The organism is Schaalia turicensis ACS-279-V-Col4, assembly GCF_000296505.1.
Taxonomy (GTDB): Bacteria; Actinomycetota; Actinomycetes; order Actinomycetales; family Actinomycetaceae; genus Pauljensenia; species Pauljensenia turicensis_A.
In genome coordinates, this window is the sequence record NZ_JH815209.1 from 293,264 (window position 1) to 350,061 (window position 56,798).

The 56,798-nt window shown below is 57.4% G+C and carries 53 protein-coding genes, 4 tRNA genes and 1 pseudogene (2 of these 58 running past the window's edge); 21 read left to right on the forward strand and 37 right to left on the reverse strand.

Features of this window, described 5'->3' with window-relative positions:
• The 3 genes from HMPREF9241_RS04995 to HMPREF9241_RS05005 form a co-directional block, all read right to left on the reverse strand.
• Positions 1-794, reverse strand: the 5' portion of a protein-coding gene (locus tag HMPREF9241_RS04995; RefSeq protein ID WP_006681193.1) for a class II 3-deoxy-7-phosphoheptulonate synthase. It extends 622 nt beyond the left edge of the window; only the first 794 of its 1,416 coding nucleotides appear in the window; its start codon is at positions 792-794; its stop codon lies off the left edge, out of view.
• Positions 795-802: 8 nt separating this feature from the next.
• Positions 803-2,020 (reverse strand): pyrophosphate--fructose-6-phosphate 1-phosphotransferase, encoded by a 1,218-nt coding sequence (locus HMPREF9241_RS05000; RefSeq protein WP_006681194.1) that lies wholly within the window; start codon positions 2,018-2,020, stop codon positions 803-805.
• A gap of 125 nt (positions 2,021-2,145) precedes the next feature.
• Positions 2,146-2,964, reverse strand: coding sequence for a lysophospholipid acyltransferase family protein (locus HMPREF9241_RS05005; RefSeq protein WP_006681195.1), 819 nt, complete (start codon positions 2,962-2,964; stop codon positions 2,146-2,148).
• Between the two features lie 49 nt (positions 2,965-3,013).
• Here HMPREF9241_RS05005 and HMPREF9241_RS05010 point away from each other — a divergent pair, with 49 nt between their 5' ends.
• On the forward strand, positions 3,014-3,760 hold the full coding sequence (locus tag HMPREF9241_RS05010; RefSeq protein WP_050998792.1) for a 3'-5' exonuclease: 747 nt from the start codon (positions 3,014-3,016) through the stop codon (positions 3,758-3,760).
• A gap of 148 nt (positions 3,761-3,908) precedes the next feature.
• On the opposite strand, the gene trpD is transcribed toward HMPREF9241_RS05010, so the two are convergent.
• The 6 genes from trpD to HMPREF9241_RS05040 all read right to left on the reverse strand — a co-directional run bounded on the left by trpD (position 3,909) and on the right by HMPREF9241_RS05040 (position 9,317).
• Positions 3,909-4,970 carry an anthranilate phosphoribosyltransferase gene (gene trpD, locus HMPREF9241_RS05015; protein ID WP_006681197.1) on the reverse strand — a complete coding sequence of 354 codons (1,062 nt, stop codon included), beginning with the start codon at positions 4,968-4,970 and terminating at the stop codon, positions 3,909-3,911.
• A complete protein-coding gene (locus HMPREF9241_RS05020) occupies positions 4,967-5,362 on the reverse strand; it encodes a response regulator (protein WP_006681198.1) in 396 nt (131 codons plus the stop codon). Before HMPREF9241_RS05020 ends, trpD begins: the two co-directional genes overlap by 4 nt.
• A 119-nt stretch (positions 5,363-5,481) precedes the next feature.
• On the reverse strand, positions 5,482-6,477 hold the full coding sequence (locus HMPREF9241_RS05025; protein WP_006681199.1) for an FKBP-type peptidyl-prolyl cis-trans isomerase: 996 nt from the start codon (positions 6,475-6,477) through the stop codon (positions 5,482-5,484).
• 13 nt (positions 6,478-6,490) lie between these two features.
• Complete coding sequence (gene erpA / locus HMPREF9241_RS05030; protein ID WP_006681200.1) at positions 6,491-6,844, reverse strand: iron-sulfur cluster insertion protein ErpA; 354 nt, start codon at positions 6,842-6,844, stop codon at positions 6,491-6,493.
• Between the two features lie 113 nt (positions 6,845-6,957).
• Complete coding sequence (locus tag HMPREF9241_RS05035; protein WP_006681201.1) at positions 6,958-7,944, reverse strand: glycerate kinase; 987 nt, start codon at positions 7,942-7,944, stop codon at positions 6,958-6,960.
• Complete coding sequence (locus tag HMPREF9241_RS05040) at positions 7,941-9,317, reverse strand: M20/M25/M40 family metallo-hydrolase (protein WP_006681202.1); 1,377 nt, start codon at positions 9,315-9,317, stop codon at positions 7,941-7,943. Before HMPREF9241_RS05040 ends, HMPREF9241_RS05035 begins: the two co-directional genes overlap by 4 nt.
• 101 nt (positions 9,318-9,418) lie before the next feature.
• Between HMPREF9241_RS05040 and HMPREF9241_RS05045 the strand changes: the two genes are divergently transcribed.
• Positions 9,419-10,012: a DUF3043 domain-containing protein gene (locus HMPREF9241_RS05045; RefSeq protein ID WP_006681203.1), complete on the forward strand. Its 594-nt coding sequence runs from the start codon at positions 9,419-9,421 to the stop codon at positions 10,010-10,012.
• Positions 10,013-10,118: 106 nt separating this feature from the next.
• Here the strand turns inward: HMPREF9241_RS05045 and HMPREF9241_RS05050 are convergent, their stop codons facing one another.
• The 7 genes from HMPREF9241_RS05050 to HMPREF9241_RS05075 all read right to left on the reverse strand — a co-directional run bounded on the left by HMPREF9241_RS05050 (position 10,119) and on the right by HMPREF9241_RS05075 (position 17,223).
• Positions 10,119-10,994 carry a TrmH family RNA methyltransferase gene (locus HMPREF9241_RS05050; RefSeq protein ID WP_006681204.1) on the reverse strand — a complete coding sequence of 292 codons (876 nt, stop codon included), beginning with the start codon at positions 10,992-10,994 and terminating at the stop codon, positions 10,119-10,121.
• Positions 10,991-12,049, reverse strand: coding sequence for a quinone-dependent dihydroorotate dehydrogenase (locus HMPREF9241_RS05055; protein ID WP_006681205.1), 1,059 nt, complete (start codon positions 12,047-12,049; stop codon positions 10,991-10,993). The genes HMPREF9241_RS05050 and HMPREF9241_RS05055 overlap by 4 nt, the downstream gene beginning before the upstream one ends.
• A gap of 18 nt (positions 12,050-12,067) precedes the next feature.
• Positions 12,068-12,580, reverse strand: coding sequence for a hypothetical protein (locus HMPREF9241_RS05060; RefSeq protein WP_006681206.1), 513 nt, complete (start codon positions 12,578-12,580; stop codon positions 12,068-12,070).
• Positions 12,581-12,966: 386 nt separating this feature from the next.
• A complete protein-coding gene (locus HMPREF9241_RS09270) occupies positions 12,967-13,128 on the reverse strand; it encodes a MetS family NSS transporter small subunit (RefSeq protein ID WP_006681207.1) in 162 nt (53 codons plus the stop codon).
• Positions 13,125-14,747 (reverse strand): sodium-dependent transporter, encoded by a 1,623-nt coding sequence (locus HMPREF9241_RS05065; RefSeq protein WP_006681208.1) that lies wholly within the window; start codon positions 14,745-14,747, stop codon positions 13,125-13,127. Before HMPREF9241_RS05065 ends, HMPREF9241_RS09270 begins: the two co-directional genes overlap by 4 nt.
• Positions 14,748-14,913: 166 nt before the next feature.
• Positions 14,914-16,056 carry a UDP-galactopyranose mutase gene (gene glf, locus HMPREF9241_RS05070; RefSeq protein ID WP_006681209.1) on the reverse strand — a complete coding sequence of 381 codons (1,143 nt, stop codon included), beginning with the start codon at positions 16,054-16,056 and terminating at the stop codon, positions 14,914-14,916.
• A gap of 150 nt (positions 16,057-16,206) precedes the next feature.
• Positions 16,207-17,223: a glycosyltransferase gene (locus tag HMPREF9241_RS05075; RefSeq protein WP_040318559.1), complete on the reverse strand. Its 1,017-nt coding sequence runs from the start codon at positions 17,221-17,223 to the stop codon at positions 16,207-16,209.
• A 200-nt stretch (positions 17,224-17,423) separates the two neighbouring features.
• On the opposite strand from HMPREF9241_RS05075, the gene HMPREF9241_RS05080 reads away from it, so the two are divergent.
• The 4 genes from HMPREF9241_RS05080 (at position 17,424) to HMPREF9241_RS05095 (ending at position 20,336) form a co-directional block, all read left to right on the forward strand.
• A complete protein-coding gene (locus HMPREF9241_RS05080) occupies positions 17,424-18,368 on the forward strand; it encodes a ketopantoate reductase family protein (protein ID WP_006681211.1) in 945 nt (314 codons plus the stop codon).
• Between the two features lie 69 nt (positions 18,369-18,437).
• Complete coding sequence (locus HMPREF9241_RS05085; protein WP_006681212.1) at positions 18,438-19,268, forward strand: HAD family hydrolase; 831 nt, start codon at positions 18,438-18,440, stop codon at positions 19,266-19,268.
• Between the two features lie 169 nt (positions 19,269-19,437).
• The gene (locus HMPREF9241_RS05090; RefSeq protein WP_006681213.1) at positions 19,438-19,668 is read left to right on the forward strand and encodes a PTS sugar transporter subunit IIB; all 231 of its coding nucleotides are present in this window, start codon (positions 19,438-19,440) and stop codon (positions 19,666-19,668) included.
• Positions 19,669-19,805: 137 nt separating this feature from the next.
• Positions 19,806-20,336 carry a PTS sugar transporter subunit IIA gene (locus HMPREF9241_RS05095; RefSeq protein ID WP_006681214.1) on the forward strand — a complete coding sequence of 177 codons (531 nt, stop codon included), beginning with the start codon at positions 19,806-19,808 and terminating at the stop codon, positions 20,334-20,336.
• A 137-nt stretch (positions 20,337-20,473) separates the two neighbouring features.
• Here HMPREF9241_RS05095 and malQ read toward each other — a convergent pair whose 3' ends face one another.
• Both malQ and HMPREF9241_RS05105 read right to left on the reverse strand, forming a co-directional pair.
• Positions 20,474-22,630 carry a 4-alpha-glucanotransferase gene (malQ, locus tag HMPREF9241_RS05100; protein WP_006681215.1) on the reverse strand — a complete coding sequence of 719 codons (2,157 nt, stop codon included), beginning with the start codon at positions 22,628-22,630 and terminating at the stop codon, positions 20,474-20,476.
• 92 nt (positions 22,631-22,722) lie between these two features.
• Positions 22,723-22,977: a PTS sugar transporter subunit IIB gene (locus tag HMPREF9241_RS05105; RefSeq protein WP_006681216.1), complete on the reverse strand. Its 255-nt coding sequence runs from the start codon at positions 22,975-22,977 to the stop codon at positions 22,723-22,725.
• Positions 22,978-23,197: 220 nt separating this feature from the next.
• Here HMPREF9241_RS05105 and HMPREF9241_RS05110 point away from each other — a divergent pair, with 220 nt between their 5' ends.
• The 3 genes from HMPREF9241_RS05110 to HMPREF9241_RS05130 all read left to right on the forward strand — a co-directional run bounded on the left by HMPREF9241_RS05110 (position 23,198) and on the right by HMPREF9241_RS05130 (position 26,554).
• Positions 23,198-24,157 carry an acyl-CoA thioesterase gene (locus HMPREF9241_RS05110; RefSeq protein WP_040318560.1) on the forward strand — a complete coding sequence of 320 codons (960 nt, stop codon included), beginning with the start codon at positions 23,198-23,200 and terminating at the stop codon, positions 24,155-24,157.
• A 1,126-nt stretch (positions 24,158-25,283) separates the two neighbouring features.
• A complete protein-coding gene (locus tag HMPREF9241_RS05125; protein ID WP_006681219.1) occupies positions 25,284-25,784 on the forward strand; it encodes an integrase core domain-containing protein in 501 nt (166 codons plus the stop codon).
• 248 nt (positions 25,785-26,032) lie between these two features.
• Complete coding sequence (locus HMPREF9241_RS05130; RefSeq protein WP_006681220.1) at positions 26,033-26,554, forward strand: methyltransferase family protein; 522 nt, start codon at positions 26,033-26,035, stop codon at positions 26,552-26,554.
• Here the strand turns inward: HMPREF9241_RS05130 and HMPREF9241_RS09070 are convergent.
• The 5 genes and pseudogenes from HMPREF9241_RS09070 to orn form a co-directional block, all read right to left on the reverse strand.
• Positions 26,524-26,847 (reverse strand): annotated as a pseudogene (locus tag HMPREF9241_RS09070) (terminase TerL endonuclease subunit); the annotation flags it as partial. The gene HMPREF9241_RS05130 and the pseudogene HMPREF9241_RS09070 overlap by 31 nt on opposite strands.
• Positions 26,847-27,782: a nucleoside hydrolase gene (locus HMPREF9241_RS05140; protein ID WP_006681222.1), complete on the reverse strand. Its 936-nt coding sequence runs from the start codon at positions 27,780-27,782 to the stop codon at positions 26,847-26,849. The pseudogene HMPREF9241_RS09070 and the gene HMPREF9241_RS05140, both read right to left, overlap by 1 nt.
• A gap of 111 nt (positions 27,783-27,893) precedes the next feature.
• Positions 27,894-29,576, reverse strand: a complete 1,683-nt coding sequence (ettA, locus tag HMPREF9241_RS05145; protein ID WP_006681223.1) for an energy-dependent translational throttle protein EttA — start codon at positions 29,574-29,576, stop codon at positions 27,894-27,896.
• 141 nt (positions 29,577-29,717) lie between these two features.
• Positions 29,718-30,446 (reverse strand): single-stranded DNA-binding protein, encoded by a 729-nt coding sequence (locus HMPREF9241_RS08780; RefSeq protein WP_006681224.1) that lies wholly within the window; start codon positions 30,444-30,446, stop codon positions 29,718-29,720.
• Positions 30,447-30,639: 193 nt separating this feature from the next.
• Positions 30,640-31,266: an oligoribonuclease gene (orn, locus tag HMPREF9241_RS05155; RefSeq protein WP_257878405.1), complete on the reverse strand. Its 627-nt coding sequence runs from the start codon at positions 31,264-31,266 to the stop codon at positions 30,640-30,642.
• A 299-nt stretch (positions 31,267-31,565) separates the two neighbouring features.
• Between orn and ilvA the strand changes: the two genes are divergently transcribed.
• The gene (gene ilvA, locus HMPREF9241_RS05160) at positions 31,566-32,867 is read left to right on the forward strand and encodes a threonine ammonia-lyase IlvA (RefSeq protein WP_006681226.1); all 1,302 of its coding nucleotides are present in this window, start codon (positions 31,566-31,568) and stop codon (positions 32,865-32,867) included.
• Between the two features lie 97 nt (positions 32,868-32,964).
• Here the strand turns inward: ilvA and HMPREF9241_RS05165 are convergent, their stop codons facing one another.
• The 5 genes from HMPREF9241_RS05165 to rpmF all read right to left on the reverse strand — a co-directional run bounded on the left by HMPREF9241_RS05165 (position 32,965) and on the right by rpmF (position 36,120).
• Positions 32,965-33,396 (reverse strand): winged helix-turn-helix domain-containing protein, encoded by a 432-nt coding sequence (locus HMPREF9241_RS05165; protein ID WP_006681227.1) that lies wholly within the window; start codon positions 33,394-33,396, stop codon positions 32,965-32,967.
• Positions 33,397-33,709: 313 nt separating this feature from the next.
• A tRNA-Arg gene (locus HMPREF9241_RS05170) sits at positions 33,710-33,782 on the reverse strand.
• A gap of 240 nt (positions 33,783-34,022) precedes the next feature.
• On the reverse strand, positions 34,023-34,313 hold the full coding sequence (locus HMPREF9241_RS05175; RefSeq protein ID WP_006681228.1) for a putative quinol monooxygenase: 291 nt from the start codon (positions 34,311-34,313) through the stop codon (positions 34,023-34,025).
• An 84-nt stretch (positions 34,314-34,397) separates the two neighbouring features.
• Entirely contained in the window at positions 34,398-35,606 is a 1,209-nt protein-coding gene (locus tag HMPREF9241_RS05180) for a cation:proton antiporter (RefSeq protein WP_006681229.1), read from the reverse strand.
• Positions 35,607-35,949: 343 nt separating this feature from the next.
• Complete coding sequence (gene rpmF / locus HMPREF9241_RS05185; protein WP_006681230.1) at positions 35,950-36,120, reverse strand: 50S ribosomal protein L32; 171 nt, start codon at positions 36,118-36,120, stop codon at positions 35,950-35,952.
• Between the two features lie 276 nt (positions 36,121-36,396).
• Here rpmF and HMPREF9241_RS05190 point away from each other — a divergent pair, with 276 nt between their 5' ends.
• The 4 genes from HMPREF9241_RS05190 to HMPREF9241_RS05205 all read left to right on the forward strand — a co-directional run bounded on the left by HMPREF9241_RS05190 (position 36,397) and on the right by HMPREF9241_RS05205 (position 39,681).
• On the forward strand, positions 36,397-37,038 hold the full coding sequence (locus tag HMPREF9241_RS05190; protein ID WP_006681231.1) for an IMPACT family protein: 642 nt from the start codon (positions 36,397-36,399) through the stop codon (positions 37,036-37,038).
• A 251-nt stretch (positions 37,039-37,289) separates the two neighbouring features.
• A complete protein-coding gene (gene cysK, locus HMPREF9241_RS05195) occupies positions 37,290-38,222 on the forward strand; it encodes a cysteine synthase A (RefSeq protein WP_006681232.1) in 933 nt (310 codons plus the stop codon).
• 181 nt (positions 38,223-38,403) lie between these two features.
• Positions 38,404-39,012, forward strand: coding sequence for a serine O-acetyltransferase (cysE, locus tag HMPREF9241_RS05200; RefSeq protein WP_006681233.1), 609 nt, complete (start codon positions 38,404-38,406; stop codon positions 39,010-39,012).
• A 177-nt stretch (positions 39,013-39,189) separates the two neighbouring features.
• A complete protein-coding gene (locus tag HMPREF9241_RS05205; protein ID WP_006681234.1) occupies positions 39,190-39,681 on the forward strand; it encodes a GNAT family N-acetyltransferase in 492 nt (163 codons plus the stop codon).
• Positions 39,682-39,803: 122 nt separating this feature from the next.
• Here the strand turns inward: HMPREF9241_RS05205 and HMPREF9241_RS05210 are convergent, their stop codons facing one another.
• Positions 39,804-40,766, reverse strand: coding sequence for an Fpg/Nei family DNA glycosylase (locus HMPREF9241_RS05210; RefSeq protein WP_006681235.1), 963 nt, complete (start codon positions 40,764-40,766; stop codon positions 39,804-39,806).
• Positions 40,767-40,990: 224 nt separating this feature from the next.
• A complete protein-coding gene (locus HMPREF9241_RS05215; protein WP_006681236.1) occupies positions 40,991-43,921 on the reverse strand; it encodes a leucine--tRNA ligase in 2,931 nt (976 codons plus the stop codon).
• Between the two features lie 117 nt (positions 43,922-44,038).
• On the opposite strand from HMPREF9241_RS05215, the gene HMPREF9241_RS05220 reads away from it, so the two are divergent.
• Complete coding sequence (locus tag HMPREF9241_RS05220) at positions 44,039-44,479, forward strand: HIT family protein (RefSeq protein WP_006681237.1); 441 nt, start codon at positions 44,039-44,041, stop codon at positions 44,477-44,479.
• A 30-nt stretch (positions 44,480-44,509) separates the two neighbouring features.
• Here HMPREF9241_RS05220 and HMPREF9241_RS05225 read toward each other — a convergent pair whose 3' ends face one another.
• Positions 44,510-45,289, reverse strand: coding sequence for a metal-dependent transcriptional regulator (locus HMPREF9241_RS05225; RefSeq protein ID WP_006681238.1), 780 nt, complete (start codon positions 45,287-45,289; stop codon positions 44,510-44,512).
• Positions 45,290-45,386: 97 nt separating this feature from the next.
• Here HMPREF9241_RS05225 and HMPREF9241_RS05230 point away from each other — a divergent pair.
• Both HMPREF9241_RS05230 and HMPREF9241_RS05235 read left to right on the forward strand, forming a co-directional pair.
• A tRNA-Lys gene (locus HMPREF9241_RS05230) sits at positions 45,387-45,459 on the forward strand.
• 35 nt (positions 45,460-45,494) lie between these two features.
• Positions 45,495-45,567 (forward strand) — tRNA-Lys (locus tag HMPREF9241_RS05235).
• 187 nt (positions 45,568-45,754) lie between these two features.
• Here the strand turns inward: HMPREF9241_RS05235 and HMPREF9241_RS05240 are convergent.
• Positions 45,755-46,231, reverse strand: coding sequence for a peroxiredoxin (locus HMPREF9241_RS05240; protein ID WP_006681240.1), 477 nt, complete (start codon positions 46,229-46,231; stop codon positions 45,755-45,757).
• A 149-nt stretch (positions 46,232-46,380) separates the two neighbouring features.
• Here HMPREF9241_RS05240 and HMPREF9241_RS05245 point away from each other — a divergent pair, with 149 nt between their 5' ends.
• Positions 46,381-47,949 carry a Na+/H+ antiporter NhaC family protein gene (locus HMPREF9241_RS05245; RefSeq protein ID WP_006681241.1) on the forward strand — a complete coding sequence of 523 codons (1,569 nt, stop codon included), beginning with the start codon at positions 46,381-46,383 and terminating at the stop codon, positions 47,947-47,949.
• Between the two features lie 111 nt (positions 47,950-48,060).
• Here HMPREF9241_RS05245 and HMPREF9241_RS05250 read toward each other — a convergent pair.
• The 5 genes from HMPREF9241_RS05250 to HMPREF9241_RS05270 all read right to left on the reverse strand — a co-directional run bounded on the left by HMPREF9241_RS05250 (position 48,061) and on the right by HMPREF9241_RS05270 (position 52,400).
• Positions 48,061-48,141, reverse strand: a tRNA-Leu gene (locus HMPREF9241_RS05250).
• Positions 48,142-48,269: 128 nt separating this feature from the next.
• Positions 48,270-49,400: a tRNA 2-thiouridine(34) synthase MnmA gene (gene mnmA, locus HMPREF9241_RS05255; RefSeq protein WP_006681242.1), complete on the reverse strand. Its 1,131-nt coding sequence runs from the start codon at positions 49,398-49,400 to the stop codon at positions 48,270-48,272.
• A gap of 12 nt (positions 49,401-49,412) precedes the next feature.
• A complete protein-coding gene (locus tag HMPREF9241_RS05260; RefSeq protein WP_006681243.1) occupies positions 49,413-50,621 on the reverse strand; it encodes a cysteine desulfurase family protein in 1,209 nt (402 codons plus the stop codon).
• Positions 50,618-51,607 carry an electron transfer flavoprotein subunit alpha/FixB family protein gene (locus tag HMPREF9241_RS05265; protein WP_006681244.1) on the reverse strand — a complete coding sequence of 330 codons (990 nt, stop codon included), beginning with the start codon at positions 51,605-51,607 and terminating at the stop codon, positions 50,618-50,620. Before HMPREF9241_RS05265 ends, HMPREF9241_RS05260 begins: the two co-directional genes overlap by 4 nt.
• 1 nt (position 51,608) lies before the next feature.
• Positions 51,609-52,400 carry an electron transfer flavoprotein subunit beta/FixA family protein gene (locus HMPREF9241_RS05270; protein WP_006681245.1) on the reverse strand — a complete coding sequence of 264 codons (792 nt, stop codon included), beginning with the start codon at positions 52,398-52,400 and terminating at the stop codon, positions 51,609-51,611.
• A 237-nt stretch (positions 52,401-52,637) separates the two neighbouring features.
• On the opposite strand from HMPREF9241_RS05270, the gene glgX reads away from it, so the two are divergent.
• The 3 genes from glgX to HMPREF9241_RS05285 all read left to right on the forward strand — a co-directional run.
• A complete protein-coding gene (gene glgX / locus HMPREF9241_RS05275; RefSeq protein ID WP_006681246.1) occupies positions 52,638-54,932 on the forward strand; it encodes a glycogen debranching protein GlgX in 2,295 nt (764 codons plus the stop codon).
• 53 nt (positions 54,933-54,985) lie between these two features.
• A complete protein-coding gene (gene trpS, locus HMPREF9241_RS05280) occupies positions 54,986-56,086 on the forward strand; it encodes a tryptophan--tRNA ligase (protein ID WP_006681247.1) in 1,101 nt (366 codons plus the stop codon).
• 141 nt (positions 56,087-56,227) lie between these two features.
• Positions 56,228-56,798, forward strand: partial view of a VIT1/CCC1 transporter family protein gene (locus HMPREF9241_RS05285; RefSeq protein WP_006681248.1) — the 5' portion only. Its footprint extends 191 nt past the window's final position; only the first 571 of its 762 coding nucleotides appear in the window; its start codon is at positions 56,228-56,230; its stop codon lies off the right edge, out of view.

Genomic DNA, 56,798 nt, shown 5'->3' on the forward strand with positions numbered 1-56,798 from the left:
TCATATTCAAGCAGAAGTGCCTCGTGCGACGAATACAGATCAACGTCACGCAGTGAATCAAAGTCAACACCGGCGGCCTGCATGAATTGGACGGCGCGGTGGATCTCTTCAGCCAACGACTCGTAGCGTGCGTATGCGGGGTTCTGCGTAAAACCACGGTTCCAGTGGTGAACCATGCGCAGGTCAGCGTAACCACCCTTCGTGAAGGCGCGAATCAGATTCAGCGTCGACGCAGCATGGTGGTACGTCTGAAGAAGACGATCCGGATCCGGGATACGCGCTTCGGGCGTGAACTCGTAGGAATTCACCGCGTCTCCTCGGTACGACGGAAGAGTCACGCCGTCGCGGGTCTCCATGTCGGAAGAACGCGGTTTCGCATATTGTCCGGCGATACGACCAATCTTCACAACGGGAAGCGAAGCACCGTATGTCAGGACAACCGCCATCTGAAGAAGCGCCTGAATCTTTAGACGCAGGTGATCAGCGGTGGATTCTGCGAAGGTTTCGGCGCAGTCTCCACCCGTGAGGACGAAGGCTTCACCGCGTCCCGCAACTCCCAACCAGGTCCGCAGATCGTCCACTTCACCAGCAAACACAAGCGGTGGCTGGCGACGCAAGGCTGTTGTTACGTCTTCGACTGCCTGCGCATCCGGGTAAGTCGGTTGTTGCAGGGCTTCACGGCTACGCCATGAGTCCCACGGCGCGTCCGTACCGGCTTCTGGAGCTACGAGATTCTCCGGGTCACGGCACGCCGGGTACTGTGCGAACCGTGGCGTGCCGCGACCGGGATTCATAGGAAAACTCACTGTGCAGCGGGCTTCACTTCCTGGCCGATCTCGGCCATCATGTCGAGGAACCACTTCTGAGAAATATCGAAGGGCTTGCCACCGGCAATACGCGGGAAGGCGATTGCGGTCAGGCGGTCACCGTTTTCTTCATCGTGGCCGATAACGCCGGATTCGCCCTTGAGAGCGCATTCGACAGCAAGATCAGTCATGGACTTGATCAGGCGCAGGTCCTCAGCGTTTGCACGCGAAGAACGTGAGAAGTAGCCCGACTTCTGGACCATGACCTTCTCAGCGTCAATCTTGGATGCGAACTGCTTGGCGAACCACTGGCCGGGGTTGATGGTGTCGAGCTTGACGTGGCCGAAGGGATCGCGTTGGACCTCAACGCCAGCTGCGTCCATTTCAGCGATGATCTCAGGAACGCCTGCACCCTCGGAGAGGAAGATGTTGACGTTGCCCTGCTCGTCCATGATGGCCTTGAGGCGCTTGGCCTCGGCGTCGATGTCGAGTGCCATTTCGGGCAGGAAGACAGCGTGGATGTCCCAGCGTTCCTGCGACAGGCCGATGGAGGGAACCCATTCCTGGGTCTTCAGCCAGTTGTGGTACTCAAGCGAACCAGCAGCGGTCAGCCAACCGCAGTGCCGACCCATGATTTCATGGATGATCAGCATACGGGGGTTGGAGCGGTGCTCGCCGATGACGTTCTGTGCATACTCGGAGACTTCTTCAGCGGCGGTCCATGCACCCAGGGACTGACGGATCGGCACAACGTCGTTGTCGATCGTCTTGGGCAGGCCGACGACCGTCAGGTGGTAGTCATGTTCTTCGAGATAGGCAGCAAGATCTGCAGCCGTGGTGTTGGTGTCGTCACCACCGATGGTGTGCAGGACGTCAACGCCATCCTTACGGAGCTGCTCAGCAGCCTTTTCAAGCGGGTTTTCACCTTCGGCGACAAGGCCACGCTCGACGAGGTTCTTCGCGTTGGTCAGCTTGACGCGCGAGTTACCGATCGGGGAGCCACCGAAGCGGTGAAGGACGCCAGCATGCTTACGAGCTTCTTCGTCAACGACGACGAAGTTGCCGGTCAGCAGACCGTGGTAGCCGTTCTGGTACGCGATAATCTCGATCGAAGGATCGATTTCGTTGTAGCGCTCAATGAGGCCACCAACAGCGGAAGAAAGACACGGAGCGAAGCCACCGGCGGTGAGCAGAGCGACGCGACGAACCGACATGGAAACACCTTTCAGCGTTGGAACAAGTGCGGTCGGACGACACGCACCTCAAACACCACTAGTTTAAAGCCACAGTGGAGTTGGTATGGGGGTCGCCCGTCCCATGGACGGGCGTGCACACGCATTTATTCTGCGTTTTCACCCATATGAGGATCCGTTTCTCTGGATTCTTCTTCGGGGCGATGAGGTACCTCGACGATCGGAGCGGTACGCCCGCCGGGGCCGGGTCGACCATTCGTGGGAACCGGGCCGTCGAACTTTCCGTCGGCGGCAAGCTTCGCCTTCACGTCTGCTGCATAAAGGTCAACGTATTCCTGACCCGAGAGCAGCATCAGGTTGTACATGATTTCGTCCGTGATGGCGCGCAGGACGAAGCGATCCTTGTGGAGACCCTTGTAACGGGAGAAATCCAGGGGTTCGCCGATGACCATGCCAATGTTGGTACGCGACGGGATTTTCTGGCCGATCGGTTGAGCAGCGTGCGTGCCGATCATCGCGACGGGAATAACTGGGGCTCCGGACAGCAGGGCAAGTCGAGCAACACCCGTTTTACCGCGGTAGAGACGACCGTCGGGCGAACGGGTTCCTTCGGGGTAGATGCCGAAGAGTTCACCGCTGGCGAGGCGGTCAAGACCGGCCTTCAAAGCACCTTCGGATGCGCGACCGCCCGAACGATCAACGGGAATTGTGCCAACGGCGCGCATGAATTCCTTCGTGACCCAGCCTTTTGCACCGGTACCCGTAAAGTAGTCGGCCTTACCCATGAAGACGACCTCACGGTCGAGCATCATTGGCAGGAAGACAGAATCCCACACCGCGTTGTGGTTTGAGGCAAGAATTGCCGGCCCGGAGGTCGGGATATTCTCTTTGCCACGAATCCACGGCTTGTATGCCGCCTTCAGGATCGGACTTCCGGTTGCCTTCAATGCTTGGTAGAACGCCACGGCCCCTCCACGAGGTTCGAAGGTGAAAACACGAACTATGCTTAACTCTATGCCCACTTCACGCGATATGTTGGCAGGCAACGACGCTATCTCAGATTCAACGGACAGGCGTGCGAATATCGTTGCACAGGTGCGCACGTGTCTGAGCCAAGCACGTCAGATACGCGACGGCGCATCACCCATAATCAGTGGGCTGTCTTTTGCTGATACGACGTACGTTGTCGTTGATCTTGAGACGACGGGGCTTGGCAACGATGACCAGATCACCGAAATTGGTGCGCTTAAAGTCCGCGGCGGCCAGGTACTTTCTACTTTCCAGTCGATGGTGAACCCACTGCGTCCTATCCCTAAAATCGTCACGACTTTGACAGGTATTACCGATGAAGACGTGGAGGGCGCTCCGACTGTTGACCAGGTCCTCCCCCAGTTCTTGACGTGGATCGACGACGGTGATCCCGCGCAGGTTTTCGTTGCTCAGCACGTTCCTTTCGATCGCGGTTTCCTGCTGAGAGCATGCCAGCAGACAGGTCTTAAATGGCGACCTTTGCCCTATTTCGACACGTTGACTCTTGCCAGGATTCTGCTTCCAAAGCCTGAGGTTCCCAGTCATCGCCTGGGTGCTCTAGCCGATTATTTCGATGCTCCCGTAGTGGAAGCACACCGTGCTTTGGCTGATTCCTACATGACGTTGCATGTACTGGACGGGCTTACGCGCATACTCGAAGACATGGGAGTGACCAGCAGCGACGATATTGCTCTCTTGTCGACGCCAGGAGAAGAGTTGAGTGCCTACTAGCACGTCGGGGTACGAGGCACATCATTGAGCTTTCCCTTTAACAAAGCACAAGGTAAGGCGACAGAACCGAAAAACCGGGCGGACACCTGATATTGTCCGCCCGGCCTCGTACATTCTTCATCGCACCAAGGTGCACGATGAGCACAACTCAGGCTGACGCGAGTTCGATCCAGCGGTTCAGCAGATTCATGGCACGACCATCATTCATGGCATCGCGTGCCATCTGGATACCAACGCCGAAACGCTCGACCAGCGAGCCATCGCCAGGACGCACGCCCTGAGCCTTGCCGTATGCGATCAAACCACCCGCGGTGTTCAGCGCAACCGCGTCACGAACAGCCTTTCGGCCACCGCCGAGCAGGATTTCTCGGACGACAACAGCGTTATCGTCTGGGTCGCCACCGCGAAGGTCTCCGATTGCTGCAGGATCCATGTCGAAGTGTTCGGTCGGGTCGAACTCGCTATGAGTGACTTCGCCGTCGCGGATCTCCCAGATCTCATTCACGTCAACCGTAGAGAGTTCATCCAAGCCGGTTTCCTTGCCTCGGAACACCAGAGCAGACGCGCCACGATCAGCAAGAACGCCGGCCATCAGGCGAGCATTCGTCGGATTCGACGAGCCGATCGCGTTCGAGGTCACCTTCGCGGGGTTCGTCAGCGGGCCAAGAATATTGAATGCTGTCGGGAACGCCAAGGAACGACGAACTGGAGCGGCAAAACGCATCGACGGGTGAACCTTGTTCGCGAATAGGAACGCGATGTTCAGTTCATCGAAGATCTCGCGCATGTGCTCGGTCTCGTGGTTCAGGTTCACACCCAAGGCTTCCATCACGTCGGCACTCCCCGATTGGGAGGTCGAGGCGCGGTTACCGTGCTTGATCAGCGGAGTACCAAGGGAGGCCAGAACGATTGCTGACATGGTCGAAATGTTGACGGTCTTGTAGCCGTCGCCACCCGTACCGACAATATCAAGAGCGTCGGTGGGCAGGTCAACGCTGACCGCGTGGTCCTGCATAGCGTCGGCAAGACCACGGATCTCGGACACCGTTGGCTTTTTGATGGCCATAGCGGTCAGGAAGGATGCCAGGCGTGATTCGCCAAGCTCGCCACTCATCACCTGGTCCATCATCCAGTAGGAGCTGTCGTAATCCAGGTCCTTACCCGAGATGATGTCGGCGATCAGTCGAGCCCATTCGAAAGATTGACTCACTGGCGCGCTTTGCGCAGAAGGTCTGCAACGGTTTCCTGTAGCTCGATCGGATCAAGGGGATCCGAAATAGTTGCCGCAGCGCCCGCCCAGGTAGCAAGCCAGGAATCCTGCTGGCGTGCGGTCAGGAAGATGATCGGCGGAACTTTCTCTACCGTGTTCTTCAGTTCCTGAGCGACGGACATACCACCTTCCTTGGTGGTTTCAGCATCGAGGATCAGAAGATCGAAATCGTTGTTTTCCACCAGTTCCTTGGTGCCGAAGGGGGTTGCAGCTTCGGACCATTCGATGGTCGGCAGATCCTTCGCAGCACGGATACCAACACCGTTGACAACAGCATGGCGCTTATCAATGTCGGCGCTAAAAACCAGGATACGTGCGGTCATTTCGCTCACGATCTTCTCCCAATGGTTGGATGCCTGTACGGCCTCGAAATTTTTAACCGGGTCTATTGTATGCGCTAGTGGGCGATCCACCGCTTGGTGAACCGCCCACTCAAACGAGTTGCGTCAGACTATCGGTGTGCCTTCATCACTCCGATAACGTCCAGAACGAAAACCTTCGGGGTGATCGTCTGCGTTGAGTCCGACTGAGCACCGGACTGGGCAGACTGCTGAGCAGCTGCGCTTGCACCGGCGATGTACAGGAAACGAGTACCAACAGTCTTCCCTACCACCTTCAGGTCGGCAGCATCTGCGGTGTACTTGTTTGTGGTGTCAGACCACGTCGACTGGATCTGAGAGGCATCACCGAACGGGGCACCCAAACCGCGATAGAGAACAATGTCGCCGTCTTCGATGGTCTCACCGATACCGGTGTAGATATCAATCGATGCGTCTTCGGTGGGGACAGCGCTTCCTTCGGTGAAGGACAGAGTAGGTTCGACCGCTGGGGCACCTTCAACGCTGATGCCGGCGGGTAGTTCGTTACCGGTAGCGGTAGCGTTCTTCAGGCTTTCCTCATCAATAGAAACGTTCGATGTGGAATCAAGCAGGTCGACAACGAAAATCAGCGTGGAGTTGGCGGGAATCGATGCGGAATCTTTGTCTCCGTACGCCCAGGTTGCGGGAACAACCAGCTCAACGCGGTCGCCAACGTGCTGGGTCGCCAGGCCGTAGGTCCATCCGGGGATCACCCGGTTCAGAGCGAAAGCGATCGGCTTACCGGTTTCGAAGGAGGACTCAACCTTGGTGCCGTCCCAGAGAGCGAGCTCGTAGTTGACGTAGACGGTGTCGGTGAGCTGAACTTCAGCGCCGTCACCTTGAACGAGGGTCTTGACGTAGACCTTGTCAGTCGGAGCGTCGCCTTCGCCGGCGGAGATTTCAGTGTCTTCACCGTATCCGCCCGTTGTTGCCGGGAAGTTGAAGTCGCCGTCACGTTCAACCTCGGGGATTGATGTACCCGATTGGGGTGAGGCAGACTGCGGGGCGTCAGTAGAACCACACGCTACTAGACCAAGGGAAACGGTGATGGTGAGGACGGCTGTGGCCGCCTTATGCATAATCTTCATGTTTGCTTTCGGCTCAGTGGAAGGATTCACCACATGCGCAGGTGTTCTGCGCGTTCGGGTTGTCGATGGTGAAGCCCTGACGTTCGATCGAGTCTGCGAAGTCGATCGTTGCACCGGTGAGGTACGGAACCGACATGCGGTCGACGACAACCTCAACACCGTCGAAGTCGCGCACGGCGTCGCCGTCGAGCAAACGGTCATCGAAGTAGAGCTGGTAGATCAGGCCGGAGCAACCACCGGGCTGAACGGCGATGCGCAGGCGAAGGTCGTCGCGACCTTCCTGTTCGAGCAGGCTCTTCACCTTGGCTACTGCAACGTCCGTCAACGTCACTTCGTGTGCGGGTGCTTCGATGCCGGTGTCAGACATGATGCTCCATTCGTTTGAAAAAACTCATTAACAATTGTTTAGAGTACGTGCGTTCGTCGCGTTGTGCCACGGCAGGGGCGCGCGTGGACGCTACGGGTGAGAAAACTAACCGACTATCGCGCCCACGTGCGCGCGATTCGTTCTCCAGCTTCACCCAGGGTGAGCGCCCCATCGGTAAGGAATTGCCCATGCAGACCCCACTGGGCACGTTCGTGCGCGGCAAGTGATGATTCGGCTGCGAGTGCCACGACCGGTAAAGCGTAAAGCCCTGCCACGTCCGTGATCACATCCAGTGATGCGTCAGCGAGCGACGGTGAATGTAGGCGCGGTTCGGCGACGATGACAAGGTTCGCATCTGCGAGCGCAGAATCAAGGTCGCAAATGGCACGCAAGAATTGGCCGGTGGGAACAATTCGTCCCCCCAGTGCACCGACAATCGCGCCGATTCCACCGGCTGCACCGGATCCGGGAGCCGTGCCCCAGTTGGTGGGAGCGGCCTCGTCCCCCATGGGGGACGCCAAAAGGTTACGCTTCGCTTTCGTTGAAAGAACACGGGTCAGCATCGAGGTGAGCTGAAGGTTTTGCGATGTGCGCGCCTCAAGGTCGACGCCGAGCGCCAGCACGGATGACAGTCCCAGCAGTGGCCTCATCGACGAGGCCGCGACCACCACATCACGACCGGCGATTGTGGCGCGGGCAGTATCGAGCGCACGTCGCAGCCGGTCTTCAAGATCCGGACCATCGCTCAAATCGACGTTGGATAGGGCGCTCAAAAACCCGAATCCGCAGTCAACGTCAATCGAATGGGCGCCTTCAATAAGCGGGGTGAGCCCGCCGTCAAGGGCATCGAGCGTGCGCTGGCCCGCGTCGAACGTGGATTCTTCGTGGATGGGAACGACGATCGGTGCCCAGCCGGTGGCCTGCGCTTGCGCGAGTGCTTCGGTGAAGGCAACGCCAGCTCCAAAAGGAACAAGGCGAATATTCCAGTCGGGTTTGCGCGCGCTAAACCCGTCAGCGCAGGCATGTAAAGCAGCCAGCGTTGACGGGTATGCGGGGTCACCGCCGGTCCAGTGCCCGGCGATGACCAGTGTTGAACTCACAGTTGGGGCAGACGCGTCAGGAGCAGTGCTTCAGCAAGAATCGCTGCACGCAGGTCCGGGATCGACTGCGACTCGTCTTCGGAGTGCGCGTTCGTGAGCGGATCCTCAACGCCGGTCACGACCACCTGAGCGTGAGGGAACAGGCGCTGGAAGTCGGTGATGAACGGGATCGAGCCACCCACACCAATGTTTACAGACTTCACGCCCCACGCATCCGACAGGGCCTCGTGCAGAAGCTTCGTGACGGGTGAATCCATATCCGCTTGGTAGCCGTTTCCGGCTTCGTTGCGGGTGATCTCAAGGTGGGCGCCGAACGGTGCGTGCGACTCGAGGTGCTCGATAAGACGATCCATGGCCTCAACCGGATCCTTGCCCGGGACGACGCGCATCGACAGGCGGAAGCGAGTGTGCGGAGCTATCGTATTCGACGAGTTCGACACGGGGCACGCGTCAAAACCGATGACGGAAACGCTGGGCTTGGTCCACACGCGGGCGGCCAGATCGCCACTACCGGCAAGCTGAACGCCGTCAAGCAGGCCAGCCGCTGCGCGGAACTCATCTTCTGGCCAATCCACGTCAGCCTTATCGGAGCCACCAAGACCCTCGACAACCAGATCGCCCTTCTCGTCGTACAGGGACGAGATAAGCATGGCAGCGCAGGTCACCGAGTCCAGCATCGGGCCACCGAACATACCGGAGTGAACCGCGTGGTCAGCGACAGTCAGGTCGACGGTGCACACGGAGTTGCCACGCAGGGTCGAGGTGACGGCGGGCTCGCCGACCTTCCAGTTATCGGAGTCGGCGACGACGATGACGTCAGCCTTCAGCTTGTCCTTGTGGGTTTCAAGGAAGGTCGTAAACGACGGGGAACCGATTTCTTCTTCGCCTTCGATAAAGACAACAACATTCACCGGCAGGCGATCCTTCAACAGCGACATCGCACCGAAGTGAACGATGACGCCGGCACCGTCATCCGAGGTGCCTCGACCGTAGATGCGATCCCCGCGAACCTCGGCAACAAACGGGTCAGATGCCCAGCGGGACACATCGCCGGTCGGCTGAACATCGTGGTGGGCGTAAAGCAGAACCGTCGGTGCGCCCTCAACCTTCGGGCTGGTCGCCACGATGGCGGGCTTACCTTCCACGCCTTCGGGCGTGGTGACGCGAAGAACCTCGGCGTCAAAACCAAGCGATGCGAAGCGCTCACACACGTGTGCGGCGCTACGAGTCAGGTCTTCCTGGTGCGCAGGATCGGAAGAAACCGAAGGAATTGCAACCAAAGTCTTCAATTCATCAAGGAAAGAATCGAAGGAGGAATCGAGCAAAGAATTGAGTTCATCTCGCGACGGCGCGAGTGCAGATGTTTCAGACATGACTCTTACATTACTGGACGAAATGAGCCTTTGGCGCTTTCATCAGTTAGCCTGTGTACGTATTTCATGCACCCATCACTGGCATTCAAAGGGGATTACAGGTGTCCGAAGCCGAAAAGCAGAACGAAACGACCGGCAAGAAGGGACGTCCCACTCCGAAGAGGAAGGACGCTCAGGCGCGTAATTCTCACCCGCTGGTTCCCGCTGATCGTAAGGAAGCAAAGCGTCAGGCACGTGCCCAGCGCGATGCGCAGTTCAAGCGTGAGCAGATGGCATTGGAGACCGGCGACGAACGCTACCTGCCCGTCCGAGACAAGGGTCGCGTGCGTCGTTTCATCCGCGATTACGTCGATGCACGCTGGTCGTTCTCTGAGTTCCTTCTTCCCGTGATGGTGATCTTCCTGATCGCGATGATGGGGGTTTCCCTGATCCGTTCGCTTCCAGCTAACGTCACAAGCATCATGATGATCTCGGTGACTGTCGCGCTCTACGGCCTATTCCTGATCTCAATCATCGAAGGCGTTGTTGTGTGGCGCACGCTGAAGCGTCGCATCGGCGAGCGCTACCCGAACGATCAGATTGCAGCGCGTTCGTGGTACTACTGCTTCTCGCGCATGATCATGGCTCGCCGTTGGCGTAGCCCTCGTCCGCAGGTTGCGCGTGGTGAATTCCCGGGTAAAAAGAAGATCAAGTAACCCGGTTACTTCCGCTTAAAAGTCGAGGTCACGCCCGCTGGCCTCGACTTTTTAGTATCGCTTCTGCCACTTCGCCGATTGCGTATGGTGGTTCCTCGTTCGTGTTTTACGAGGCCACCTGGCCGACATGGCGAGTTGCCCAGAATACGACTGCGGAGGCTGCTGCGACGTTCAGCGAGTCGACTCCCCCAGCCATTGGAATACGCACAACGGTGTCGGCGTTCGCGATAGTGCGCGGTTTCAATCCGTCGCCTTCTGTTCCCATGACCATCGCGATCTTGGCGTCTGGCACGGTGCAGGCATCGGATTCAACAAACTCGTCCAAGCTGACTGAGTCGTCAGACAGTGCGAGTGCTGCAACGTGGAAGCCAGCATCGTGCAGTTCATCCATTGCGGGCCACTTTTCCATGCGAGTCCACGGCACTTGAAAGACCGTGCCCATTGAGACTCGAACCGATCGCCGATAGAGCGGGTCAGCGCAACTGGGCGTCACCAGAACGGCATCGACGCCAAGAGCGGCCGCGGACCGGAAAGCTGCACCGACATTCGTGTGATCAACGAGGTCTTCAAGAATGACGATGCGACGTGCTGGCTCACCGTTACGGGCAGTTTTCAAAAGATCACTGACTGACTCCAAGACCGGGCGTTGCATCGCTGCCAATGCGCCTCGATGCAGATGAAAACCGGTGATGGTTTCTAAAAGAGCCTCGTCCGCCATGAAAATCGGGATGTCTGCCCCGTCGGGCGACCCCGTTGCCTTCTCGATCAGCGGAGCAAGATCACTCATCCATTTTTCAGCCATAAGGAATGACCGCGGATGATGACCGATTTCTAGGGCACGCATAATCACGTTCGTTGACTCTGCCATGTAGAGTCCGCGTTCGGGTTCAAGAGCGGCACGAAGCTTGACGTCTTTCAGCTTCGTGTAATCGGCCAGACGAGGATCTTGGTCAAGATCAGCCGATTGAAGAGGAATAATCACGGACGCACCTTCGCCAATTCCCTGTTCACTTCACCCGGCCATGATGGCCCCTCGTAGATGAACGCGGTGAAGGCTTCGACAAGATCGGCACCTGCACTCAGCATGGCGCGCGCATCGTTCGAAGTGAAGATTCCGCCGGCTCCGATCAGGATCTGCTCATCATCGAGGTTCGAGGCAACAAGGCGTACAACGTCCAGGGCACGCTCACGCAATGGAGCTCCGGATACACCACCATCACCCAGATCGTGGTTGATGGTCGTGTTCGTGGCGACTACACCAGCCACACCCAGTTCGCGCGTGAGCGCACAGATGTCGACGATATCTTCATCAGCCAGATCGGGAGCAATCTTGACGAACAGAGGAATCGGACGGTCCGTGGCTTCCTCGCAACCTTTTCGGGCTGCCTGCAGGATCAGACGAAGCGAATCAACGGATTGAAGATCGCGAAGCCCCGGAGTGTTCGGAGAAGACACATTGACGATCACAAAATCAACCCACGGTGAAAGCTTGCGAGCGCAGTATTCGTAATCTGCCGGGGCCTCTTCGGCGGGAGTTACCTTGTTTTTCCCAATATTGGCACCAACAATCGCGTTGCGACCCGCTTTTGTTGAACGCAGTTTCTTCAAGCGCTCACCCGCAGCATCGGCACCTTCGTTGTTGAATCCCATGCGATTACGAAGACCCTGAGATTCCATCAGACGCCACAAGCGAGGTCCCTCATTGCCAGGTTGGCCCTTCGGGGTGATCGTACCGACCTCGACGAATCCGAAGCCCAAAGCAGTCAGTCCAAGAACCGCACACGCATCTTTGTCCATTCCTGCTGCAAGACCCAGGCGGTGACGTACAAGACGCCTGCCAATGTAAACCTTGCGTCGCTCTGGAAGCGAATCAACATCGATATCGTCAAAGTGACCGATCGTCGCTCGCATTAAACCGCGAGTAAGTGCACACTTTCCTGCATGTTCAATGGCAGTAATACCCAAATGATGAGCCATCTCAGGATCGATGCGATAAATGAACGTTTTAAACAACCACGAGTACGTCTGACGGATCATGCCTTAAGCCTATGTGTTTCAGTCCCACCATATCCACCACCCATTTCGTGATTGAAAATCGGTGGGGACTAAGAGAAATTCATCAGGATCCCCTTGAGCGCTGGTCAGCCCGTATTTTTCACGAAGAATCGGCCAACATAACGCCAACGAACGTGCATATGGAGCCTGCGCAGAGCAGTCGGGTGTGGAAGGAAGATAGATTCCATCAATGCTGATCCGTTCGTCAAAACGAGGTGCACACACAACGTATCCGCTCAAATAGACTCCCCGATTGTTCGCGCACGCTTTCAATAGGTCACACACCTGTGGTCCGGAGTTTTGTGATTCTTCCAGGTTTGCTTTGGGAAGCAGGGACAGAAGCTCACCAGCAACGTGGGATCCGATCATGTCAAAACGTGCAAAATCATCGCTCAAAGCGGGAAGACACATATAGGGCGATAACAGTTCATAGAGCCCCGTTTCGTGAACCCAATGGCGTGGACCGTACAGTCCCTCATAGCCCGACATTGGTTGAAGAGTATTCAGCGTCATCATGCAATCCTTTCTTCGTTGAAAACGACTGCTTTTACTGAACGCCGAACCGGCTGAGGGCGCATCTTCATTCCCTCGCTTCTGTGGATAAGTGCCCCTTCATCACTTTTGTGGATAACTCCCCAGGACTGGCCAATACGACAACGCCATCGACTACACCCCCACATACCAAGACGGCTCCCTAGATATCCGCACAGGCTGGGCAGGCCACTCAAGCACCCCGACACGCCCGGAAAAAGACACACAATTCGGGCATCAGCCCCCCTTGGGTATTAATCCAAAACTCGGGTGGAATGCAATAAAGGCGGTGGCCGGTGATGAACAGTCATCACCGGCCACCGCCGTCGATCAAGCCAAACGCCACGCAAGGCACTTCCACGGCTTCATCATTCGCTTGTTGTCGAGCCCTTCGGGTCTAGCGACTGAGCTGGAGCCTCGGCCTCGTCCCCGGGAACTGAAAGGGTGCGGAGAAGCACGACGGAGGCAACAAGGCCACCCCACACAAGAAGGATCGTCACAAGGAACATGACGGTTGCAGCTGCGCTCACGATGCACCTCCTTCACGGGTTACCTCAGCGGTTTCGGCGCCGGAAACGGTCGCATTAACCAAAGCGTCTTCGTCTTCTTCAACAAGGTGAGCAACCGTAGCTGCATCGACGCTGTGATGACTCCAGGGCAAAAGCGTCAGGATTACAGACACGATGATCGCGAACGCAACCGAGCCCCAACCAAAGATCAGGACGAAGCTGGTCTTGTAGCCACCGTAGCCTTCCTGGATGTAGCCGACGATCGCAGAGAAGAGCATGAAGATCAGCACTGCGGGGATAATGACGCCGACCAGCGCTTCCCAAGCCTTCGGCACCTTGACGCTGGACACTGAGTTCAGATGTGTGCGCAGGCCCTTCAAACGCGGAGCGAAGAGCGCTACCAAGATTGCCATCGAAACAGCGGTCGACACGACGCCGATGTTGTTGATGAAGGTATCGACGATATCCAGGTTGTTCAGACCCGAGCGGGTACCGAACAGAGACAGGGAGATAATCATTGCGGGAACGCCGAGGACCATGGAGGCCTTAACCGGCGAGAAACCGAACTTATCCTGCAGACCGCCGGATACAACCTGAAGGAGCGACAGTAGCGAGGTAATACCGGCAAGCACCAAGGAAGCGAAGAACAAGACGCCGAACAACGAACCACCGGGCATCATCGAAACGATCTGCGGGAAGGTCACGAAGGACAAGATCGGGCCAGTCAGGCCTTCCAGTTCATTCACGCCCACACCCTGCGATGCTGCCATGAAACCAAGAGCAGAGAAGACGCCGATACCGGCGAGGATTTCGAACGAGGAGTTCGCGAAACCTGCGACCAGAGCGGTGCCGGTCAGGTTCGTCTTCGGCTTCAGGTAGGACGCATACGTCAACATGATGCCGAAGCCCACGGACAGCGAGTAGAAGACCTGTGAGAAGGCTGCGAGCCACACGTGCGGGTCGGACAACTGTCCCCACTGCGGAGTGAAGAATGCGTTCAGACCATCGATCGCGCCATTGAGGAAGATTGCGCGAAAAACCATGACCAGGAACAGGACAACCAGCAACGGAAGGAAGACCTTGTTTGCTGCTTCAACGCCCTTGGACAGGCCACGGCCGATGATCAGAAGGACGAACATCCACACGAGTGCCAGCGGGATCATGATGGCTGCAACGGGGCTCCATGAGAAGGTTTCACCATCAACGGTCTGCAGGAAGTCATTCAGGAAGAACCCCTGAGGATCATCGCCCCACGATTGGTTCACCGAGTAGATCATGTACTGAACGCCCCATGCGATCACGGCACCGTAGTACACCATAATCACGAAGCAAACCAGAACCTGGAACCAGCCGATAAACTCGCCACCGGCTTTCAAGCGACGCAGCGCCCACGGCGGTGAACCACGGAACTTGTGGCCAAGCGAGTAGTCGAGCCACAGCATCGGAATACCGACTGCGATCAGCGCGACAAGGTAAGGAACAAGGAAGGCGCCACCGCCATTTGCGTAGGCGACACCGGGGAAACGCCAGATATTTCCCAGACCGATTGCGGAGCCGATCGCGGCAAGGAGGAAGCCGGTCTGACCGGTCCAGGTATCCTTGCGTTCCGGCTGCTCGGCCGTAGGTGTTTGAGTTGACATGGGTACTCCCTATAGACAGGATTTCCATTCAATGTAACGGCCACGCATAAAGTGCCGGCAAAATGTCCACCAGATAGACACCTAGGCGCACATTGGTCGCTTAAACGTTTGACAGGATCTTCGTCGCCTTCGCCTCAGGGCTGAAGTCGGACTTGGCGTACACGCCTTACCAGCGCGAAACAACCTCATCAAAACGGGTCAAAGCCGACGCAATCGCCATATGCATATCGAGGTACTGATACGAGCCAAGTCGCCCGCCAAACAGAACCTTGTCCTCCTGCGTCGCAAGCTCGCGGTAGGTAGCCAGAGTCTGCCTGTCGGTCGGCGCTGAAACCGGGTAGTACGGCTCGTCATCAATAGTGGCGAAGCGCGAGAACTCGCGCATAATCACTGTGTTCGTCGCACCCGTCCGGTCACGTTCAGGATGCAGGTGAGCAAACTCGTGGATGCGCGTGTAGGCAACGGTTTCATCGGCGTAATTCATCACCGAACACCCCTGGTAGTCAGCGGTATTGACGACTTCGGTCTCAAAATCAAGGGTTCGCCACTTCAGCTCGCCTGCCTGGTAATTGAAGTAGCGATCAATTGCACCCGTGTACACAACACCGGTTTGACCAACCGTGCGCTCTTTGGAGAATTCGTGTGAATCATCGAAGAAATCGGTGTTTGTCTTCACTGTGATGCGTGGATGATCAGCCAGCCGGGTCAGCCATGCTCCGTAGCCGTCGACGGGAAGCCCCTCGTAGGTGTCGCGGAAATAGTGGTTGTCGTAGGTAAAACGAACGGGAAGACGCGAAATGATTGCAGGATCCAGATCCTTCGGATCCATCTGCCACTGCTTCGCGGTGTATCCCCTAATAAACGCCTCATAGAGCGGGCGACCGATCAGGCTGATCGCCTTTTCTTCCAGATTCTCAGGAGTTTTACCACCGAGCTCTGACGCCTGCTCTTCCACAAGCGCTCGAGCAGCGTCTGGCCCGTAGGCCGCATTGAAGAACTGATTGATCGTCCCTAGGTTGATCGGCATCGGGTAAACAACGCCCTGATGGTTTGTGTAGACGCGATGCTGGTAATCGTTGAACGCCGTAAAGCGATTGACGTAATCCCAGACGCGTTCATTTGACGTGTGAAACAGGTGCGTCCCGTATCGGTGCACTTCAACACCAGTTTCAGGATCAACTGATGACCATGCGTTGCCACCGATGTGCTCACGGCGTTCGACGACAGTCACGTTCATACCGCGAAGTTCGGCTGCCTGACGCGCAAGCGTGAGTCCGAAGAATCCGGAGCCAACAACGACAAGATCCATACAACCGGTCCTTTCACACAGGCAAGAGCACGTGTGTCAACCGCGCACGCCCACAATGCAGATTCCCCCCAGTTTAGTGGCAAGAACGCAGTCTTCCGGCCAACAGCACGTTGTCAGAGCACAAAGAACGACCAGAACGGGCAAGCCCGGTCAGTTAAAGCCAATGAGCGCTCGGACAATCCCATAGCCTTTTCGCAGAACCCATTCATTCTTCATGCGAATCGCTCGCCCCAGAAGATCGGACTCAACACGTTTGGCCGCGACGGGATTTACGTCTTCAAGGTCCTTCCACAGCTGGTCTTTCATCGCCAGGTGCTCGTCAGTTCCCGACAGAACAGCCATGATTGTGCAGACCACGCAGTTAATGCGCAGGTAGTGGATCATGTAGTTATAGAGGTTGGCCGGAACCGTGTCCGGGTCCGGAATAGCCTTCACCATCTCACGATTGACGCGCATCAGTTGATCCAAGCGCGAAATCATCACGGGCTCGTTGACCGACTGGTCGTCGCGACCAATGAAGTAGCGGTACAGGTCGACGTCAAGGTAGCGGATCGTGCGAATCAGCGGGAACGTCGTGTGGGAGTAAATGAAGTCAACGTAAAACGTGTGCTCGGGCATGACCAGACCGGACTGACGGACAAGTTCGGTGCGCATGGTCAGCGAGTGCATCATCAGGTACTGCGTGTAACGGCACTTACGAACGTCTTCCCAGCCAATTGTGCGTCCCTGTGGCAGGACGTTGCGGTAGCGGACAATCAGCTTGTGCGCTTTGCCCTGCTTTTCGTAGACGTAGTTAGTGACCAGAAGATCCAGTTCACGCCCGTTCGCACGTTCTTCACGAAGAACGTCAAGCACCTTGTTCATTGCCGCGCGATCAACCCAGTCGTCAGAATCGACGACGCGAACGTGTGTGCCCGTGGCAACTTTCAAACCGGCATTGACTGCGCCACCATGGCCTTTATTTTCCTGGTGGATAGCCCGCACGCAGGTCGGATACTTTGAAGCCCACCGATCAGCAAGCGCACCGGTGTTGTCTTTTGAGCCGTCGTTGACGATCAATACTTCCACTTCATCGTTGTAGTCAACGAGGGTCGCAAGCGCCCGATCCAGATAGTCCTGCGAGTTGTACGAGGGAACGATGACAGACAGCAACGGCTGGGCGGACATGAGCTTTCCTTGATCGATGTCAGGCGGGTATGCATTAAGCATAGTCGTTGAAGCGTTACGCATATCGCGCCCCCTATCAGACGCAGGTGCCTGGGAAGAGATGCGTGGCCTCGTACATAAATCACCATTGCCGAGTGTTAACAGTTGAGAATTTTTCGCAAACCGGTGACGCGCACCCGCAAACGTGCCACTATCGAAGCATGAAGATCGCAATTATTGGTTCCGGCGGCGTGGGCGGCTACCACGCAGGTGCTCTCATGGATGCGGGCGCCGAGGTTCATATCGTCACCACTCCCCGTCACGTCGCAGCAATCAGCGACAGGGGCTTGATCGTGCACACCGAATCCAGTTCGCGCACCTACCACCCCGCATCGGTGACCACCGACGGCACGGGCGTAGGCGTCTGCGACCTGGTGATGATCACCGTCAAGCTCACTCACTTCGAAGAACCGCTGGAAAACTGCCAGCAGATGATCGGCCCGGACACGCTGGTCCTGACCTTCCAGAACGGTGTCGTTGCGCCCGACATGGTGGCAAAACGCTTCGGAGCAGAGCACGCACTACCGTGCGTCACCTTCATCGTTGCCTTCATCGACGGCCCGGGCGAGGTCCGTCAGATCGGCGCCCGACCAAAGATGCTCATCGGCAGTGCACCAATTGGCTTGGACGGAACGTACCCGATCCTCGAAGAATTCAAGGACGCACTGCTTGCCAACGGCGTTGATGCGCACATGTCCCCCACGATCGCACACGACCTCTGGTACAAGTACGCGGTCATCTGCACCATGGGTGGCGTGAACGTTCTGGCAAACGCGACCGTCGGCGAAATACGCTCCTTCGACGAAACCCACGCTCTCTGGACAAAGTCCGTGAAAGAGGTCCAGTCGGTCGCGCGCGCCAGCGGCGTTGATTTGACCAACGAGGACTGCGAAAAGATCGTCGGCGAGCTGGATAGCTACCCGGAAGCCTCGACCTCGTCGATGCAACGCGACCTGATTGCAGGAAAACTGTCAGAACTGGAGTACCTGAACGGAGCTCTTGTGGCGAAAGCTGACGCTGCCGGAATTGATGTTCCGTTACAGCGCCTGATTGTGACCATCGCGCGCTTGCATGCCAAGCGTGGTCGCGTTGGTCTAGCTTCCTAGCCCTCCTGCACTCTTACTTCACACGGTCGTTCGAGCATCGCGTCTGAGCGACCGGATATCCTAAGGACCATGACGTCTGCTTCCTCTTCAGCCCAGTTAATCTTCCTTGACCTTGACGGAACCCTGATCGGCAAAGACCAAACGGTCCCCGAATCCGCCCGTCAAGCGTGCGAGCAAGCCGTCGAAGGCGGCCACACCCTGTTCATGTGCACGGGTCGTTCGATCCCGGAAATCTACCCCTACCTGTGGGATTTCGGTTTTTCAGGGTGCGTTGCGGGAGCGGGAAGCTACGTGCGCGTCGGCCAGGAAGTCCTGCTGGACGAACGCGTTGACCCCGCGCTGATCGAACCGATCACCGATGTGTGGCGTCAGCTTGACGGAATGTGGATCTGGCAGGGGTCGGACGCCATGCACCCCTCCGAGGGATTCATGGAGATGTTCCTTGAAACCGCCGGAATGAAGCCCCAGGATTGGGCTCCCTACGCCGAGTCCATCGCCCCCTATCTTGGCGAGGGTCTTCCGAAGTCATCAGCGAAGTGCACGGCGTACATCCCAGCAGGTAACACGACCTACCAGCAGGTTCGCTCCCTTATCCCCGACTCGATGGACGTCATCCCCGGCTCTATTCCCGCAGGTAACACTCTGGTTTTTGAGGTGACTCCAAAGGGAATCTCGAAGGGCACTGGCATTCAGCTGGCTGCTCGCCATCTTGGTTTCGACATCGCTCACACCATCGCCATCGGCGATTCCATGAATGACCTTGAAGCACTGCAGGTGGCTGGAAGGTCAGTCGCAATGGGCGGAGCCGACCCCGTAATCGTCGCAGCCGCAACGTTCGAAACCGCCACCTTGGAAGAAGACGGTTTGGCCCGCGCCTTCGAAAAGTTGGCGCTGATCTAGTGGTCGCGACCTCGTCCTTTCTGCATCTCACCCAAGGGACGAAGCCGCGCTCACCACGTGAGCATTTTCCCCACTTAATGCGCGATGAACAGGGCACATTCATCCAAAGCACGCTAAACTAAACTAAATGTGACATATGCCCTATTTGCGGTGTTTTGAGGAGGCCCACATGAGTCAGGCAGCAGACATCCTTTCAGCCCTCGGTGGCTGGGACAACATTAAGACGATCGAAGCGTGCATCACTCGTATCCGCGCAGAGGTCACGGATGAAGACAAGATCGACGAAAAAGCCCTCTCTGACGCGGGCGCATTCGGTGTTGTCACCGTCGCAAACTCGGTGCAGGTCGTCATGGGCCCCGAAACCGAAACCATCGTCGAGGAAATCGAAAAGCTCAAGTGACCCACGCGATTATCGAAGCTGGCATCATCGCAACAATGATTGCGGTTCACTGCGCACAGTTCGTTCCTTCTTTGGCGCGAACCCGCACCACGCGGTGACCGCGCACCTCATTCGTTGAAGATCACGCATCTACTTCCATGACGTTCACGATCTACGCACCACTTTCCGGCACGGTCGAAGCTCTTTCCGCCGTGCCGGATCCTGTGTTTTCTCAAGAGATTATTGGGCCTGGTTTCGCTATTGTGCCCGAGAGCGAAGGCGCGGGTGCAACCATTGATGTTGCTGACGTGGGTGCGAGCACGAGCGATGCTGGCGCGAGTGCTGACTCGCTCTCTATCGCGAACGCTCCAATTTCGGGGACAGTTCATTCGCTTCACCCGCACGCTTTTGCGATCAAGCATCGGTCGGGCACAGGAATCTTGGTTCACCTTGGTATCGATACAGTGAACTTGAAGGGTGAAGGGTTCACCGTCCACGCTTCTAAGGGCGATGCGGTGAAAGCCGGCTCACCTTTAATCACGTGGGACCGTAGCATTGCGCGCCGTGCTGGCCTTGCCGTGATTGTTCCCGTCATCGCTCTGCGCCCCGATGTGTCCATGAAATTGCTGGTCAAGCCGGGTACTTTCGTTCGAGCCGGCGTTGCAATCGCCGAGTGCTGGGAGCTCTAGCACTTTTCCGGTGGCACCACCTACACCTCACGCGACACAACCACGCCCTCAGACACTAAACCGTCGCATCAGGTGTAGCCCGTGCACGCAAACCGGTCACTCTCTCAAAACCAGCCAGCGAAAACCCAACCAGTCCCCTACTTTCGAGCGCGCACCGATGCCGTAAGAACGGTGAACAGGGAGTTCAAACGCTCATTGGCCGGAAGGTCGTCAATGTAAACCTCAACACCGTCAGCATCACAGAGCGGAACACGCCAGTTCGGATATTCCTTGTCAGTGCCGGGAAGATTCTGCGGACGCCTGTCCCCCACCGCATCCACCAACGATGCCACGACCAGCTGAGATGAGGTCTGCGCAACATACGCATGCAAGGCTTCAACGATCTCACGCTCTGACGGGGATGCGGATTCAAGCAACCCGTATTCACGAAGTCGAGCCAACACCTGTTCACGTTCAAGACGATCAGCGGCTCGCACGGATTCGACATCCTCGACCAGCAGACCAAGCTCGTCACGCAAAGTGGTCTGCACACCAGCCAAGTATCCGGCAGTCGGTGGCAGGTCGTGCGTGTTCACTGCGGCAAGGCACGCGGTGCGATACGAGCCGGGGTGAAGTGGCCATCCGCCACCATCCTTCTCGAACCAGAGGATCGAGGTCCCTAGGATGCCTCGCGAACTCAGGTAGTCGCGGACCCACGGTTCAACGGTTCCGAGGTCTTCACCAATGACAACTGCTCCGGCGCGTTGCGCTTCTAGGAGCACGGTTCCGACCATGGCCTCGTGATCGTAGTACACGTAGGTGCCGTTTCCGGCACCCATGCCCGCTGGGATCCACCAGAGGCGAAAGAGGCCGAGGATGTGGTCGATACGGATGGCTCCCGCGTTGGCGAGGGCTGCGCGGACCATGTCGCGGATCGGCTTGTAGCCGGCCTGTGCCAGGGCTCGTGGCGACCATGGCGGTTCCGACCAGTCCTGTCCCTGCTGGGAGTACATGTCTGGCGGAGCACCAACAGTCATACCTTGGGCGAACACGTGGCGGTTGGACCAGGTTTCGGATCCGTGTGAGTGAACACCGACGGCAAGGTCAGCCATGATGCCGATGTCCATACCGACGTCGGTTGCGACGCGTTGCGCGTCTTGCATCTGCTGGGAGACGATCCACTGGCACCATTCCCAGAATTCGATGCGGTCTGCCAGTTCAAGGCGGGCACGGTCAGCGGACGGTGATGTTGAGGATGCGATCTCGTCGGGCAGGATGCAGGATTCGTTTGCTTCTGCCAGGGCACTCCAGAGTGCGAAGTTCGCCAGATCGCGTCCACCTTCTTCGACGAAGTGGGTGAATTGCGAGGTTCGGTGGTACGAGCGTGGAATCTGGTAGATCAGTTCGAGAGCTTTACGTTTGGTTTCCCACGTGCGATCTCGGTCGACCAGCGCATCCGCGGTATCGGTAGCGTTCGTGGCTAGGCGGAGTTCTTCGATGGATCGACGAACGTCAGGTGATGCGTCGGCGAATTCGTCGATTGCTTCGGGGCGGATGTAGATGGGGTTCAGCCAACGGCGCGAAACCGGTAGGTACGGTGAGTTTTCCATCGGCGTGATCGGGCTGGACGCATGGATGGGGTTGATGAGCAGGAAGTCTGCTCCCCTGTCGGCGCATACTGACGCGAGATCGGCAAGGTCTTCAGCGTCACCCAATCCCCACGAGCGTGCCGAACGCGTTGAGTACAGCTGTGCAGATACGCCCCAGCGTCGCTTGGCGTCAGCGAGCGGGCCATTGTCAATGTGGTTGGGCGCTACAAGCAAGGTTGCGGAGTGGACTTCTCCGCCTTCAAGCGTTGCGACGATCCGGTGCCAGCCCGGTGCCAGGTGGTCGGGTGTTTCGAAAGTTGCGCGGCCGATCAGCGCGTCACCGATTTGGCGCGGGGCGATGTAGCGGTCGAGTTGCGTGCAGTCGCCGGATGTTCCGTCTTCGCTGATCCAGGTGACGTGCACCCAGTTGCCGTGGGGGACGTGGACGGGGAAATCACGGTGTTGTCCTTGGCGTGCCACGATCGTTGGTGGCAGTGTGGCAAGCCAGAATCGGTCTTCTGTTTCCGTCAGCGCGTGGTGGATATCTCCGACCGTTGAGTCGGCGTCAACGTTGACGCCGAGTGCTTTGAGGACAGCGAGCAGAGAGTCAGCTGAAACGAATTTTTGTTGTCCGTACCAGTCCCAGAAGAAGGTTGCGACACCGTTTTTGTCGGCGAGGGCTCGTAGCGTGTCAATATCGGACGCTGCTGGCGCACTCCAGTCCACGTGTGACTCCTTTGGTTGCGGGCGTACAGCCAAGTCTATGCGTCAGTCTTGCCCTTGGGAACCGTTGGCCGGCAAAGTGGACGCGACTCTAGTTACGCTTCGTTGGCAGTGTCCCTTTTGACAACAGTTGCCATTTTTTCTGCGATGTCGTCAGATTCTGTGCCTGCGATGATTTGGACGATGTTACCGGATCGGACGACTGCTAGGACGAACGGCATGCGGAGTGCGTCTTCGTTGACGTTTGCTTGGTTGCCTACTTCGACTCGGATGCGGAGGGAGCACGGTTCGATGTCGATGATGTTGGAAGATCCACCGAGGGCGTCAACCAACGCGAGAGCCGATTCCATCCCGCTCCTTCCTTCCAAGGCATAGTCCTGTTGCGATCCGCATCACATGGTAGCCCTTTAAACGTATGATCGCAATCACTAAACACGGTCAGGCTAGTGTTTTTTGGCTGTTTTTTGCAGCTTTTCTACGTTGTCTAGTGTTGACAGTAGGCGGCTTTCTGCGCCTAGGGTAGGTGGATTGTGCGGTGGCGTGCGCGAAGTTTCAGGTGAAAATAGATACATGACTCATCCCATTGATGTTCCGCTGATTTCTACTGAGCCTGTTGCTTCTGTATTAAGGATTTTGGCTTTGGAGGAGTCTGGTCACGATCGTTTTGTTGGCCATTCGTTGCCTCAGGTGAGGCGTGTTTATGGTGGCCAGGTTGTGGCGCAGGCGTTGGTTGCTGCCGCTGCGACGATGGATGAGGGGCGTCTTCCTCATTCATTCCACACGTATTTCATGCGTGGTGGCGACCCGTCAATACCGTTTGAGCTTGAGGTTCAACGTCTTCGCGATGGGCGTTCGTTTTCTTCGCGTCGGGTTGTGTGTCGCCAGGGTGAGAAAGAGATTCTGGCGTTGCAGGCGTCGTACGAAAAGAACGAGGCTGGCTTGGCTTTCACGTCTGACTCCCCTGCCGTGACACCGCCGGAAGAGCTTTCGAGCGCTTTGGAGATTTTTCGGGCGATGGATCATCCGGTTGGGCGTTTTTTGGGGAAAACAACGGCATTTGATGTGCGCCATGTTCAGCAGTCGCTGTATACGAAGTCGGATGAGTCGTTGGCCAGTCGCCAGCAGTTATGGATGAAGCCTCGTGCCGAGGTGCCTGCTGAGGCGAGCCAGCATGTTCATCGCGCTTTGTTGGCGTATGTGATTGATCAGGTGATGTTGGAGCCTGCGATGCGTGCGTTGGGGTTGTCTTGGATGACTCCTGGCATGTCGGCTGCGTCGTTGGATCATGCGATGTGGTTCCACCGCGATGTGGATATTAATGAATGGTTGTTGTTCGATGGGACGTGTTCAAATGTGAATTCGTCGCGTACGTTGGTTCGTTATCAGGTGTTTACGCGTAATGGGACGCTGGTCGCTGAGGCTGAACAGCAGGGGATGTTGCGCGTTCCTGGGAATGGGCAGGCTGGTTCTGGGCGCTGGGGTTTCGGTGTGGATCCAAAGACCGGTCAGTTGCGTGCTGGTATGGCGTAGTTGTGTTGGCGTAGGTGCGGGACGGTTTGGCGTTGTGGAACGCAAACAACCTCAGTTGCCGCAGCTATAGGTAGTGCGGAGTCACCGCTGGCAACTCTGCACTACCTATTGGGGATCGAGTGAGGCTCAGTCTTCGTAGCAACGCTTGCCTCCACGGGCGAGTACTTCATGCCCTCCTCCAACACGGCGATCTTGTTGCCGTTTCTCGAAACCCGAAGCTCGTCATCTCGGGGTTAGTTTCATCATGCAACAGCCGGTATAAGGGGTGTTCGAGGGCTTTTCCTTGTCGCCACCGTCCTTGTAACGGTATACGTGCAGTGGTAGTGGAGTGTCCTTGGTTTTTGGGTCCAGGTGACTTGAGTGTTGTCCATTGATGTCCCGCCACTAGGTGGGGAGAATGGAGCAATGGTGAAAAAGTTCAGTAAGCACACGCCCGAACAAATTGTTCGTAAGCTCAACAAATCACGGGAGTTGAGGGAATCAGGATTGGCGACGGCTCAGATCCTCACAGATCCCAGCACTCACTAAGAACTACTCGATTCAATTGTGCTGAGAGGGTGGTGAAAGACTCATCGAAGTGAGTGCGTCCGGCGTTGACCCGGATCTCGTTCTCGAACGAGTAGCCCCACAGAGTGCAGACTAGGGTATCAAGAGACCTCCGAGAAGAACTCTCGTGTCCGAACCCAAAGTTCATGCGTTGGGCGCCCTATCGTGACTACCGAATACTCACACAGACGGATCAACTAATTTGGCTGCCACAGGTCTCTGGTTAGCGCGATCCTGGCCAAGCCCAGTCATCAGACATTCCTTGTAGACGAGTCGCAGTCTACGGTACCTAGAAGAAGAATCCCTGGCGCGCCGCCTTGCCACGATCAATATCTCGTTGAACTTTCATCAAAGCTTCACGCTCTTCGGGCGGAGCTTCATGCATTCTCTTGTCAATTCTCCTTCGCAGAGAGAAATGCCACCAAATGGCAAATCCAACTAGCACGAGAACCGCGAGCACAATCCATTCAGCGATAGTCATATTTTAGTATCTCACAAGGTTCCCCCTCCCCCGCACAGCAAGGATTCGGCGTTGAAGCATCCCGGGTTTTGTTCCGAGGTTTTTGTGAGAGGATTTCGCATGCCAAGGAACTATATAAAAGTTTTTGGGGAGCGGGATGTCAGGCTTGTTGAGGATCGTCTGCGGGATAATCTGGGAGTGTCTGAAACCCGCGAACACGTCGCTTTCATAGTTGCTAGGAAGCTTGATGCTGCTTCGGTGATTGAACTGCTCGACCTTGCCTGCCTCGAGCATGGTGGACGTCCCAGGGTGATCCGGATGGATAACGGCCCCGAATTCATCTCTCACGCACTGCAAGAGTGGGCAACCGAGGATGGGACATTCCAAGCGTTTATCCCGCCCGGTCAGCCATGGCATAACGGGTTCGTTGAATCGTTCCACAACCGGATGAGAGACGAGCTGTTAGAGGACAACAGTATCGAGAACCTGGAACACGCTCGCCCGCTCGTAAATCTGCGGTCACGACGTTACAAAGACTTCCATCCGCATTCCTCGCTGGGCTACCTCAGCCCACGACAATATGCGGAACAATGGAGACAAGAAAACACGGTCAACGCTTAAACCACGTGGACCTAATCCTTAGGCCACTCCAGTAGCCCGGCTATCGCCTCAGCCAAGATCCGTACGTAGCCATAGACAGCAGTCATCTGCATCGCGAAACGTTCTGTCACCAGACGCCCAGCAGATGTCGGCCCAAATAGAAACGAATAGAACGGCGTTATATGGTGGTTTTTAGCTTCGCACGCTTTGGGACGTAGCCAGTTTTTAGACCCATATAAGTTCCTTCCTGGATATGCGAAAATATCTCTATGAACACGGCCGGCACTTCGCATCTTCCCGTGCTAGGGGTAGGGCCTATCTATGTATCGGCTATTTTCGCGCTCACGGTCACGGCGAGCATTCTCAGCTATTTAGGTCTCGCATCAAACGGCGCTATCGCTAACGCGTGGATACGAATACTCATGATTGCAGCAGGCCTGCTCGTGATTGCGGAGGCCGTAATTGTGTGGTGTGCGGCGGTCTTTGGCTCTCACATGGTCCAAAGTGTCAAGACCGGCAAGCTCATGACCAGTGGGATTTACGCATGGGTGCGCCACCCCGTTTACGCAGCCTTTTTGCTGTTGAACTGCGGTCTCTTGCTCGTGCAAGCAAACTGGTGGCTGCTAGCCCTACCAGTGATTTATTGGGTAGGCCTGAGCGTCTTGATGAAACACACCGAAGAGCGCTGGCTAGAAAACAAATTCGGTGACGAATACACCCGCTATGCCACCCGCGTTAACCGCATCCTTCCCTGGCCACCTCATAGCACCAAAAGTCCCCGCAAATCATAAACTGAGCTCGCCTCTGGGGTGTTGCCGCATCTTATTGCCCGATTTAAGGCCATGATGGTAGCGACGACTCCATCGATCTTCTCGGCGGATTTTTGTTTGTCGGGTTTGATGTTTCCTGCTGGGTCAGTACGCACATGAATGTTATCGACCATCCAAGCCAGCACTGGGTGCCCGCCATGGGTTAGCTTGCCCTCTAAGGCAAGTTTCATGAGTTCCTTCGACGGTGGGGACATGTCTTTGAAGCCTTGCCCAAACGGCACCACCGTGAAACCAGCATCCTCAAGGCGGGCACTCAGTAAAACCTCACCAGCTGTTGAACCAAGCGCCCTGCAAGCTCGTCTTCAAGTTCGAATACGGCGCGGACGTTGCCCGACGGGTCGAGGCGTTCGATTGTTTGGCCTCGTCCTTCACCATCGGTGGTATCGACGCTGACTCGCATCTGTTCGCTCCGCTTGGCACTCGACATTCTGCTGGCGAGCGCCACTGTCATCGGATCGTGGAGCGCGCATGAACGCCGACCGAAGACGTCCGTGTAGAAGTCGAAGTACAGGTTGAGGATCTCGCCGAGCGCGCTGACGAAGGGGTGCGAGTGTTCCAGTAGCGCTCGTCGATGTTCTTCGAACATCGGGTATTGCATCGTCACATCAAGAGGAACCAAGGTAATCGGCCATTTGGCATCAAAGACCCGCTGCGCCGCTTCGGGATCGTTCGCGATATTGGCCTCTGCGACAGGCGAAACATTTCCGGGCACGCGTAGTGCGCCACCCATGATGACAAGCTCTTTCACGAGCTGTGGCAACGCCGGCTCCAATTCAATCGCGTGCGCAAGGTTCGTCAGCGGTCCGACAGCAATAACAACGAGGCTACCCGTATACTCGCTCGCGAGATCGATCAGAAGCTCGGCCGCACTCCTCGTATCAGCGGCTTGGGTCGACGCGGGAAGTTCGACGTTGCCAACGCCATTTTCCCCATGGATATGGGGCACTCCCCCGTCATAAGGGTGGGTAAGGAAGTCGTGTGCACCAGTCGCGACTGGTATCCCCGATCGTCCCGCTAAAGCAAGAAGATCAAGCGTGTTTCGCGTTGCCTGTTCGGCATCAGTATTCCCAGAAACGCACCCAACGCCGACGAGCTTCAGGCTGGGGTTGGCAAGACAGAGGGCCAATGCCAGCGCATCATCGATTCCCGTATCGCAGTCCAAGAACACTGGTGTTTGAGTTGGGATCATTTGTCTTTCCTTGCCTCTTACGTTCCCCTAACGGGCCCCTGATGTGACCACGATATAACGAAGTGGAGCGTAGCCAATCGGCTACGCTCCACTTCCTGGGCTCTACGATTCTCAGTCGCGCGTCAGCTTACGGTGCGTGACGCGATGCGGGTTCGCCGCATCCTGACCAAGGCGTTCGATCTTGTTCTTCTCATAGGACTCGAAGTTTCCCTCGTACCAGTACCACTGAGCCGGATCCTCTTCGGTACCTTCCCACGCAAGAATGTGAGTGGCCACGCGGTCGAGGAACCAACGGTCGTGGGTGACGACCACGGCGCAACCGGGGAACTGCAGAAGAGCATTTTCCAGTGAGCCGAGGGTTTCGACGTCCAAGTCGTTGGTCGGCTCGTCAAGGAGCAACAGGTTACCGCCCTGCTTGAGCGTCAGTGCCAGGTTCAGGCGGTTGCGCTCACCACCGGACAGAACACCAGCAGGCTTCTGCTGATCCGGCCCTTTGAAGCCAAACGCGGACACGTAGGCGCGTGACGGCATTTCAACGTTTCCGACCTGGATGTAGTCGAGTCCGTCAGAGACGACCTCCCAGAGGGTCTTATCCGGATCGATGCCTGCGCGAGTCTGGTCAACGTAAGAGATCTTGACGGTTTCACCGATATTCAGTTCGCCACCGTCAAGAGGCTCCAGGCCAACGATGGTCTTGAACAGGGTCGTCTTACCAACACCATTCGGGCCAATGACGCCGACAATGCCGTTACGCGGCAGGGAGAACGACAGTCCATCGATCAGCGTGCGATCGCCGAAGCCCTTTTGTAGGTTGGTTGCTTCGATGACGATTGAGCCCAAGCGCGGGCCTGGCGGAATCTGAATTTCTTCGAAGTCGAGCTTACGAGTGCGCTCCGCTTCGGCAGCCATTTCCTCGTAGCGTTCCAGACGAGCCTTCGACTTCGCCTGACGGCCCTTCGGGTTCGAACGAACCCATTCAAGTTCCTCCTTCAGGCGCTTGGCAAGCTTCGCGTCCTTCTGTCCTTGAACCTGCAGACGCTTTTCCTTCGTCTCCAGGTAGGTCGAGTAGTTGCCCTCGTACGGGTAGAGGTGCCCACGGTCAACTTCAGCGATCCAGCCTGCAACGTGGTCAAGGAAGTAACGGTCGTGGGTAACCGCGATAACGGCACCAGCGTAGGTGGACAGGTGCTTTTCCAGCCAGAGCACGGACTCGGCATCCAGGTGGTTCGTCGGTTCGTCAAGCAGTAGCAGATCGGGAGCCTCGATCAGCAGGCGACACAGTGCTACGCGACGACGCTCGCCACCGGACAGGACGTTGACGGGCTGGTCTGCCGGCGGGCAACGCAACGCGTCCATTGCCTGCTCAAGTTGGGAATCAATATCCCAAGCGTTCGTAGCATCGAGTGCGTCCTGGAGCTTGCCCATTTCTTCCATCAGAGCATCGAAATCCGCATCCGGATTCGCCATCTCTTCAGAAATCTTGTTGAAACGATCGAGCTTCGCAAACGTATCTGCCGCACCCATACGAACGTTCTCAATCACGGTCTTCGTATCATCAAGCTTCGGTTCCTGCTCAAGGATGCCGACGCTGTAACCCGGGGTCAGGCGAGCTTCGCCATTACTCGGTTCGTCAAGGCCTGCCATAATCTTCAAGATCGAGGACTTACCGGCACCGTTCGGACCGACCATACCGATCTTCGCGCCCGGGAAGAACGACATAGACACGTCATCGAGGATTACCTTATCCCCGTGCGCCTTACGCGCTTTAATCATCTGGTAGATGTACTCAGCCACTGGTCTCCATCCAACATGTGGGTGTGCATGACAGTAAAACTGTCCGTTTATCCCCTCCATGCTAAGCCACACCCACGCTGAACCCCACACGACTGCTGAGAATTACAGCGTGGGCGTGACCACGTCCACGACCTCGCGAGCTTATTTATCCTCTGGGCACTTGTCCTTGGGATAAGTGAAGTTCCCTTTCGTCTTCACCTTCGCCTGATCAACACGTCGATTCTTCCCCACCGTTGTCTTCAGAGTCGACGATTGCTCTTGTCCGCACGACCCATCGCAGGCTTCATCGCCACATTCTGGGCCTGTCAATGGTGCGGTATCACCTTCGCTTTCCTCACCAATAGCGTTCAACGCAGTTAAAGGAGAGTCTTCAAAACTTGCTCCCAAAGGGTCAGAGACCCCACCCCCGGAGCTCATCCTCACGTTGGCCCCAGAAACGTCAGACGTTGAAGTAAGCGTGGCCACGGCCTCGTCCCTCGAAGAAAGAACAGAACCGCCCTCTGAAGGCGAAGGCATATTCTTGGTCCATGTACTCCTTCCGCTGGTCAAGTCATGCCCGATCGCTTGAGCGTTAATGACCACTTCAGAGCGAATATTTCCGTCAGAATCCTTCCACGCATTCGCGCGAGGGCGCCCCGTCACAATCACGGGCTCGCCCTTCGCCAATGAATGCAGGGCATTATCGGCAAGCCGATCCCACGCATGAACCGAATACCACTGAGTACGCCCCTGCGTCAGAACCCCGTCAGCAGACGCGAACCAGTGTGTGACCGCCAAGCGGAAACGGATCGTCACGTGGTTGTTCGCAGTCTTCGATACACGCAAGTCTGTGCCAATACGGCCTCGCAAAGTAATCGTCGTGTCGCTCATCAGTGTCTCCTTCATCCTCGCTATTGAGCTGACACGATGAGCTTGAAACTCAATTGGCGAGGGCGCTCATACATCCCTCGCCAATTGTGGATAAGTGGCACATGAGCGAAATTGTGGATAACTCCTATCCGCAACCGTCCCTGCTTTGCAATAACGCGACCGCAATGCTGGCGCGAAACCGAGTTAACGCAGATCAGGCACCAATACGTGGAATCTCAAGAGCCAGAGTTTCCTTCAGCGCTTGAGCCGCAGCCTCGGAAGAAACACGGTGAGACGGGAACAAAACGCGACGGAAATACTCAAGTTCCTGGATAGATTCCAGAATGTCCGCGAGCGCACGGTGACCACCGTGCTTGGTCGGTGCGCCGTAGAACGCGTTCGGGTACCAGCGCTTCGCCAGTTCCTTCAGGGAAGAAACGTCGATGATGCGGTAGTGAAGGTGGTCGATAACACTGGGCATATATTCCTCGAGGAACATCTTGTCCGTGCCGACCGAGTTACCGGCAAGAAGAGCTTTTCCGGGGGTAGGAACGAACTGCTTGACGTACGACAGAACCTGGTCTGTTGCTTCTTGGAGCGTCAGCCCGTTTTCAAGTTCTTTAAGCAACCCGGAGGTCGTGTGCATGTTGCGCACGAAGTCGTTCATGTGCTCCAGTGCAGCTGCTGGGGGCTTGATCAGAACGTCGATGCCTGGGTCAACTATGTTCAGGTCGCCGTCAGTGATAACGACGGCGACCTCGACCAGCGCGTCGGCTTTCACGTTGAGGCCGGTCATTTCGCAGTCGATCCATACCAATGGATCCTTCAGTTTCTTCGTCACTCGCTTATTTTACCGCGGGGTTTTGAGCCCTCTTGCGTGGGACGTGCCACCTTCGTCGCGCCCGCGCGGGGGCTCCCTCTCCCCTTTCGCACACATTGACGAGGCTCCCCTGAAGATCATTCCAATTTCGCCGTCCTCACGGGGGAGCAGAATATATCCCCACTGATGTATTTTCTCTGACCGCCACGTGATCGCCATCGAACGCAGGTAGGCAAGCGGTTTTAGACTGTATCCGTTCGCCGTACGCACCCGCGCCGGCTTGCGACCGATTCCTGGTTCCCGATCGATTGAAGGACCTGATGCGCGACACAACCGCTTCCACGTTCCACACAAATGCGACTCCTGCGGATATTGAATCCGCATCAAAGGTGTTGCGTGGCGTTGTTCACCGCACTGCGTTGGCGCGTTCTGAACGGTTGACGGACGCGATTGGTGCCCCGGTGCTGCTCAAGCGTGAAGATACGCAGAAGTGCCGTTCCTTCAAGGTTCGAGGCGCCTACGCACGTATGTCGCTATTATCTGCAGCTGAACGCGAACGTGGCGTCGTCTGCGCCTCGGCAGGTAACCATGCGCAGGGCATCGCCTATTCGTGCGCTCACCTGAAGGTTCACGGCACGATTTATCTGCCGTCGAATACTCCTCGTCAGAAGCGCAATCGTATTGCTGCGATCGGTGGTGATTGGGTCGAGCAGGTCATCGTTGATGGCACCTTCGACAAGGCAAACGCACTGGCGCAGGAAGCTGCGCGCGCGACTGGGCGCACCTACGTTCACCCCTACGATGATCCGATGACGATCGCGGGCCAGGGCACGATCGGCGTTGAGTTGCTTGAACAGATGCCTGAAAACACGGCGGCAGTCCTCGTTCCCGTCGGTGGCGGTGGATTGCTTGCTGGCATCGCGACGTGGATCCGCGCTAAGCGCCCCGAAATCAAGATCATCGGCGTCGAGCCCGAAGGGGCGGCCTCGATGCACGCTGCCCTGCATGCTGGCGAGCCAATTACGTTGGCATCGGTTGACCCGTTCGTTGACGGCACCGCTGTTGGTCGTGCGGGAGCTCTCGCCTACGACGCTACCCGCCTGTACGTCGACGATGTATTCGTTGTTCCCGAGGGCGCAGTGTGCACGGAAATGCTCGACCTCTACCAGTCCGATGGCGTCATTGCTGAGCCGGCTGGCGCCCTGGCATCGACCGCGATCCGTTCCTACCTGTCAACCCCTGAAGAGCGCGAACGCTACCTGGGTGACTCTGATGGTGCAATCATCGCGATCGTGTCCGGTGGCAATAACGACCTGACACGTTACGCCGAGGTTATGGAGCGTTCGCTTCGTCACGAGGGCTTGCGCCACTACTTCCTGGTCACGTTCCCCCAGCAACCGGGGGCTCTGCGCCTCTTCCTGCAGGATGTCCTTGGCCCGCACGACGACATCGTTCACTTCGAGTACACAAAGAAGAACAATCGAGAATCTGGGCCCGCCGTTGTTGGCATCGACATTGCGGCGAAGGATGACATCGACGGGTTGCGCCGACGCATGGCAGATTCGCCCCTGCACGTCGAAGAGCTGCATGCGGATTCGGAGATTTTCCGCCTGATCATCTGAGGCGTCACGCTAGTTCCACTTGCGAGCGCTTTCGGTAAGCATGTGGCTTTCTCTTATTCACGAGGCTGGCCACGTGTTTGCCCGGCCTCGTGGCATGTTATGCGGCCAGAGTGTGCGTGAGCGTTGCGTGGACGCGCACGCCTTCACCCGTGTTGAAGCGGTAGCCCTGGCCTCGAACAGTCGAGATCAGTCCGGGGGCCTTAGCGAGCTTCTTACGCAGGCGACGAATGTGTGCGTCAACTGTACGCGAGTCGGAGCCAAGGCCAGCGCCGTTCCAGACGGTCGAAAAAAGTTCTTCGCGTGAAACTGCGCGATCAGCGTTCAAGGCAAGGTGAGTGAGTAGCTCGCGTTCCTTTGCACAGAGGGCAATGCGGGCGCCTCGGATGGTCAGTTCCCCGCGGTCAGCGTTGAAGTCAATGCGAGCGGGAGCAAGGCGAAGGTGCGCGAGGATCTCAAGGAAATCGTCGAAAGACGTTTCGGGGGTTTCATCGACGACGGCAGAGTTTGCGGGGGTGTTGACCAGAGTCATGGTGTATCCAGGTTTCTTTGGTGCCGCTACCCAGCTTTGTTCACAAAGGGGCTTTTAAGTCACAGCGGCAGTGATTGACAGAGGTTCGAGGGCGTCAATCACATACACATTCGCTCACGCACAGTGGTGCCCTGAAGGCAGCACATTTCGTAAGCGAAGGTCGTCATGGTTGTAGTGTGCCGTATGAGTGTCGCACTTTTCCAGAAAGTGACCACATTGTGAGACTTTGTAACACGCGCTGATTCGCTCTTGACGGTGCGCCAAGATAAACAAAACCGGCCTGATCGCAGAAAAACTACGATCAGGCCGGTTGCGCCCCTGACAGGACTCGAACCTGCAACCTCGGGATTAGAAGGCCCTTGCTCTATCCATTGAGCTACAGAGGCATTGCCGGGAGCGCCCACCTCGAGCGGGCTTCGACGCGAACCAAGTTTACCGGCACCGGGCGTCAACGCCCAAAGATGTCACCACCGTGCATTCTTCGACGCAGACACAACGCATGTGTGCCCGGCCTCGTTCATCATCCATCACCGAACGCGCACGATGCACCCAACCCCAAAAGTCACCAAAGAAGAGCGCCGGAGCGGCCACCCACCCCGGCACTTTCCTCACACTCCAGTGCGCGTTCACTCCACTGCGTCAAGGAACGTTAGCTGTGACTCCGGCTCCTCGATGATCTGGTTCAAGCGATCGTTGAAGACCTTGCCGTAAGGCATATTGATGTGTGCCTCGAACGCCGCGTCATCGGCGTACTTCTCAAAGACAACGAACTTGCGTGGATTGTCAACCTCACGATGAGGCTCAAACGTCACATTCCCCGGCTCCGTGTGCACGTTGCGCGCCAGGCCGGCGATCATTTCCGCAACCTCGTCTTCGAAGCCTTCCTTGGCAGTAAAGCGAGCAATCAGAATCTTCATCGTTTCTCCTTCGATCAAGTCCACTTGGCGACCACTTCTCCGCTGGGTTTCATCCAATCGACGAGGCCGCGCTCACCTGTCATTCTATTCCGCTTCTACTAGGGCGCGGGAAGGAAAAACCTTATTTTCAAGGGAGGCAAGCAAGGGGAAGAAGAGGACCGACGCGGCGCCGGAAGCCACCAGGATTGATCCGATATCTTCGGCCATCACGCCAGCATTCACAGCCACACCCGTCACGGCAACGATGATCGGCAGACCCGTCGCACCGTAGAGACCAATCCTCGTGGCATCGCGCCATGTAGTTTTCTCGACCGTGCCAACGAAGCGTTCAATCAGCACAATGGGCAGGCCTCGAACCACCAGGATGACAGTCACGAATGCCACCAGCAACCAAGGGCGCTCAATGACGGCGCTCAGCGAAATATTCATACCCGAGGTCACGAAGAAAACCGGGATCAGGAACGAGAAGCCAATCGTCCGCAGTTCCCCTTCAATCGCACTGAAGTTCACCGGAGACAGCGCGTGGACGACGACGCCGGCGGCGAACGCGCCGAGGACAATGTCGAGGTTCAAGACAGCGGAAAGCGCCATCAGACCGGTCAGGATTGCCATGACCACGCGCATCAGCGTCTTCGACGAAGTCTGTGCACCGCGCAAGATCACGCGACCAATTTCGGGGTGGCGCAGAATGAAACGCGTCGGAATCGCAACGGAGATCAACGTTGCAACGACGAAGAATACAAGGATGACAGCAGCCCAACCTGGCGAACGCGTGCCAAGCAGAAGCGACATGGCGATAACAGGAGCGAGTTCACCAATCGCACCGTGGATCAGCACCGCTTCACCAGCAGGCTTACCCATCATTCCCGCTTCCATCAGAATCGGAAGCAACGTGCCCAGAGCTGTGGACGTAAACGCAATGGCAAGTGCGATCGCGGAGCTGTAATCACCGTTACGCAATGTGACAACAGCCAGTGCAAATGCGGCGAGGAAACAGATCAGCCACGTAATCGCAGCAACGCGACCAGGCTTGGCACGCACTTGCGAAATATTGATTTCAGTACCTGCGATCAAGAACAGAATTCCCATACCGATCTCACGTAGCAGGTGTACGGAATCCGAGACCTGAGCGATCCCCAGAACTGAGGGTCCAATGATGACACCAAGAATCAACAGCCAGACTACATCCGGAACGCGCTTACGAGTCGCAGAAGACAAGAGCGGAGCCAAGAGAGCTGCCAAAGCAATAACAAAAAGGGACACGAAATCTTGGCTGAGGTTCTCCGAGCTCATCGGGTGAAGGCTCTGCCCCGAAAGAGCTGAAACTAACGCATTATTGTGCACGTGCTTACTCTAAAAACCCTTGTGCCTTTTCCACCACTAAAAAGGCGTATCCCACATTCTTTGCGGCATCTCACTCCCGACGGTCGGGCATGTCATGCGAGGCGACAAAACCCGCCACACAGCACCTCGTACATGCCCACCCACGTCATACGAGGCGACACTTCCCTCCTCCCAGAACCCAAAACGTCGCCTCAGACGACACAAACGACAATCACACTCAGTCAGGCTCGAGAAATCGGGTACGGAAAAGGCCCGGCGCATAAGCACCGGGCCTCAACTGCAGGATCGAGGGTCAGGCCTCGACGTCCAGCAGACCGTTCTTGTATGCCTTTGCCAAACGACGCGGGATACGAACCTCACGGCCAGCAACCTTGACGGTGTTGAGCTCGGTGAGATCTGCCTTCCACGCGGAGCGGCGCGTGCGGGTGTTCGCACGGGACATCTTTCGCTTCGGAACTGCCATTGAATCGTGCCTCCCCTCTCTTCTCGGTAGTCGTATGGTCGGTTGGTGGCTCAAAAACGAGCCGCCGTCCGACGCCAGAACGTCGCGAGAAGGACCCGACCGGCCCATTCCCACCGACGGCAACCCGAAAATCGTACCATGAACGCCCGTTTTGCCCCTAGTTCGATACTCTGCCTGAGATGCGATCCTCATTACATGTTCCGCACCTCTCATGTCATCAGCTAGGTTAGAGGGCGACATCGATGGTGTAGAGGTACATGAGGAAGAGGGGTGAAAATGGGAGTCATTCATACCGTGCGGTCGGGTACTCGGATTGAAAACGAGATCGAGATTAAGCGCTCCCGTTTCATTACGACTCTCGCTCGCACCGATTCCTCCGACGAGGCACGCGCCCTGATTAATGAGGTCAAGGCCGACAATCCGCAGGCTCGCCACAATTGCTCCGCATTCCTTATTCAGGTTGATGGACGCGATCCTCATCAGCATTCGAGTGATGACGGGGAGCCCTCGGGCACTGCCGGTACGCCGATGATTGATGCGCTCCGTCTGGCTGGAGTGTGGAATGTGACCGCCGTTGTCACCAGGTATTTCGGAGGAATCCTCTTGGGTGGGGGCGGCCTCGTGCGCGCGTATTCATCGTCTGTATCCAAAGCGCTCACCCTGGCACCGAAGGCGAAACTAGTTTCGCTAGACGTGCTGGAAACTCGGGTTTCACTTGCCCAGGCTGGCAGGATTGAAGCTGAGTTAAGGAATGCGGGTGCGCAGATTCTTGGCATCGATTGGGAGAGCGAGGCCGCGATCCGAATCGGCACACTTCCTGATTCTCGCGCGTTTTTTGAGGCGCAGATCCTTGCTCTGACCTCGGGTGTTTCAAAGTTTCAGATGATGGGCACCACGAGAGTCGAAGTAGACGAATAACCCCCATTGTTTTAAGATTCAATTATGACATGCGCTGACATGACACTCACCCCGTGCGGAACTCACCGTCCGGTCACACCGCGTCACCTTCTTTCGTGTTAATTGGGCGAATGACTTTTCTGGCGCTCAGCGTCGTCATTCGCCCTGGCGCATGAACACATGCGTCGCATACCACGAAATTTTTTTCTGACTTCGCACGTTGTACTTACCGTGCACTGAATGATCAGTAGTCAAGCTTTTAGGAGACTCTCATGTCGAACATTGCTTCCAACGTTGCAGAACTCATTGGCAACACTCCCCTGGTTCGTATTAATAAGCTCGCCGGTAAAGGCGTGGACGTCGTCGCCAAAGTTGAAGCATTCAACCCTGCCTCCTCCGTCAAGGACCGCATCGCAGCATCAATCATCGACGCAGCAGAAGAATCTGGCGCCTTAAAGCCCGGTGGCACCATCATCGAAGCAACCTCCGGCAACACCGGCATAGCACTGTCAATGGTCGGCGCAGCCCGTGGCTACAAGGTCGTCATCGTCATGCCGGCCTCCATGTCCATTGAGCGCCGCATCATCGTCCGCGCATTCGGCGCAGAACTCGTTCTGACCGACCCAAAGGGCGGCGTTTCCGCAGCCGTCGCCGAAGCAGAGCGCATCCGCGACGAGCGCCCCGGCTCAATCATCGCCTCGCAGTTCACCAACCCCGCAAACCCGGCAATCCACGTTGCCACAACGGGCGAAGAAATCTGGGAAGACACCGACGGCGAAATTGACGTTTTCGTCGCAGGCGTCGGCACCGGAGGCACCATCTCCGGTGTCGCAAAGACCCTGAAGGCCAAGAACCCGAACATCAAGGTCATCGCAATTCAGCCCGCAGAATCTCCGCTTCTCACCGGTGGCTCTGCTGGCCCGCACGCAATCCAGGGTCTGATGCCGAACTTCATTCCGGACAACTACGACACTGAGATCATCGACGAGGTCATCTCTGTTGAGAGCGCCGAAGCACTGAAGTTTGCTCGCCTGGCAGCCGCTGAAGAAGGCCTGCTGGTTGGCATTTCCTCCGGCGCAGCCCTAGCCGGTGCAACCGCTGTTGCAGCTCGCCCTGAATTTGCTGGCAAGAAAATCGTGACCCTACTTCCTGACACCGGCGAGCGTTACCTCTCGACCGCTCTGTTCGAGGAATACAAGGACTGATGTGCTTCAAGCCGACAGGACGTCGACAAAGCGAGAAGCTGAAGAGAATGCGGGGCGCGGATCATCCCTCGCCCCGCATTTTCCTTAGCCCACATTGCGATTGAGCGCTGAACACGCGCGCTCAATCGTCCAACCTCGATAGGATCACTTCTGTTCACCGTTACCCCCCAAAGGAACACCCATGGCGATCAACCCGCGCCGCGCGTTCAAGCTTCTCAGGGAAGATTTACAGACAGCTCGTCATCGCGACCCAGCCGCCCAGTCAAGCGTTGAAGTTGCACTCACATATCCGGGCGTTCACGCACTGTGGGCACACCGCGTTTCGCATTCCTTGTGGATTCGAGGCGTCAAATTGCCCGCTCGCATGTTGCAGTCGGCAACGCGCGTCATGACAGGTGTTGACATTCACCCCGGCGCCCAGATTGGTCGTCGCGTCTTCATCGACCACGCGACGGGCGTTGTTATTGGCGAAACCGCCGAGGTCGGCGAAGATGTCGTCATCTTCCACGGCGTCACCCTGGGTGGCGTCGCCATGACGCCCGGTAAGCGCCACCCTACCGTCGGCAATCACGTGATGATCGGCGCCGGCGCGAAAGTTCTGGGTCCCATCGAGGTCCACGACGGCGCTAAGATCGGCGCGAACGCGGTCGTGGTCAAGGACGTTCCGTGCGGGAACGTTGCGATTGGCGTGCCCGCACGCCTAATCCCGAAGTCCTGCAACGACACGAAGGATGACGATCTGATCATCGATCCCGCTTACTTCTTAGAAGAGCCGGAACTCTACATCTGATCCCAGAGGGCCCCCTCCCGGCGTCTCATTCTGGTTCAGGGCACCGGCGCTACGCAGGTCCCCCGCCTTGTGTGTTTAGCCGGCCTCGTACCCTTATTTGCCCAGCTCAAGCGCACAAGGAGCACACCGGCCCCCAAAGTCCCACATAGTGTGACCCACACCACGTACACTTGGTTTATGGAACAGCGCACACTTCAAGCACCAGTTGATGCGTTGGCCGATGTCGAACGCCCCGAGGGTATCGAGATCGCAACGCTCACCCGTTACGACATTCCGATGCTCGCAGCCCTGACCCTGGACGCGTACGGCGAAGAAAACACACCCGAGGCCATGCTCGAGATTTCGGAAGAACTCCGCATGACCTTCGAAGGGGCATTCGGTGCGACGACCGAAGATTCTTTCGTTGGCGCATGGGATGGTGGCGCACTGATCGGCGCCATCGAAGTCGTCAGAGAATCCCCGTGGGATGACGCTCCCGACGGCCCGTTCGTCGTCGATCTTGTCGTCGCCCCGGAATACCGTCGTAAAGGCATCGCAACCGCCCTCATCGCAGAGGTCGCACGTCGTTGCCAGGATTGGGGATTCGACGGTCTGTCCTTGACGATCGATTCGCGCCACATGGGGGCCGCCAGCCTCTACGACGCGCTCGGCTTCACCGACGTCAAATAATAGGTTCGCCTACTGTGGCTTCCGCGACCGTTTCTGCCCGCCAGTTTCATGGCAGGCTGGGCGGTTATTTCACCTTGGTCATTTTCTCCGATTGACCAGGTTCAGCCCGCTTAACCAGCGCCTTATCGCTGACAGCTGGGGCACCAGAACAGACGACGGTTCTGCATGAGCGCTTCGCGGATCGGCGTGCCACAGCGCAGGCAGGGACGCCCGGTTCGGTGGTAGACATACCAGCGTGACGCTTCCTCGTCACCTTCGATCGGTGGGTTGGGTGCTTCGTCGGGATCCATCGTTTCGAGGCGCCCCGCAGCGAGCCCCCGATTCATGAGGTCGCAGATCAGAACCCAGAGGTCCTTCAGTCGCTTTTCGGAAATGTTCGCCCCCTTGCGATAGGGCGAAATTCCGGCGAGGAACAGGGCATCCGCACGGTAGATGTTGCCGACGCCGGCGATGATGGACTGGTCCATAACGATCTCGCCGATATTGCGCTTCTTGGAGTGAGCAACCGACGCGAATCGCTTCGCCGATTCCTTATCGTCGCGCGCTCCATCTTCCAGCGGGTCAGGACCGAGCTTGGCCTCGGCAACCTGACGTTCTTCGTCGTCGATCAGCTCGCAACGGTTCGGACCGACCAAATCGGCAACCGCGTGGTCGTTGAACATGCGGAAACGCACCTGACCAACAGGGGCCGGAGGCTCCCAACTTCCAGCTTCAGCCTGACCGTAGCCTTCGCCCCAGCGGGTTTCTGAGTGCCCGTCCCACTCCCCCTTCGGAACGGGAGCAACGCGATGCGCGACACCGTAGCCTTCATCAACGACAGTCTCATCACCATTGAAGCGCCACCATCCGTACAGGCCCAGGTGAATATGCATCCAATCCTGGGGCCACGCATCGGGCACTTCGGGCGAAACAAAACCGATAAACATGTGCTTGCCGTGGACACGCACGCACTGAATCAGCTTGCCGTCGAGTTGCTTAGCTGAAGCGCTGAAACGCCCCTGCGGGGATGAAGCAGACACAGTTCCCCCGACAAAGAGCTCATTGAGCGTCGAAGCAAGACGACGGATGGCATCACCTTCAGGCATGAATGACCTTTCATCTGGGATCAAACGATAACTAGGCGGTTGCGGCTGGTAGCAACCCGCTTCATGGTATTACGAAGAGGTAAAGCTCCAGACTTTTTCGCACGCTACCGTCGCAGGCTATCGCTTCTTGGTGAGCCTCACAGAAGATGCCACTGCTTGATAAAAAAACACCTGCGGCGCGAAGCTCACCGCTTCGCGCCGCAGGGTTGCCATCACAATCGCGATCAGCGCGGGAGCACCACGTTGACCAGGCTCGGCTTGCGCACGATCACCTTCAGAGGTTCACGGCCTTCAAGAGCCTTGACGATCGGCGCCTGAGCCAGAGCCTCGGAACGCAGATCCTCTTCACTGATCGACGGCGAGACCTCGAGGCGCGCACGAACCTTACCGTTCACCTGAACAATCGCGGTGACACTCTCTTCGACCAGTAGCGATTCGTCAGTGACAACCGGGAAGGGCTCGCGAGCCAGTGACTCACCGTGTCCCAGACGCATCCAGAGTTCTTCTGCGATGTGCGGGGCAACAGGGGAAATCATCAGAACCAGGGGTTCGATGGCTTCACGCGGAACCGACTTCAGGCCGGTCAGGTGGTTGTTGAGGACAATCAGCTTCGAGACCGCAGTGTTCACGCGCATGTTCTCGTATTCGACGGTGACATCGGCAATCGTACGAGCAACCAGACGCTTCGTCTCAAGATCTGCTTCTTCGTCGGTAACGGTCACTTCACCGGTTTCCTCGTCCAGCGTGTTACGCCAGAGTCGCTGCAAGAAACGCTGCGAGCCGACGACTGCACGGGTTTCCCACGGACGCGAGACATCCAGCGGCCCCATGGACATTTCGTACACGCGGAACACGTCGGCGCCATAGGCGTCATACATTTCGTCCGGGGTGACGATGTTCTTCAGCGACTTGCCCATCTTGCCGTATTCGCGGGTCACCGGCTGACCCTGATAGGTGAAACCTGTTGCCTCGTCGCCTTCGATTTCGTCGGCGGGCACATACTGTCCACGCTCGTCCTTGAAGGCGTAGGCCTGAACGTACCCCTGGTTGAACAGCGTGTGGTACGGCTCTGCGTCCGGCACGTGACCCAGGTCGAAGAGAACTTTCTGCCAGAAGCGCGAGTACAGCAGGTGAAGAACCGCGTGCTCAACGCCACCGACGTACAGGTCGGTGCCACCGGATTTTTTGCCTTCGCGCGGGCCCATCCAGTAGTCGAGGTTCTCAGCCGAAGCCAGCGCCTTGGAGTTCTTCGGATCGGTGTAGCGCATTTCGTACCAGCATGAACCTGCCCACTGTGGCATCGTGTTGGTTTCGCGACGGTAGTTCTTCGGGCCATCGCCGAGATCCATGGTGACGTTCACCCATTCTTCGCTTCGGCCAAGTGGCGCTTCCGGCGCGGTGTTCGCGTCGTCAGGGCCGAAAGTGCGCGGCGAGTAATCGGACACCTCGGGAAGCTCAACGGGAAGCTGATCTTCGGGCAGAGCATGTGGCAGGCCGTCCTCATCCCAGACGATCGGGAAAGGCTCACCCCAGTAGCGCTGGCGAGAGAACAGCCAGTCACGCAGGCGGTAGGTGACGGTTCCACGGCCGAGGCCCTTGGATTCCAGCCATTCGATCATCGCAGCCTTGGCTTCATCCTTTGCCAGGCCGTTCAGACTGATCTCGTCATTCGCCGAATCAACAGCAACGCCGTCGCCGGTGTACGCCGACTCGGTAAAATCGTGGCCGTACGGATCATCAGCTGCGCCGATAGTGCGAACAATGTCGAGCTCGTACTTGTTCGCGAATTCCCAGTCACGATCGTCATGCGCGGGAACAGCCATGATCGCGCCGGTGCCGTAGCCCCAGAGGACGTAGTCGGCGACGAACACGGGCACCTTGTGGCCGTTGACGGGGTCAATGCCGTACAGGCCGGTGAAGACGCCGGTCTTCGTGCGTTCTTCGTCGGCGCGTTCGGTTTCCGACTTGCCTGCAGCCTGGGCGCGGTAGCGGGCAACCGCCTCGCGCGGGGAAGCTGCGCCATCCGTCCATGCGTCCTTCGTGCCTTCAGGCCACGAGGCCGGAACCGTGAGTGCAGCTTCGTCATCGTCGTTGCCGGCAACCGTGCCACCAAGAATCGGGTGTTCGGGCGCAACAACCATGAAGGTGGCACCAAACAGAGTATCGGGGCGAGTCGTGTAGACCTCGAGGTTGTCGACGCTTGCGCCGACTTCGCTTGCAACGGGAACGTCAAAGCGGACCGTCGCACCTTCGGAGCGACCGATCCAGTTGCGCTGCATCGTACGGACCTTGTCGGGCCAGTCGATCGTGTCAAGGTCGTCTGCCAGGCGCTTGCCGTAAGCGGTAATGCGCATCATCCACTGGCGCAGATTGCGCTTGAAAACCGGGTAGTTGCCTCGCTCGGAGCGACCTTCGGAGGTGACCTCTTCGTTCGCGAGAACGGTACCCAGGCCCGGGCACCAGTTCACGGGAGCCTCGGACACATACACCAAACGGAAGTCGTTGACGACCTTCGCCTTTTCGACGGCGTCAAGGTCTGCCCAATTGCGGCCGTCCGGAACTGCAACCTGGCCGTTGGCAAGCTTCTCTTCGAGCTCAGCGATCGGACGCGCGGCACCGATGGAGCCATCGGGAGCGGTTGCTTCCGGGTCGAACCAGGAGTTGAAGATCTGCAGGAAGATCCACTGGGTCCAGTGCACGTACTCGGTGTCGGTCGTGGCCAGCGAACGGCGACGATCGTGGGACAAGCCAAGACGACGAAGCTGGCGACGCATATTCGCGATGTTTTCCTCGGTCGTAATGCGCGGGTGCTGACCGGTCTGCACGGCGTACTGTTCTGCCGGCAGGCCGAAGGCGTCGTAGCCCATTGTGTAGAGGACGTTTTCGCCCTGCATACGGCGGAAACGAGCGACCGTGTCGGTGGCGATGTAGCCCAGCGGGTGACCAACATGCAGACCCTTGCCTGACGGGTAGGGGAACATGTCAAGAAGGAAGAAGGGCTTCTTTTCCGCTAGAGGCCCTGCGAACTCACCCACCGGGTTGTCTGCGTTAAAGGTTCCTCGTTCGTCCCACCGATCCTGCCATGCGGTTTCAATCTGACCGGCAAGTTCAGCGGTATAGCGCTGTGCGGGTTCCATGTTGGAAGCCTGGCTCATCAGGGCCCTCCCCTTGATATTTCGACATTCTTCGCCGTATCAAGGGTAGACCATTCGCGCGAAAACTCGCCTCCTCATCTCTAGCCACGAAGGTCCTTCTGGGGTGAGAATGGCCTCATGGCTACAGTCTTTGAAAACATCATTTCCGGCGTCTGGGCAGGTCGCTTCGTGTGGACCGACGACGAATGCGTTGCATTCGCGACCATCGAGCCCACCTCTCCCGGCCATGTTCTAGTCGTACCACGTACCCCGTATGAGAAATGGACGGATGCGCCCAGTAACGTCGCCACGCACCTTATGAAAGTCGCGCGAATCATCGGAATCGCCCAGGAAAAAGCATTTGGAGTCCCCCGCGCCGGCTTGGTCATCGCAGGTTTCGAGGTCCCTCACACGCACCTTCACGTGATCCCGCTACGCACAGAAGCTGATGTCCTTCTGTCGAACGCAGTGAAGGCAACGGATGAGGAACTGGACCAGGCAATGACAAAACTCCGCGACGCCCTCTTGTCGCAGGGGCACGGCTCTCACGTTCCTGAAAGCATGACTTCGCTGGGTTGATCTCCCAGCTCAAACAACGCTCGATCGTGTTTAGTCCTCGAGCGGCGACACCATCACGATCGACGCAACATCGCCAGCCAAGCGGACGCTTCGACCAGCACCCACGGTGGGAGCGGTCGCTTGGCGTATTTCAAGCGAAACCTGACCGGCCTGGTCAATATCGACGATACGGACCAACGCGTCTAGGCCGATGCCCTCACTATCGAGAATACGCAAGAATGCAGAGTCTTCGTCGGACAGGCGGGTGACGCGATACCACTTCCCCACCTCAGCGCCAGCAGTTTTCTTCGATGTCGCAATCAACGGGTAAATCACGCGTTCAACCACCGACCCATCCTCGCGCGGGATCAGGTCACCGTGCGGATCACGCTCAGGCTTGCCCAGCGCTTCATCGATATGCGCAAGAAGACGATCTGAGATCGCATGTTCCAGAATCTCAGCTTCCTCGTGGACCTCGTCCCACTCGAAGTTCAGGCGATCATGCAGGTAGGTTTCCAGCAGACGGTGACGACGCACCATTGAGATAGCAAGCGCGCGCCCCGCATCCGTGAAGTGGACTTTCCGATAGGGCTCATGCGTGACCAAACCATTCGCCACCAGACGCGATACATTCTCTGACGCGGTCGACGCAACGACTCCCATCGCGCTAGCCAGGTCATTCACGCTCATGCCGTGCTTTCCGGATTCTTCGCCACCCCACAAAGTCTTCAGATAGTCCTGCGCCATTCGCGACGACGACGCCCATATTGAATCCACCGGCTCTAAGGTCGAGGAGGTCGAATCAACTGATTTCGGCGTTTTTCCGGTCATATCGAACTCCCCGAGTGTGGTGTGGTGGTCTTCTCACCTGCTATTTTTGCATTGATCTGCCCGAAGCGGTAAAGTTTCATATCGGTCGCACGACCCCGCGTCATTAGCTCAATTGGCAGAGCAGCTGACTCTTAATCAGCGGGTTGAGGGTTCAAGTCCCCCATGACGCACAACTCTAAAACAGAATACTCTGTGGCAGAGTCCCGCGTCATTAGCTCAATTGGCAGAGCAGCTGACTCTTAATCAGCGGGTTGAGGGTTCAAGTCCCCCATGACGCACAAACGAAAACGGAGCAACCAATCGGTTGCTCCGTTTTGTCGTTGCCTGCCCTGTATGAGTGTTTCTGTCCCTGCGTCGAGAAGCGATGATGAGACACGGCGATCAAGGAAAGACGTATAGGGCGACAATTCCAGCACTAAAAACCGATTCATCGCCTCAGACGACAAGGCTAGCCACACGCACGTATCAGTCGTCCAGACCGAGGTCGCGACGCAGGCGCGCCACATGACCCGTTGCCTTCACGTTGTACTGAGCAAGCGCAACCGTTCCATCCTTGCCAACAACAACGGTCGAACGAATGATGCCCGTGAAGATACGGCCGTAGTTCTTCTTTTCACCCCACGCGCCCCACGGTTCAAGGATTGCATGCTCAGGATCGGAGATCAGCGGGAAGTTAAGTCCCTGCTTCTGAGTGAACTTCTCCAAGGCGGGCATTGTGTCAGCGCTTACGCCCACAACCGTGTACCCAGCTGCCTTCATTGTGTTCAGGTTGTCACGGAAATCGCAGGCCTGCGTCGTGCACCCAGGGGTCGAGGCCTTCGGATAAAAGTAGACGATAACGCCCTTTTCACTGCCCGCAAGCAACTCGGTCAGTGAGATCAGTCCCTGCGTAGATTCAGCGGTAAATTCTGGAGCCTTCGCTCCAATTTCAAGTTGAGTCATGTTGAAAGCATATCGACGCCGATAGCGCTGTGCTCGCCGAATCCTGCACTACCCGCGCAATTAAAATGTCCAGAGTAAGAACACCGAGGGCGCGGCCTCGTGCGCCTTGCCTAGCCTGAATTCATCCCAACTGTATTGAGGAGACCCCCGTGACCGAGGCATACCCCGTTCTCACACTCATCCCACCGATTCTTGCGATTGCTCTTGTCATCACGACCAAGAAGGTCATCATGTCGCTCGCAGCCGGCGCTATCTCCGCTGCATTCCTTATCGAAAACGGCGGGATCGTCGCAACAGTCGTCAAAATCTGGGGTGCTTTCTCTCAGATTTTCTGGACCGAAGGCGCAATCAACGCCTATTATGTGCTGATTCTCTTGTTCCTTATCACGTTGGGCATCATCACCTCGCTTGTCCTGATGGCTGGTGGCACCGCAGCGTTTGCAGAATGGACGATGACGAAGATCAAAGGTCGGCGAGGCGCCCAGATTCTCGCCGCCGCACTCGGTACCGCGATTTTCATTGATGACTATTTCAACGCGCTTGCCGTCGGCCAGGTGGCGCGCCCCGTTAGCGACCGCCACAAGGTGTCTCGCGCGAAGCTCGCCTACCTCATCGACTCATCGTCGGCACCGGTTGCTGTTCTTGCACCGTTTTCTTCGTGGGGCGCCTCGATCATCGGCATCATGGCACCGATCGTTGCAGCAACCTCAATTCAGGTGACCGACGCGGGCGCATTCCTGCGTAGCGCGGGCATGAACTATTACGCCATCGGCGCAGTCGTCCTGTTGTGGCTGACCGTCATCTTCGAAGTCGACTTCGGCTCGATGCGACGTGAAGAACGTCGCGCGGTCGAGCGCGGTCACGTCTACGATCCGGGAGAGCAGATTCCCGGCCAGTTGACCGACAACCTACCACGTCACGAACCTGGCGCCATGCGCGCACTGATTGTCCCCTTCGTCATCCTGATCCTGGGTGTTCTTGCTGGCATTGCGTGGACCGGCCACTCTGCTTCTGAGTCGTGGAATGCCCTGGATATCTTGGCAAACACCGACGTCGCCGTATCGTTGAATGTCGGTGGTGTTCTTGGCCTGATCTCCGCGGCGTACTACTACTTCCACTACACGCACAAGGATCCTGCTTTCGAGCTGAAGACTGCCGGCAAGGGTGTCGTCGAGGGCGCTCGTTCAATGCTTCCGGCTATCGAGATCCTGCTGTTCGCATGGATGCTGGGCTCGCTCATTTCTGAGCTCGGTACCGGCGCCTACCTTGGCGCGCTGGTTGAATCCTCAAGCCTGCCTGCCCAGTGGCTGGTGCCACTGATGTTTGTCATCGCAGGCGCTATGGCGTTCGCGACGGGCACATCGTGGGGTTCCTTCGGAATCCTGCTCCCGATTGCCGGCGAAGTCATGGCAGCTGTTCCCAACGGTTCCGACCTGCTGATTCCCGCGTTCGGCGCTGTTCTTGCTGGAGCCGTCTGGGGCGACCACTGCTCCCCGATCTCCGATACGACGATTCTGTCGTCGACCGGCGCTGGCTGTAACCACATCACGCATGTCAACACTCAGCTTCCCTATGCGCTTGCCGGTGCGGGAGCTGCGTTGCTTGGCTACATCACGTTCTCCCTCACTGGTTCAGGCCTCATCGGCCTGGGGATTGTGCTCGCAGTGCTCATTGGGCTGACCGTGTTCGTGCGTACTCGCCTGCCACTCATCGCCTGATCCCTACGATTCATGGTTTTGCCTCCGAGACTTTCCTCTTGGAGGCAAAACTGTATTCGGCCTATTCGACGAAAGAAAGGACACCAGCATTCAACTGGTGTCCTTCCGTTGTGCGCGAGATGGGACTCGAACCCACACGTCAAAGACACTGGAACCTAAATCCAGCGCGTCTGCCAATTCCGCCACTCGCGCGCGAACCTGTTTCCGAAGGCGACGAGGTTCCGCATGGAACCTATGCCCACACACAGTGCTCGTTTAGTGTACAAGGTCAGTGACAATCCCGGCGAACTGAGCTTATCCGTGGACCTCGTAAGAAAACATCAGGCTACGAACGACGAGGCTCGGCTTGCCCGCATGATCGTTGCTTCCCCCAAGACACGGGTGTCACGGTACATGACCAGCGACTGGCCGGCAGCAACGCCATGGATCGATTCGGAAAGGGACACGACCAACCGGCGTTCTGCTCCTTCACGCGCCTCGTCTTCGGAGTCGTGCTCGACTAGGGAAACGGGGACGGGCGTACCGTGGGCGCGAACCTGAACGAACAGGTCATCCGTTGAGGCCCCCAGATCATCGGGAGCTAACCAGACGACGTCCTCGCATTCAATTCGATCCACGCTGAGCAGAGTCGATGCTCCAACGACGACCTGGTTCGATTCCGGACGAGTTTCCAGAACATAGCGAGGCTTGCCATCTTCGGCGGGACGATCAATATGCAGACCTCGTCGCTGACCAACCGTGAAGTTCCAGTAGCCCTGGTGGGTGCCGAGGACCTCGCCGTCGGGGCTCACGATCTCACCTTCATCGCTACCCAATCGAGTGCGCAAGAAGCCCTGCGTATCTCCGTCGGGAATGAAGCAAATGTCGTAGGAATCCGGCTTGTTGAACACACCCAGGCCAAGACGCTGCGCTTCGGAACGCACCCACGCCTTGGTGGGGGCATCACCAAGGGGCAGTAGAACGCGTGACAGTTCATCACGCCCCATGATTGCCAGAACATACGACTGGTCTTTCAGAGAATCTGCGCCACGGTGCAATTCCGGGCCGGATGGACCATCAACGATTGCAGCGTAGTGGCCGGTGCAGACAGCATCGAAACCCAGTGCCTTCGCGCGCGTTGCAAGTTCACGGAATTTCACGAACTCGTTGCAACGCACACACGGGTTCGGCGTATGCCCCAGCTTGTACTGTTCAACGAAGTCTTCGATGACGGTTTCTTCAAATTCTTGGGCGAGGTCCCACACGTAGAACGGGATCCCCATGATTTCGGCTGCTCGCGCAGCATCGCCAGCGTCTTCAACGGAGCAACACCCTCGCGAGCCGATACGGCATTCCTGCGGTTGACTTGACAAAGCCATGTGGACGCCGACAACATCATGGCCGGCCTCGACCGCTTTCGCTGCAGCGACAGCCGAATCCACGCCTCCGGAAAGTGCGGCAAGAACACGCATTCAATTGTCCTTTCAGTGGGTTCGACCGTGCATGCGGTCTCGATCGTGAGAGTCTAACGCCTGCCCTGCAAGGACGGCGCGTTCAAGAGCATCCACGAATGCATCAATATCCGCTTCGGTCGTGTCATGTCCGGTGGAAATGCGCAGGACTCCCAGCGCTTCAGCTTCGGTGGCTCCCAGGGCCAGGACGACGTCGGACGGGCGCGTCACCCCCGCGTGGCACGCAGAACCAGCAGAGACGTGGACATCTGCCATGTCCATCGCCATCAGTACCGCTTCAGGGTGCGACGTCGGAATCGACAGATGAATGATCGAGGCCAACGCGTCATCCGGAGAGACAGTGAGTCGCGCATAGTCCGGCAGAGCGCGGGCCAAACGATCACGCAGAAGCGCCGCGCGGACCTGCCACTCTTGGCGCTGAGCAACCGTTTCTTCAAGCGCTAGCGCGAACGCACACGCGCCGGCAACGTCGGGGGTTCCTGAACGAATGCCACGCTCGTGTCCTCCACCGGGACGATCGGTGGGGATCTTCAGTCCACGGCGAGCAACCAGCACGCCAGTCCCTGCCGGCGCACCAATCTTGTGGCCACCCACGGTCATCAAGTCAACGCCGAGTTCCGCATAGGACACGTCCATCAGAGACATTGCCTGCGCGGCATCGGTGTGGGTCAGTGGACGCTGAGCGATCGGCATGGAGCGACCATCAAGTGCCTCGACCATCTGCGATACCGGCTGAATTGTCCCGATTTCTGAGCTGACCAGGGTGAGCGAAGCAAGAGAACACTGGTCTTTCACCTGCGCCAACGCGTCAGTATTGATAACGCACACGCCGTTGGACGCCACAGGGAAAAGCTCAACAGCAAACCCGCGCGATTCTAAATACTCGCGCTGATTTCCTACAGCATCGTGCTCCACCGGGGACAGAAGAACCGTGTTCCGATCAGCGTTCAATGCCCGCCCAGCGAGCGCTCCCCCGTGTACGCCGATGGCATCTGATTCGGTGGCACCCGACGTAAAGATCACTTCGGGCTTCTCGCAGCCCAAGGCAATAGCGACACGTTCGCGGGCGTCCTCCAACATCCTCTTTGCGCGTCTACCGCCACCGTGCAACGAGGCCGGGTTCCCGGGATGGGCGCTGAGCTCACGCTGAGCCTCGACCCATGCCTCCAACGCTGAAGGACGGATCGGGGTTGTTGCAGCGTGATCCAGGTAGTGCGTCACTCGGCGTCGCGCGCCTTCTTGATTTCTTCCAGTGCAGCAGGAATAACCTCGAACATGTCGCCAACAACGCCGAAATCTGCGATCTCAAAGATCGGAGCATCAGGGTCATCGCAGACAGCGACGATGTGGGCGCTGGACTGCATACCAACCGTGTGATGGATAGCTCCGGAAACACCTAGACCAATGTAGAGATTCGGTGACACTGACAGACCGGTCTGGCCGATCTGCATGGTACGCGGTGCCCAGCCTTCATCGCAGACAACGCGAGTAGCGCCGACTGCCGCGCCGAGTTCATCTGCCAATTCATTGACAATGTTCATATCGCCGTTTGTTCCGCGACCGGCGACAACAACGGTGGAAGCATCGGTCAGCGAAACGCCCGTTGACTCCAGTGCAGACGAGCAGACGACCGTCACCGCACGGGCCTCATCGCTGAGCTCAACGTCGATGGATTCGGCGACCGGAGTGACCGGCGCGAACTCGAGGACATCAAAGGATCCGGGTCGAAGCGCCACAACCGGAAGCGAACCCGAGACCTTCAGGCGATTCGACCACGAGCCCGCGAGCGCGGTGGTCGTGACAACCAGGGAGTCGTCGTCGACCTCAACGCCGATGGCGTCGCAGACAACTCCGGAGTTGGTCAGGGTGGCGATACGGGAGGCGACTTCACGGCCTCGGTAGGTCGAGACAACGAAGAGGGCTCCGAAATCCTGTGTCGTGACTGCGGATGCGACGGCGTCTGCGACGACTGCGCTGACGCGTGCGCCGGAGTGGTCAATACCGGGGACGAGGACTTTTTCCACGCCGAGGGTGCCCAGCGTGGTCATATCCGGGTTCGTGGTCAGGGAAAGTGCGACAACTCCAGCGTCACTCAACGTGGACGCGAGAGAAATGATCTGCGCCGATGCTGGGGTCAGGTGCCAGCCGTCGGTGTCACTGCCCTGGTGGTCAGCAAGGACGAGTATTGGTTGAGAAAGAGTTGCCATGTCACTTCACCACTTCGAGGAGGTACTGGGCCAGTCGGAGGCCTGCATCACCGGAGTCAGGGATGATCGTTCCGGCGTTGTCGCGGGTGATCTCGTTGGATTCGAGGACCTCGGTAACCTGGCCACGCTGGGCGATAGCTGAGCCTGCAACGCTTTCTTCGATGTCGGCCAGTTCCCAGGTGTCCATTGGCTTCTTGCGCGCGGCCTTCATGGCCGCGAATGCCGGATAGCGGGGTTCGTTGATCTGGTCGGTGACCGAGACAACTGCCGGCATGGGTGCGGAAAGGACATCCTCGTACCCGTCGGCGTTGCGCTTGATTTCAATGCTCGAGGCGCCGGTATCGACGGAGATTTCGTGGGCCAGACCGAGCAACGGGAAGTGTAAGCAGGTCGCAAGCGCCGCGGGAAGCATTGAGGTCATCGAGTCGAGCGATGCCATACCCGTAATAACAAGGTCAATGGGTTTTTCGTCGACGAGCGTCTGAATGGCTCCAGCCAATGCGAGCGCGGTCAGACCGGCATCAGCTCCAGCCAGTGCCTCGTCGCTGATAAGAACACCGCGGTCGGCCCCCATCTGGAGGGCGCGCATCAGGGCGTCTTCAGCGTCCTCGGGCCCCATGGTCAGGGCGATGACTTCACCGCCGTTATCTTCGACCAGTTGAACGGCTGCTTCAATGGCATTTTCATCCAGTTCGTTGAGGATGTCATCTTCGCCACGAACAATGCGACCATCTTCGAATCGGCGTTCCGACTGCATGTCTGGAACGTGTTTCACGCATACGACAATTCTCATAGCTTCTAGCGTGCCACAAAGGGCGAGTAAGCCCGAAGAGCAAGGGGTGTGAGATGGGTTTTCCCACACGCTTTGACTACGTTGCGTCAGAAACCTTGCCGTCTTGCAATAATAGTGCGGGTGGTAGCGCACACTTTTTGAGTATGTGCGCGATACGTTGACAAGAAGAGGCAGTTCCCATCAACAGTTTCTTGAACCGTTAGCGTTCAAGCACGTTCTGGCTAGAGAGAGGACATCATGGGCCACGACCATTCGCACGATCACTCGGTGGCGCTCGTGAATGTTACTCAGCCGAACCCTGTTCCTCCTCGCTTCGGTGTCCACGTTGCAAACGGTGGTCTTGACGTTTCCGTCGTGGCACGCCTGGCGACGCACGTTGATTTCTGTGTTCTGGACTTAGACGACTCTGAAACGCGGTATGCGCTGATTCCTAGCAACGAGGGCATTTGGCACGGTCATATCAATGGCTTGGGTGTGGGCACGCGTTACGGTTTCCGCGCTGATGGCCCGTGGGATCCCGATCGTGGCTTCTTCTATAATCCGGCGAAGTTCCTGTTGGATCCCTACGGACGAGGCCTCGAGGGAAGCGTTGACATGAGTGCCGCAGTCTACGGGCATATCGTTGACGAGAACCTATATCCAACTTCTTATCCGTTTGCGCGTTCTCCTCTTGATTCGCGTGGGCATGTCCCCTGCTCCGTTGTCGTTGATTCCCGCTTCCCCGTGGCACCAAAGCCACGCGTCCCGTGGGAAAAGACGATTGTGTACGAGGTCCATGTCAAGGGCTTTACGAAGAACATGCCGGGTATTCCTGGCGAATTACAGGGAACATACGCGGGCTTGGCACATCCTGCGTCAGTGGATTACCTGAAGAACCTGGGAATCACTTCCATTGAACTTCTCCCCGTTCACGCGAAGTGTGAGGAACCGTTCCTATCGGAACGTGGTCTGACTAATTACTGGGGGTATTCGACCCTGAACTTCTTCACTCCCGAGCCTTCTTACGCAACTCATTCAGCGCAAGACCGTGGCGCCCAAGCGGTCGTCGACGAGTTCCGCGGAATGGTGTCGATCCTGCACGAGGCAGGGATCGAAGTCATCCTTGACGTCGTCTACAACCACACGTGTGAAGGTGGCAACGCCGGCCCGTCACTCTCGTGGCGTGGACTCGATTCTGACCTGTATTACCGCCACACGAACACGGTTCCCGTCGCCTGTACTGACGACACGGGCACCGGAAATACCATGAACGTCGACAATCCCAAGACAATGTCGATGATCCTCGATTCCCTGCGCTACTGGGCAGACACAATGGGCGTCGACGGTTTCCGCTTCGACTTGGCCGCAACCCTTGGACGCTTCGCCACAGGATTCGACCCGAAGCACCCGTTGCTGATGGCAATGGCAACCGACCGAACACTGTCAACGGCAAAGCTCATTGCTGAACCCTGGGATATCGGCCCCGGAGGCTGGCAGACCGGCAATTTCCCCCTCCCCTTCTCAGAGTGGAATGACCACTACCGCGGAGCACTGCGCGCCTTCTGGCTCTCCGACGTTCGTTCCCTAGTCGAAGGTCACGGCGCGTCTGGCCCGAATAACCTAGCGACCCGTTTGGCCGGTTCCCGCCCCGTTTTCGATCATGGCACCGGAATCGGACGCGGGCCTCGTGCTTCAATTAACTTCATCACCGCGCACGACGGCTTCACCCTCGCTGACCTAACGGCGTTCGATACCAAACATAATTGGGCGAACTTGGAAGGCAACCGCGACGGATCGAACGACAATCGTTCATGGAACCACGGAATTGAAGGCTGGGTCGCATCAATCGCGAACATGACCGACGATGAAGATGACCCGGTTGAGGCAAAAGAAGCAATCGAAACGACCTCTCGTCGTCGCTACCAGACCCAGCGCAACATGCTGACCTCCCTGCTCATTTCTGCGGGCACCCCAATGATCCTCGGCGGCGATGAATTTAGTCGCACTCAGCAGGGCAATAACAATGCGTACTGTCAGGATTCCCCGATCTCGTGGTTCGACTGGAATCTGACACCCGAGCAACTGGCACACAAGGACTTCGTTCGTTGGTTGATCGGCCTGCGTCACGCTCACCCCGTATTGCGCCCCGATATCTACGAATCAGGTGCACCCGTACCCGGCGATTCAATCCCGGATGTGGCGTGGCTGGATAAGACCGGTGCTCCCATGCCGACAGAAGGCTGGTCTCTTTCCGACAATCGCGTGTTCCAAATGTTGCGTTCGGGCGTACGTTGGAACGACCGCGACGCTCTGGTCATTGTGAACGGCACTTTGGACGAGCAGGATGTGAGCCTTCCGACCGGCCACGGCGTCGATTGGCTCGTATGTGTGAATACAGCGTGGATCCGCCTTGACGAGGGTGTTCAACCGGGGACCGATCCTCTCGCATTGAGCCTGAGCCTGGGACAGGTCGCCAATGAATCCATCGTGACTCTTCGACCGAACTCGATGCAGGTCTTGCTTTCCGATATTGCGGTACCGCCCAAACGCTAACTGCGGGCGGACGCGAAATAGCGTTAGGCGCGTCTTTCGATAGAATCACACCCATGACTTCCAGTGAAGACGCACTTGCACACTCGACATCCGACGCATCGCTTGCTCGTTCGAAGGCTCGTTCAGCCGAAATCGACCTGGCCATCGATGAAGATCCCACTCGCTTCCGTATCCTGACCGGTGACCGACCAACCGGGCATCTGCACCTCGGTCATTACTTCGGTACGCTCCGTAACCGTGTTCTGTTGCAGAACCGTGGCGTTGAAACGTGGGTTCTGGTTGCCGACTATCAGGTGATCACGGACCGCGACGGCGTTGGCCCAATTCGTGAACGCGTCCTTGGTCTGATTGCCGACTACATTGCTGCCGGTATTGATCCGGAGCGTTCGACGATCTTCAATCATTCTGCCGTTCCGGCGCTCAACCAGCTGATGCTCCCCTTCCTGTCTCTCGTCACCGAGTCTGAGTTGCACCGAAACCCTACGGTGAAGGCAGAACTCGAAGCCACCAACGGTCGCGCTATGACTGGCCTGATGCTGACTTACCCAGTTCACCAGGCTGCTGACATTCTGTTCTGCAAGGCGAATCTTGTTCCCGTTGGTCAGGATCAGTTGCCACACTTGGAGCAGGCTCGCCTGATCGCCCAGCGTTTCGATAAGCGCTATGGTCGCGCCAATCCCGAGGTTCCCGTCTTCCGTCGTCCCGAGGCCCTTTTGTCCGAGGTCCCGCTGTTGCTCGGCACCGACGGCATGAAGATGTCCAAGTCGCGTGGCAACACGATCGAACTTGGCATGACCGCTGACGAAACGGCGAAGATCCTGAAGAAGGCGAAGACTGACGCTGAGCGCACGATCACCTACGATCCCGCGAATCGTCCTGAGGTCGCGAACCTTTTGATGCTGGGCTGCCTGGCGTCCGGTCAGGCTCCCGAGGCAATTGCCGAGCAGATCGGCGATAAGGGTGCCGGCACACTCAAGATGTTCGTCACCGAGGCCCTCAATGAGATGCTTGCTCCACTGCGCGAAAAACGTAGCGAACTGATCAACAACGAGGACTACTTGCTCCAAGTGTTACAACTTGGTAACGAAAAGGCGAATGAGCAGGCGAACGAGACCCTCCACGAGGTACGTACCGCCATGAAGATGAACTACTGAACCACCATTTTCGCTGGTCAGACCGGCTAACTATGGGTGCCCTCAGAGCATTGAGGGCACCCACTTTTAGGTAGTACAAAGGTCCTAGAGGCGCGCTTTTCCTTGCTAGCGGAGCAGTCTTTTTCTCCCTAGCTTGAGAGAATGACAACTCTTATTCCGTTCACTTTTTCCGACTCTGTCAAGGGCTCACCCGTCGTTTCAGTTGCGCCTGTAGCCCAGAAGAAAGAGTCTCTTGCTGCTCGCCTCAACTGGTTGCGTGCAGGCGTTCTTGGCGCCAATGACGGAATCGTGTCGATTTCGGGTCTTCTTGTTGGCGTCGCAGCTGTGAACCCGGCAAACACGAAGGCCATCGCTATTGCGGGTGTAGCCGGGATCGTTTCTGCAGCCCTATCAATGTCCGTCGGCGAATACGTCTCCGTTTCCACCCAACGTGACACGGAACGAAAGATTGTCGCCGACCAGAAGGCTGCCCTGGTGGCTGATCCAGCTGGTCAAGAAAAGCGCCTTGCGTCCTTGTGGGAAGAACGAGGCCTGCCGAAAGACACCGCGACGTTGGTAGCACGGACGTTAAGCGAAAGTGACGCACTGGATGCTCACCTGTCGCTTGAGCACAACATTGACCACGACGATCTGACGAACCCGTGGGTGGCAGCGGGATCTTCCTTCCTTGCCTTCCTCTTTGGATCGCTCCTCCCTCTGCTCACGATGCTGT

What these genes read in the sequence shown, in the direction of transcription:
- HMPREF9241_RS05215 (WP_006681236.1), bottom strand. Translation starts at nt 43,921, where the DNA reads ATGAGCCAGGCTTCCAACATGGAACCCGCACAGCGCTATACCGCTGAA.
- cysK (WP_006681232.1), top strand. Translation starts at nt 37,290, where the DNA reads ATGTCGAACATTGCTTCCAACGTTGCAGAACTCATTGGCAACACTCCC.
- trpS (WP_006681247.1), top strand. Translation starts at nt 54,986, where the DNA reads ATGACTTCCAGTGAAGACGCACTTGCACACTCGACATCCGACGCATCG.
- HMPREF9241_RS05090 (WP_006681213.1), top strand. Translation starts at nt 19,438, where the DNA reads ATGAGTCAGGCAGCAGACATCCTTTCAGCCCTCGGTGGCTGGGACAAC.
- rpmF (WP_006681230.1), bottom strand. Translation starts at nt 36,120, where the DNA reads ATGGCAGTTCCGAAGCGAAAGATGTCCCGTGCGAACACCCGCACGCGC.
- HMPREF9241_RS05065 (WP_006681208.1), bottom strand. Translation starts at nt 14,747, where the DNA reads ATGTCAACTCAAACACCTACGGCCGAGCAGCCGGAACGCAAGGATACC.
- HMPREF9241_RS05125 (WP_006681219.1), top strand. Translation starts at nt 25,284, where the DNA reads ATGCCAAGGAACTATATAAAAGTTTTTGGGGAGCGGGATGTCAGGCTT.
- HMPREF9241_RS05110 (WP_040318560.1), top strand. Translation starts at nt 23,198, where the DNA reads ATGACTCATCCCATTGATGTTCCGCTGATTTCTACTGAGCCTGTTGCT.
- HMPREF9241_RS05205 (WP_006681234.1), top strand. Translation starts at nt 39,190, where the DNA reads ATGGAACAGCGCACACTTCAAGCACCAGTTGATGCGTTGGCCGATGTC.
- HMPREF9241_RS05075 (WP_040318559.1), bottom strand. Translation starts at nt 17,223, where the DNA reads ATGTCCGCCCAGCCGTTGCTGTCTGTCATCGTTCCCTCGTACAACTCG.
- glgX (WP_006681246.1), top strand. Translation starts at nt 52,638, where the DNA reads ATGGGCCACGACCATTCGCACGATCACTCGGTGGCGCTCGTGAATGTT.
- HMPREF9241_RS05225 (WP_006681238.1), bottom strand. Translation starts at nt 45,289, where the DNA reads ATGACCGGAAAAACGCCGAAATCAGTTGATTCGACCTCCTCGACCTTA.
- HMPREF9241_RS05060 (WP_006681206.1), bottom strand. Translation starts at nt 12,580, where the DNA reads ATGACGCTGAATACTCTTCAACCAATGTCGGGCTATGAGGGACTGTAC.
- HMPREF9241_RS05220 (WP_006681237.1), top strand. Translation starts at nt 44,039, where the DNA reads ATGGCTACAGTCTTTGAAAACATCATTTCCGGCGTCTGGGCAGGTCGC.
- HMPREF9241_RS05000 (WP_006681194.1), bottom strand. Translation starts at nt 2,020, where the DNA reads ATGTCGGTTCGTCGCGTCGCTCTGCTCACCGCCGGTGGCTTCGCTCCG.
- HMPREF9241_RS05095 (WP_006681214.1), top strand. Translation starts at nt 19,806, where the DNA reads ATGACGTTCACGATCTACGCACCACTTTCCGGCACGGTCGAAGCTCTT.
- HMPREF9241_RS05010 (WP_050998792.1), top strand. Translation starts at nt 3,014, where the DNA reads ATGCCCACTTCACGCGATATGTTGGCAGGCAACGACGCTATCTCAGAT.
- HMPREF9241_RS05140 (WP_006681222.1), bottom strand. Translation starts at nt 27,782, where the DNA reads ATGATCCCAACTCAAACACCAGTGTTCTTGGACTGCGATACGGGAATC.
- HMPREF9241_RS05165 (WP_006681227.1), bottom strand. Translation starts at nt 33,396, where the DNA reads ATGACTCTGGTCAACACCCCCGCAAACTCTGCCGTCGTCGATGAAACC.
- HMPREF9241_RS05025 (WP_006681199.1), bottom strand. Translation starts at nt 6,477, where the DNA reads ATGAAGATTATGCATAAGGCGGCCACAGCCGTCCTCACCATCACCGTT.
- HMPREF9241_RS05085 (WP_006681212.1), top strand. Translation starts at nt 18,438, where the DNA reads ATGACGTCTGCTTCCTCTTCAGCCCAGTTAATCTTCCTTGACCTTGAC.
- HMPREF9241_RS08780 (WP_006681224.1), bottom strand. Translation starts at nt 30,446, where the DNA reads ATGAGCGACACGACGATTACTTTGCGAGGCCGTATTGGCACAGACTTG.
- ilvA (WP_006681226.1), top strand. Translation starts at nt 31,566, where the DNA reads ATGCGCGACACAACCGCTTCCACGTTCCACACAAATGCGACTCCTGCG.
- cysE (WP_006681233.1), top strand. Translation starts at nt 38,404, where the DNA reads ATGGCGATCAACCCGCGCCGCGCGTTCAAGCTTCTCAGGGAAGATTTA.
- HMPREF9241_RS05180 (WP_006681229.1), bottom strand. Translation starts at nt 35,606, where the DNA reads ATGAGCTCGGAGAACCTCAGCCAAGATTTCGTGTCCCTTTTTGTTATT.
- HMPREF9241_RS05265 (WP_006681244.1), bottom strand. Translation starts at nt 51,607, where the DNA reads ATGGCAACTCTTTCTCAACCAATACTCGTCCTTGCTGACCACCAGGGC.
- glf (WP_006681209.1), bottom strand. Translation starts at nt 16,056, where the DNA reads ATGGATCTTGTCGTTGTTGGCTCCGGATTCTTCGGACTCACGCTTGCG.
- HMPREF9241_RS05270 (WP_006681245.1), bottom strand. Translation starts at nt 52,400, where the DNA reads ATGAGAATTGTCGTATGCGTGAAACACGTTCCAGACATGCAGTCGGAA.
- HMPREF9241_RS05240 (WP_006681240.1), bottom strand. Translation starts at nt 46,231, where the DNA reads ATGACTCAACTTGAAATTGGAGCGAAGGCTCCAGAATTTACCGCTGAA.
- HMPREF9241_RS05040 (WP_006681202.1), bottom strand. Translation starts at nt 9,317, where the DNA reads ATGTCTGAAACATCTGCACTCGCGCCGTCGCGAGATGAACTCAATTCT.
- HMPREF9241_RS05190 (WP_006681231.1), top strand. Translation starts at nt 36,397, where the DNA reads ATGGGAGTCATTCATACCGTGCGGTCGGGTACTCGGATTGAAAACGAG.
- HMPREF9241_RS05105 (WP_006681216.1), bottom strand. Translation starts at nt 22,977, where the DNA reads ATGGAATCGGCTCTCGCGTTGGTTGACGCCCTCGGTGGATCTTCCAAC.
- HMPREF9241_RS05130 (WP_006681220.1), top strand. Translation starts at nt 26,033, where the DNA reads ATGAACACGGCCGGCACTTCGCATCTTCCCGTGCTAGGGGTAGGGCCT.
- erpA (WP_006681200.1), bottom strand. Translation starts at nt 6,844, where the DNA reads ATGTCTGACACCGGCATCGAAGCACCCGCACACGAAGTGACGTTGACG.
- HMPREF9241_RS05080 (WP_006681211.1), top strand. Translation starts at nt 17,424, where the DNA reads ATGAAGATCGCAATTATTGGTTCCGGCGGCGTGGGCGGCTACCACGCA.
- HMPREF9241_RS05055 (WP_006681205.1), bottom strand. Translation starts at nt 12,049, where the DNA reads ATGATCCGTCAGACGTACTCGTGGTTGTTTAAAACGTTCATTTATCGC.
- mnmA (WP_006681242.1), bottom strand. Translation starts at nt 49,400, where the DNA reads ATGCGTGTTCTTGCCGCACTTTCCGGAGGCGTGGATTCGGCTGTCGCT.
- HMPREF9241_RS05210 (WP_006681235.1), bottom strand. Translation starts at nt 40,766, where the DNA reads ATGCCTGAAGGTGATGCCATCCGTCGTCTTGCTTCGACGCTCAATGAG.
- HMPREF9241_RS05175 (WP_006681228.1), bottom strand. Translation starts at nt 34,313, where the DNA reads ATGAAGATTCTGATTGCTCGCTTTACTGCCAAGGAAGGCTTCGAAGAC.